The organism is Streptomyces sp. NPDC047002 (genome assembly GCF_040704505.1).
In the GTDB taxonomy this organism is placed as follows: domain Bacteria; phylum Actinomycetota; class Actinomycetes; order Streptomycetales; family Streptomycetaceae; genus Streptomyces.
Genome location: NZ_JBEYWC010000007.1, coordinates 1 through 56,483, shown reverse-complemented (window position 1 = coordinate 56,483; position 56,483 = coordinate 1). Strand labels below are relative to the sequence as shown.

Genomic DNA, 56,483 nt, shown 5'->3' with positions numbered 1-56,483 from the left:
GGGTCGAGCCAGCGGGTGGTGACGGCCTTCTCCCGGGTGAAGAAGTGGAACCCCTGGGTGCCGTACGCCTTGGTGTCGCCGAACGCGGACGCCTTCCAGCCGCCGAAGGAGTGGTAGGCGACCGGCACGGGGATGGGGACGTTGACGCCGACCATCCCGGCCTGCACCTCGCTCTGGAAGCGCCGGGCGGCCCCGCCGTCGTTGGTGAAGACCGCGGTGCCGTTGCCGAAGGCGCCCGAGTTGATCAGGGCGACGCCGTCCTCGTACGAGCCGACCCGCACGATCGAGAGCACCGGGCCGAAGATCTCCTCGGTGTAGACCTTCGAGGTGACCGGCACGCGGTCGATGAGCGTGGGGCCGAGCCAGAAGCCCTCGGGGGCGCCATCGGGCTCGACGCTCCTGCCGTCCACGACGACCGAGGCGCCGTCCCGCTGCGCGAGGTCGATGTACGAGGCGACCTTGTCGCGGTGCTCCCGCGTGACCAGCGGGCCCATGTCGCAGCCGCGCCTGCCGTCCCCGGTGCGCAGCTTCGCCATGCGCGCGGTGATCGCCTCGACGAGGGCGTCGGCGCCCGGCTCCACCGCGACCACCACGGACACCGCCATGCACCGCTCGCCCGCCGAGCCGAAGCCCGCGTTGACCGCGGCGTCCGCGACCAGGTCGAGGTCGGCGTCGGGGAGGACGAGCATGTGGTTCTTGGCGCCGCCGAGCGCCTGGACGCGCTTGCCCGCGCGGGCCGCGCGCTCGTAGAGGGAGGCGGCGATGGGGGTGGAGCCGACGAAGGAGACGGAGGCGACGCCCGGGTGTTCGAGCAGCGCGTCCACGGCCTCCTTGTCGCCCTGCACCACGTTGAACACGCCGTCGGGCAGGCCCGCCTCGGCGAGCAGGGTGGCGAGCCACAGCGCGGCCGACGGGTCTTTCTCGCTCGGCTTGAGCACGACGGTGTTCCCCGCGGCGAGCGCCACGGGGAAGAACCACATCGGCACCATGGCGGGGAAGTTGAAGGGGCTGACGATCGCGGTCACACCGAGCGGCTCGCGGAAGGAGTGCACGTCGACGCCGCTCGACACGTTGCGCGAGAACGCTCCCTTGAGTATCTCCGGGAAGCCGAGGGCGAATTCGAGCACCTCCTGGCCGCGGGAGATCTCGCCGAGCGCGTCGGAGAGCACCTTGCCGTGCTGGGCGGTGACGACCTCGGCCAGCTCGTCCTTGCGCGCGTTGAGCAGCTCGCGGAAGCGGAAGAGTATGGCCTGCCTGCGGGCCATCGACAGGGCGCTCCAGGCGGGGAAGGCGCGGGCCGCCGCCGCGACGGCGCGCTCCACGTCGCCGGCGCCCGCGAGCACGACCGAGGCGGTCCGCACCCCGAGCGCGGGGTCGTAGACGGGCCCGAGGCGGGAGCCCTCGGGGGCGGACGGCGAGCCGTCGATCCAGTGCGGGATGCGCGCGGGCGGCGCCGCTGCGGTGGCGGACTCGGACATGGCTGGCCTTTCGCTTGCGGGTCGGGGGGCGGGGTGGTGGCGGGGGCGCGGTCAGTCCATGACGACGACGGCGCGGCCGGTGATCTCGCCGCGGGCGAGCGCCCGGTACGCCTCGTCCGCCTCGTCAAGGCAGTAGCGGCGGGTCACGAGTCCTGCCGCGTCGAAGCCGCCGCGGGCCGCTGCCTCCACCACGGCGGGCAGGTCCTCGCGGGTCCGCGCGCCGAAGGAGCCCGTGACGGTGTAGCCGCGCCTGACCAGGGGCGTGATCTCGATCTCGGCCCTGGCGCTGCCCGCAGCGATGCCGATGGCGACCATCCGGCCGCCGTCGCCGAGGAGTTCGACCGCCTGGCTGAAGGTGCCGGGGTGGCCGAGCGCCTCGAAGGCGACGTCGACGCCGCCGCAGATCTCCCGGACCGCCGCACGGGCGTCGGTGGTGCGGGAGTTGACGGTGTGGGTGGCGCCCATCCGGCGGGCGGCGGCCAGCTTGTCGTCGGCGACGTCGACGGCGATCACCGGGTCGGCGCCCGCGGCCCTGGCCAGCTGCACCACCCCGGAGCCGACCCCGCCGACCGCGACCACCGCGACCGCGTCGCCCGGCGCGACCCGGCCTGCGCGGTGGACGGCGCCGTACGCGGTGAAGGCGGCGCAGCCGAGGATGGCCGCGGAGTCGGGGTCGAGGCCGGGGGCGAGCACGGTCAGGGCGGCCAGCGGCACGACCGCGTACTCGGCGAGCCCGCCCATGGAGTACATGGCGAGGAAGGAGCCGTCCGGCATCGAGAGCCTGCTCTCGCCGTCGTAGAGGGTGCCGTGCAGCCGGTTCTGGGCGAAGAAGTTCTCGCACAGGTCGTCGCGGCCCTTCGCGCAGGACGCGCAGGCGGTGCACGGCATGATGAACGCGCCCACGACCTCGTCGCCGACGCGCAGGCCGCCCGCCCCCTCGCCCCCGTCGCCGAGCGCCACGACGCTGCCGCTGATCTCGTGGCCGAGCACCGCGGGGCGCGGGAAGCCGACCTCGCCCTTGATGACGTGCAGGTCGGTGTGGCAGACGCCGCAGGAGCGCACCTTGACCAGGGCCTCCCCCGCGCGCGGCCGCGGCACCGGAATCCGCAGGATCTCCAGCTCCGGCGCGTCGGCCGCGAGGACGGCCGCCTTCATCTCGCTCGGCAGGGCAACAGCGGACACGGGTCCTCCACGGTGAGGGGGCGATCAGCGCCCAGCCTGCGCCCGGCGGGAGCGGGCGGACAAGTACTGATCGAGCACACCGGATCTGCGTTTTCGCACACACCTGCACACCGGGTCCCCCGCGGGCACGGCGGCGGGCCGGTCAGCCCAGGGGCAGCAGCTCGTCCCGGTGGCGCGCCACCCGGCGGTGCAGGGCGGCCCTGACGAGCCCGACGGCGTCGGGGGCCGGGCTGTCCCTGCGCAGGCTCAGCGAGTACGCGAGGACGAAGCGCACCTCGTCGGGCAGCACGCGCACCAGGTCGGGCTCCGGCTCGGCGAGGAAGGCGGGCAGCAGCCCCAGCCCCGCGCCCGCCCGGGTCGCGGCGAGCTGGGCCAGCACGCTGGTGCAGGCGAGGCCCACGCCCGTGCCCGCGAAGCTGCGGGCCAGGTCGAGCTCGGCGACGGCGAGGTGGGACTCGACGTAGAACACCAGGCGGTGGCGCGCGAGGTCGGCCGTGCCGGTGAGCGGGCCGTGCCCGCTCAGGTAGTCGCGGGTGGCGTAGAGGCCGAGCTCGTAGCGGGTGAGGAGCTCGGAGGCGAGCCAGCCCTGCCGGGGCTCGCCGATGCTGACCGACAGGTCGTAGCCGGCGGCGCGCGGGCTCAGCGGCCGCGTCGAGGTCACCAGCTCGACCGCGATGCCGGGGTGCTCGCGCACCACATCGGCGATCGCGGCGGCTGCCAGGGTCGAGCCGAAGCCGTCGGGGGCGGCGATGCGGACGGTGCCGCGCACAATCTCGCCGTCGCCGCGGATCGCGGCGCGCACGTCCTTGACGATGTCCTCGAGCCGCCGTGAGCGCTCCACGACGGCCCGGCCGACCTCGGTGAGGACCCAGCCGTCGTGGCCGTGCTCGATCAGTGTGACGCCGAGGCCCGACTCCAGCCTGCGCAGCCTGCGGCGCACGGTGGTGTGGTCGATCCCGACGACGGCGGCCGCCGCCACCAGCCTGCCGGTGCGGGCGAGGGCGAGGAGGAGGCGCAGGTCGTCGGTGGAGACGTCGTCGTGTGCGGTCACGTGACTCATTGTGCGAGGCGGCCGGCCCCGCGGCGCTCCCCGCGGTCCTGCCGGGCCCGTCAGACGATGGAGCCGGCGGACGCGTGCACGGTCTGGGCGGTGATCTGCCGGCTCTCCGGCAGGCAGAGGAACGCGATCACCTGCGCGATGTCGTCCGGCTGCGCGAACCGGTTGAACAGGTTGCCGGTGGCGCCCTGCGAGGCGCGCCGCGCGCGGTCCTCGTCGGAGTCCTGCGCCTCGCCGAAGATCGCGGTCGCCGTCACGCCCGGCGCGACGGCGTTGACGTTGACGCCGTGCGGCGCGAGCTCGCCCGCGAGGACGCGTGTCACCGACTCGACCGCCGCCTTGGAGCTGGCGTAGGCGACGGAGCGCGCGGTGGCGCGGTGCGCCGAGGCAGAGGAGACGTTGACGATGTTGCCGCCCCGGGCGCCGCCGCCGGTCATGTACGGGATCACCGCCTGCGACATGAAGACGACCGCCTTGAGGTTGACGGCCTGCACCAGGTCCCAGGCGTCCTCCGCGATGTCGGCGACGCTCGCCTCCGGACCCACGATGCCCGCGCAGTTGACCAGGATGTCGATGTGTCCGGTGCGGCGGCCGATCCGGTCGGCGCAGGCGCGGATCTCCGCGACGTCGCCGAGGTCGCAGTGCTCGGCGTCGCCGCCCTCCGCCGGGCCGAAGCTCTTGTCGACGGCGACGACGCGCGCGCCGAGCGCCCGCAGCACCTCCACCGTGCGCGCGCCGATCCCCGAGGCGCCGCCGGTGACGACGGCCGTCCTGCCCGCGAGTGCCTCCGGCTGCCCGATCACCGCTGCCCCGCCTTCCCGGCGCGGTGCGCCCGCGCCTGCCCCGGTGTGCCCGGTGCGTTCAGCGCGCCCGGTGTGCTCAGTGTGCTCGATGTGCTCGATGTGCTCAGTGTGCTCGATGTGCTCGGCATGGCTCTCCCTCTCCTCCGCTGCGCCGCGCGGACCCTGTACATCCGAGCACCGCAGATCTAATACTTGATTATTGATATCACCAGTTCTAGCGTGACGTGCACCACCGGACAGCAGGGCGAGCGTCCGACGGGCCGCACCCCGTGCGGCCGCCCCACCGCGGGCCCCCCAGAAGAGAGCGCCGGACTGCCGGTCGCAGTCGGCACCCTGTCAAGAGCCGACCGAACCCCTGAGGAACGGAACAGATGACACTCTCAGAATCACTGGACAACCAGGAGCTGACCCGGTTCAGGCGAAAGGTCACCGCCCTCTCGTCCGCCGGGATGTTCCTCGACGGGTTCGACCTCACCGTCATCGCCGTCGCGCTGCCGCTGCTGGAGAAGCAGTGGCACATCTCCGGCTGGGTCGTCGGGCTGACCAGCTCCTCCGCGCTGATCGGCATGTTCGTGGGCGCGGTCGTGCTCGGCCGCCTCACCGACAAGATCGGCCGGCGCAAGGTCTACGCGTTCGACCTCATCCTCTTCATCGTCTTCGCCGGTCTCGCCGCGCTCTCGCAGAACCCCGCGGAGCTGATCGCCTTCCGCTTCCTGCTGGGCATCGCCGTCGGCGCGGACTATCCCATCTCCACCTCGCTGACCAGCGAGTTCTCCGCGACCCACAGCCGCGGCCGGCACCTGGCCTACATGTCGTCCTTCTACAGCGCGGGCGCGATGGTGGCCTATCTGATGGGCATCGTCTTCGGCGGCCTCGGCGACAGCTCCTGGCGCTGGATGCTGCTGTTCGGCGCGCTGCTCGCGCTGATCGTCGCGCTGATGCGGCAGTCGGTGCCCGAGTCGCCGCGCTGGCTGACCTCCCAGGGCCGCACAGGCGAGGCGGCCGAGGTGCTCGGCGGCCTGGTCGGCAGCGCGCCGCGGATCGAGGCGGCCGACGAGGGCGGCGCGGATCCCTCGGCGGCCGGCGGCGCGAAGCCGTCGGCGCGGGCGAGCCTGCTGTCCCGGCAGTACCTGCGGGCCACCGTCTTCGTGTGCGCCTTCTTCTTCCTCTTCGACGTGGTCTTCTACGGCATCCAGCTCTACACGCCCACGGTGCTCTCCGGTATCACCGGCAGCTCGGACAAGCTCGCCTCGGTGGGCTCCGCGTGCGTCTCGGCCGTGGGCATGCTCGGCATCTTCGCCGGCTCCCTGCTGATCGACCGGTGGGGGCGGCGCCCGCTGGTGATCCTCGGGCTCGCCTGCCAGGCGGTGCTGCTGACGATCCTGGCGCTGGTCGCGAGCCCGCCGTTCGCCGTCGTGGTGCTGATCTTCGCCGCGGGCCTGTTCTCCGCGAACATCGGTCCGGGCGTGATGATCCTGCTCTACCCGGGCGAGCTGTTCCCGACGCCGCTGCGCGGCGCGGGCGTCGGGGTCTCGGTGGCGGCGGGGCGGATCGGCGCCGTGCTCGGCGTCCTGGTCTTCCCGCACATGATCGAGTCCCTGGGGCTCCAGCACTCGCTGTGGATGTTCGTCGCCGTCGGCGTGGCCGCCGTCGTCCTCTCCGTCTTCATGGCGCCCGAGACCAAGGGCAAGCTCCTTGAGGAGATCGCCGACGAGTACGCCCAGGAGGCCCCGGCGCCCGGCCGCGCCGCGGACCCGGCGCGGGCCGGGCGCGGGACGGCGGGTCCGTGAGGGCGCGCCCGGCCGCCCCGGCGGCCGGGCACCGCCCCCGACGGCTCCACGTACGCCAGGACCGGGAACGTCTAAGCTGTTCCACCACCGGCCCGCCGCGACGGCGGGCAGGCGGCCAGCAGAAGTCTCTCGCACCAGAAGGTGACCGGAAGCCCCCCATGACCGACGTCGACCCGAGCCGTACCCGGCGCAGGCGGCTCAGCCTCAAGCAGGAGGCGGCCAACTACATCCGCGACCTGATCTTCTCCGGGAAGGTGCGGGCCGGGGAGCGGCTCGACCAGGACGGCATCGCAGCGGCCCTCGAAGTGAGCAGGCTCCCGATCAGGGAGGCGCTGATCACCCTGGAGGCCGAGGGCATGGTGACCAACGTGGTGCGCAGGGGCGCCTTCGTCGCGGCCCTCGAACCCGAGGACATCCTCGACCACTTCAGGATGTACGGGCTGCTCTCGGGGATCGCGGCCGAGCGGGTGGCCGAGCAGCGGCCCGCCGAGGTGGTGGAGCGGCTGACCACGCTGATGCAGCAGATGCGGGCCAGCTCGGAGCCCGCGCAGCACGACGAGCTCAACTACGCGTTCCACAAGACGATCAACCGTGCGGGCGGCTCGCGCAGGCTCGTCTCCGTCCTGCGCATCCTGGCGAACAACATGCCGTCGAACTTCTTCGCGTCCAGCACGGAGTGGGAGTTCAGGGAGCAGACCTTCGCGGAGCACGAGCAGATCGTCACGCACATCCGCGAGGGCGAGGGCAGGGCCGCGGCAGAGGCGCTGGCCAAGCACTTCGTCCACACCGGCGAGCAGGCCGTACGGCACCTGGAGGCCGTCGGCTTCTGGGCGGGCACGGAGTAGACGGGGAGGCGGTTGAACACGGCCGTTTTTTACGCCTACACTAAATATCAAAGATACTTGATCTGAAATGAAGGGGACCATGACTGCTTCGGACCTCGCGGTGGGCGCGCACCTCAGCTCCCGCCCGCTGATGATGACCAGGGAGCGGATGCGCTGGTACTGCGACGCGCTGGAGACGGCCGCCTCGCAGAGCGGCGCGTTCATCGTCGCCGAGCCGACCATCCACACCGACGCCGAGTACGCCAGGGCGCAGGGGCTGCCCGGCATCATCGCGGACGGCATGCTGTCGACCAACTACCTCTCCAGCCTGCTCTACCGGCACTTCGGGGTGGCCTACCTGCGAGGCGGCGAGCTGGCGACGAAGTTCATCCGCCCCGTCTACGAGGACGACGTGCTCCAGGCCCACGCGGTCGTCACGGGCGTCGAGGAGGGCCGCCGCACCCTGGAGCTGTGGGTGGAGACGGAGTCGGGTCAGAAGGTCACCGTCGGCACCGCATCGGTGCCGGCGTCCCAGGAGGAGGTGCCCGCATGACGGTCGGACGCTATGTCAGCGACCTGGAGGTCGGTGACGAACTCAGGCCCGTCACCTATGTGATGACGCCGTTCGTCGTGCGCGAGTACTGCCACGGCGTGGGCGAGAGCGCCGAGGAGTTCCACCGCGCCCTGCCCGGCTTCGACGGGCAGCTGGTGCCTCCCCCGCTCGCGCACATCGACAAGATCAGGCTGATCAAGGAGAACTGCCCGGGCGGCCCCGGCCCCCACGCCCGTATCCACTACGAGTTCCGCACGAAGCAGCACAAGCTGACGCCGGTCGGCGCGAGCCTGACCTGCTCGGGCGTGGTGGCCAGGCGATACGAGAAGAAGGGCAGGGTCTACCTCGACATGGAGATCGAGGTGCGCGAGACGGAGACCGGCGACCTCGTCATCACCTACCAGGACACCGCGCTGCTCAACTACTCGCCCGGCAGCGAGCCGGTGCGGGCCGCGGACGGGCAGGCGCACGGCGCGGGCGGCGCGGCATGACCGGCCGGCTGCTCGAAGGCCTGCGCGTCGTCGACTTCACCCATATCTTCGCGGGCCCCCTCACCACGCAGACCCTCGGCGACATGGGCGCGGAGGTCATCAAGATCGAGCGCCCCGGCGGCGACGCGGCCCGGCGGTACGGGCAGGCCACCGACGAGGACGACATGGGCGGCGCCTTCCTCGCGCTGAACCGCAACAAGCGCAGCGTCGCCATCGACCTCTCCTCCGAGCGCGGCATCGAGGTCGTGCGGCGGCTGATCCTCTCCGCCGACGTCGTGGTGCAGAACTTCCGGCTCGGGCTGATGGAGCGCTGGGGCCTCGACTACGCGTCGCTCTCGCGCGAGAAGCCCTCGCTGATCTACTGCTCGATGAACGGCTTCGGCCACACCGGGCCGCTGGCGACCAAGGCGGCCAACGACCTGGTGGTCCAGGCGTACAGCGGGCTGATGAGCTTCACCGGCGAGCCGGGCGGCGACCCGGTGCGCTGCGGCACCGCCGTCGCCGACTTCTCCGCCGGGCTCTACGCGGCCATCGGCATCCTGGGCGCCGTCGCCCACCGCGAGCGCACCGGGCAGGGGCAGCACGTGCGCACCTCGATGCTGGAGAGCCAGGTCAGCATCATGAACTACTTCTTCGCCGACTACTGGCTGAAGGGGATCGTGCCGAAGCCGCTCGGCACCGCGAACCGGCTCGGCATCCCCAACCAGGCGTTCCGCACCAGCGACGGCTGGGTCGTCATCTCGACGGCCAACGAGTCGATGTGGCGCCGGTGCTGCGAGGGCCTCGGCAGGCCCGAGGTCGCCGACGACCCGCGCTTCGCCACCCTCGGCGACCGCTACCGCAACACCGAGGAGCTGGTGGCGACGTTCTCCGCCATCACGGCGGAGAAGACGACGGCCGAGTGTCTGGCAGGACTCGAAGCCAAGGGTGTGTCCTGCGCGGGGCTCAACACCCTCGACGAGGTCGCCGCCGACGAGCAGCTCGCCGAGCTCGGCGCCTTCCTCGACGTGCCGCGCGGCGACGGCGGGCGCGCCAGGGTGGTCGCCACCCCGCTGCACTACTCGGACACTCCGCTCGACGTGCGCAGGGGTGTGCCCGCGCTGGGCGAGCACACCCGCGAGGTCCTCGGCGAACTGGGCCTCACCGAGGAGGAGCTCACCGACCTCGGCACCGCGGGCGTGATCTGAGCGGTGGCACACGTACCGCCGCGGGGCGCAGCCGAGGACGTCAGAGAGCTGGCCCCCGGGCTGTGGCTGCTGCGCACCCCGCTGCCGGGGCACAGCACGGGCTCGCTCAACTCGTATCTGATCACCGACGGCGGCCGGGCCGCCGTCGTCGACACCCCGTGGGGCACGCCGGACGTCATCGGCGCGTTCGCCGACCGGATCGCCGCGACCGGCACCAGCCCGTCCGCCGTCGGCCACGTCCTCGTCACCCACCACCACGAGGACCACTCGGGCGCCGCCGGGTGGCTCCAGGAGCAGGGCGGGGGCGAGGTCGTGATGAGCGCGCGCGACCACGCGGTGCTGCGCCGCAGGACCGGGGCCGAGCAGGGCGGGTACGGCGCGGAGCTCGGCGACTGGCTGGACGCGGTGGGCGCCGACGCCGGCACCCGGGCGTACGCCTTCGACCAGCAGCGCGCCCTCGGCGCACGGCTGTACGCGCTGCCGCGGGTGCGGTGCGCGGGCGACGGCGACACCGTACGGGTCGGCGGCCGGCGCCTCGACGTGGTCGAGACGCCCGGCCACACCCCGGGCCACCTCTGCTTCGTGGAGCGGCGGCGCGGTCTGGTCTTCGCCGGGGACCACGTCTTTCGGCGGCGGCGCGGCAACGCCGTGGCGCGGCCGCCCTCCGTGCCGCGCCCCGTCGCCTCGTACTGGCGGAGCATGGCGAAGCTCCTGGCGACCGGCGCGGGCACGGTGCTGCCCGGCCACGGTGAGCCCTTCACGGATCTCGCCGCGCGCGCCGAGGAGCTCGCGGGCTTCCGGGACCGCAAGCGCGCCGAGGTGGTCTCCCTGGCCGCGGAGCCCACGACGGCGTGGGAGGTCGCGCGGCGGATGCGCAGGCGGCAGCGCTGGGAGGAACTGAACGGCAACGCGAGGCTGGCCGCCACGGGCGAGGCGCTCGCCTACCTGCTGGACGCCCGGGACGCCGGCCTGGTGACCGGCACGACAAGCACACCGCGGCTCTGGACGAGCACGCCGACGGCCGTCGGCCCGCGGGACGATCGAAAGGAACACCGGACGTGACCAGCATGTTCTTCGAGGATCTGGTCGAGGGCCAGACGTTCGTGAGCAAGGGCAGGACCGTGACGGAGTCCGACGTGGTCAACTTCGCCGGGCTGAGCGGGGACTTCAACCCGATCCACCTGGACCGCGAGGCGACCAAGGACGGCATGTTCGGCGAGCGCGTCGCGCACGGCGTCCTCGGGCTCTCGATGGCCACGGGGCTCCTCGACAGCCTCGGCCTCTTCAAGGAGTCGATGGGCGCGATGCTCGCCATCGAGGACTGGCGGTTCGCCGGGCCGATCCTCATCAACGACACGATCCACCTGGAACTCACCATCGAGTCCACCCGGCTGACGAGCAAGGGCACGTCGGGGGTCGTACGGCGGCGGCTGAAGCTGGTCAACCAGCACGGCGCCGTGGTGCAGGACGGCGTGATCACCGTGCTGATCCTGTGCCGCGAGCCGGCCTCCGCCGGTGCGCGTGAGGAGGCCGGCGATGCTGCTTGAGGGACGTACGGCGGTGATCACCGGCGCAGCCACCGGGATCGGCCGGGGCATCGCGGCGCGCTTCGGCCGCGAGGGCGCGCGGATCGTCGTCGCCGACATCGACGGCGCGGCGGCCGGGCGTGCCGCCGCCGAGCTCGCGGCCGAGGGCGTGCCCGCGGCGGGCGTGCGCTGCGACGTCACGGACGAGGCGTCGGTCACGGGCGCGGTGGACGCGGCCGTCTCGGCCTTCGGGGGCCTCGACGTGTACGTGAACAACGCGGGCTTCACCCGCGACGCGGTGATGCGGAAGATGAGCGTCGACGACTTCGTCTCGGTGCTGCACGTCCATGTGCTCGGCGCCTGGCTCGGCACCCGCGCGGCCTGCGCGGCGATGCGGGCGGCCGGCACGCGTGGCTCCGTCGTCAACATGTCGTCCATCTCGGGCAAGGTGGGCAACCCCGGCCAGACCAACTACAGCGCGGCGAAGGCCGGCGTCGTCGGCCTGACCAAGGCGGCGGCCAAGGAGGCCGCGCGCTACGGCGTCCGCGTCAACGCCGTGCAGCCGGGGCTCGTCGACACCGCGATGACCGCCGCGATGCCGCCCGAGGTGCTCGCCGAGCGGGTCAAGGACGTGCCGCTCGGCCGGATCGGCGAGATCGGGAACGTCGCGGACGCCGCGCTGTTCCTCGCCAGCGACCTCTCCTCGTACATCACGGGGACGGTCGTCGAGGTCACCGGCGGACGCCACATGTAGGAGGGGCACCCGCGGGCGCCCCTCCTCGCACAGCAGACCAAGGAGTCACGGATGACGTACCTCTACGCCGCGGACCGCACGCCGTTCGGCCGGTTCGGCGGCGGGCTCGCGGGCGTGCGCCCCGACGACCTGGCCGCACACGCGATCACGGCGGTGCTGGTCAAGGCGCCCCTGCTCGACCCCGCGCGCGTCGACGACGTGGTGTGGGGCAACGCCAACGGGGCCGGCGAGGAGAACCGCAACGTGGGGCGCATGGCGGCGCTGCTCGCCGGGCTGCCCGTCAGCGTCCCCGGCACGACGGTCAACCGGCTGTGCGGCTCAAGCCTCGACGCCGCGATGGCGGCGAGCCGGCAGATCGACACCGGCGACGCGGACATCGTGCTCGCGGGCGGTGTGGAGTCGATGACCCGCGCGCCGTGGGTGCTGCCCAAGCCCGAGCGGTCCTTCCCCGCGGGCGACGTGACGGCCGTCTCGACGACGCTCGGCTGGCGTCTGGTCAACCCGCGGATGCCCGCGGAGTGGACGGTCGCCCTCGGCGAGGCCAACGAGCAGCTCCAGGAGAGGTACGGGATCTCCCGCGCGCGGCAGGACGCCTTCGCCGCACGCTCCCACCTGCGCGCCCACGAAGCCTGGGAGTCGGGCTTCTACGACGACCTGGTCACCCCCGTGCCCGGTACGGACCTGACGCGCGACGAGAGCATCCGCCCGGCCTCCACGGCCGAGGTGCTCGCCGGGCTCAGGCCCGCGTTCCGGCAGGACGGCACCATCACGGCGGGCAACGCGAGCCCGCTCAACGACGGCGCGGCCGCGCTGCTGCTCGGCTCCGAGCGGGCCGCGGGCGCGATCGGCCTCGACCCGCTCGCCAGGATCGCGGGCCGCGGCACCTGCGCGCTGGAGCCCCAGCGGTTCGGGTACGCGCCGGTGGCGGCGGCGGAGCGCGCCCTCGCCCGCGCGGGTGTCGGCTGGAACCGGGTGGGCGCGGTCGAGCTCAACGAGGCGTTCGCTGTCCAGTCGCTCGCCTGCCTCGACGCGTGGCGGATCGACCCGGAGATCGTCAACGTCCACGGCGGCGCGATCGCTCTCGGCCACCCCCTCGGCGCTTCGGGCGCCCGGATCCTCGGCACCCTGGCGAAGGTGCTGCGCGAGCGCGGCGAGCGCTACGGCGTGGCCGCGATCTGCATCGGCGTGGGCCAGGGCCTCGCCGTCGTCCTGGAGAATCCGCACGCGGGGGCGTGAGCGCGGGACGTCACGGCGGGGGCCGCGCCGTCCTGTCCTCGCCGTCGGCCGCGGCCCTGTCCTCGCCGCCGGCCGCGGCCCTGTCCTCGCCCCGGGCCGCGGCCCGGGGCCCGCCGTGGCCGGCCTGGGCGGCGTCGCCCGTGGTCAGCTGCGGTGTGGGTTCGCCGGCCGCGAGGTGTTCGAGCAGCTCGGCGAGTTCCTGGCAGGCGCGCCGCACCGAGCGGCGGGTGGTGCGCTGCTCGGCGATGACGGAGGACAGCAGCAGGGCGGTGAGCGCCGCGGTGCCGTTGAACGCCTGGAGCTTGGTCATGATCTCGACGCCGGAGAGGTGGAGGAACGCACCGCGCCCGGCGTTCGCCTCGAAGGTGGTCAGCACGGAGGCGAACAGCGCGCACAGCACGCTCCCGGTGAGCTGGAAGCGCAGCGCGGCCCAGATCAGCAGCGGGAAGACCAGGAACAGCAGGCTCATCGGGCTGAGCACGGTCACCGGGATGACGACGCAGGCCGCGAGGGCGAATCCGACCGCCTCCTTCCACCGCCGCATCCTGAGCCTGCCGCGGGCCGCGACGAGCAGCAGCGGGGTGACGAGCAGGACGCCCATCGCGTCCCCGACCCACCAGGCGAGCCACACCGGCCAGAAGTTGCGGGCGGCGAGCTGTCCCGCCCACGCCTGGAGCCCGACCCCGGCCGTGGAGCTGATCAGCATGGCGCCGAGCCCGGCGAGGAAGACCAGCGCGAGCCCGTCGCGCAGCCGGGACATGTCGAGCCTGAAGCCCACCCTGCGCAGCAGCAGGAAGGCACAGAGCGGCGCGGCCGTGTTGCTGGCCACGGTGATCAGCGTGGACAACCGGGGGGTGGTGAGGGACGCGATGACGAGCAGCGACCCGAGCGCGATGCCGGGCCACACCCGCATCCCGTACAGCAGCAGCGCGGCGACGGCGACGCCGGTGGGCGGCCAGATGGGGGTGACGACCACGCCCTCGACGACGAGCCTGCCGAGCAGGCCGAGCCGGCCCGCCGCGCAGTAGCAGGCGGCCACGGCCAGCACTCTCAGGACCGCCTGCACGGAGGGCCGGAGCTGCCGAGTACGCCACACACCAGCCATCTGACACCGGCCGGGCGGCGCGGGCCAGGTGAGGGCCCCCTTCCGGGTGCCGCGCCGCCGGTCCCTGCGCGGGGCCCGGCCTCACTCCCCCGGCGGGCCGGGACGCGGGGTGCCGCCGTCGTGGCCGACGACGAGGACGGCGGCGTCGTCCTCGTGTCCCACGGTCCCGGCGAGCCGCATCACCGAGGCCACGAGGGCGTCGATGTCGCCGCCCTCGACCGCGGCGCGCGAGGCGAGCGCCATCACCTGGCGCAGGCCCTCTTCGAGGACGAGCGAGGGCCCCTCCACCACGCCGTCCGTGAGCAGGACGAAGACGCCGCCCGTGGCGATCCGGTGCCGGGTGACGGGGTACTCGGCGCCGCGCAGCACGCCGAGCGGGGGGCCGCCCTCCCCGTCGTCCACGCCGGCCGCGCCGTCCGCGGTCGCCCAGACATGCGGGATGTGGCCGGCCCTTGCGCAGTCGAGGGTGCCTTGTGCCGGGTCGAGGAGCAGGAAGGTGCAGGTGGCGAAGAGGTCGGCGTCGAGGGAGACCAGCAGGTCGTTGGTGCGGGCGAGCAGCTCGCCCGGGTCCCCTGTCACGGAGGCGAGGGCGCGCAGGCAGACCCGTACCTGGCCCATGAAGGCGGCGGCCTCGATGTTGTGCCCCTGCACGTCGCCGACGGACATGCCGACGCGGCCGTCCGGCAGGGCGAAGACGTCGTACCAGTCGCCGCCGACGTTGAGCCCGTGGTTGGCGGGCACGTACCCGACGGCGAGCCGGACGCCCGGCGGCTGCGGCAGCTCGTTGGGGAGCATGCCCCGCTGCAGCGCCACCGCGAGCTCGACGCGGGAGCGCTGCATCTCGGCGAGCTTCCGGGCCTGGGTGGTCAGCGACTGGAGCTCGGCGAGCAGCTCCTCGCCGTCGTCGGCCGTCCCACTGCGATACATCTATCACCTCATTTACTACTATATGCACCCTGCTCTGGGCCGAGCCGGAGCAGCACCTTGCTGCTGCCGGTGGAGCGGTCGGCCGCCACGGCGAGCGCCTCCGCCGCGTCGTCGAGGTCGAAGACGTGGGTGACGAGCGGCGACAGGTCGAGCCCGCCCTGCAAGGCGTCCAGCGCCTCGGTGATCTCCTCCACGAAGCGGTACGAGCCGATCCAGGTGATCTCGCGGCTGACCAGGTCCCCGAGGGCGGCGGGCGCGGCGGCGCCCGGCAGGTTGCCCACCTGGACGAGGGTGCCGCCGCGCGCCGTGGCGCGCAGGACGGGCCCGAGCGCCCCTGGCGCGCCGGACGCCTCGAAGACCACGTCGACGTCGTCGGGGAGCGCGTCGCCCGCCGCGGTGTTGCGCAGGTCGTCGGCGCCGAGGGCGCGGGCGACGGCGAGCGAGGAGTCGGCCAGGTCCGCCGCGGTGACCCCGGCGGCGCCCGCGAGCCGGGCCGCCGCGACGACGAGCGAGCCGATCGGGCCCGCGCCGTTGACGAGGACGCGGCGGCCGCGCAGGTCGCCCGCGCGCCGCACCGCGTGCAGGGCGACGGCGAGCGGTTCGGCGAGCGCGCCCTCGCGGGTGCCCACCCCCGCGGGCAGGGGCCGCAGCTGCCCCGCGGGCACGGCCCGCAGCTCGCTGAACCCGCCGTCCGTGTGCGGGTCGAAGGCGGCGGAGCCGAAGTACCTGACGTGCGGGTGGAGGTTGGTGCGGCCCGCGATCCGCTCGGGCAGCGCGGCGTCGCCGACGGTGCGGGCCGGGTGCACGGTGACCGGCAGGCCCGGCTCGTACCCCTCGGCGCCGGGTCCCGGCCGTACGACGCGGCCCGCGACCTCGTGCCCGAGGACCATGGGGTGGCTGAGGACGGCGGTGCCCGAGCGGCCGTGGCGCCAGTAGGCGAGGTCGGAGCCGCAGATCCCGCCCCACTCCATGGCGACGAGGACCTCGCCTTGGCCCGGCTCCGGGTCCGGCAGGTGGTCGATCCGCAGATCGCCCGCGCCGTGTACGACGACGGCCTTCATACCGCGTCCTCCCATCGGACGAGGTCGCGCCCGCGCGTCTCGGGCGAGAGCCAGGTGGCGGTGAACGTGATGAGCGAGTAGCCGACGAGCATCGCGGCGATCGGCCACCAGTGGTGGGTGGCGGCGGTCAGCGAGGCCGCGATGACGGGCCCCGCCGCGGTGGTCAGGATGCCGCCGAGCTCCTTGGCGAGGGCGAGTTGGGTGAACCGGGTGCGGGAGCCGAAGAGTTCGGCCATGGTGACGCTTTCGAGCGCGAACAGGCCGAGGACGCCGACATTGAGCCCCACGACCATCGCGAGGGTGAGCGCCACGGCGCCGCCGTGCACGACGGTGTACATCATCGGCACCGCGAGGAGCGCGGTGAGCGCGGTGACGACGAGGTAGACGGGCCTGCGGCCGAAGCGGTCGCCGAGCATGCCGACGAGGGGCACGGTGGCGAAGCCGGCCAGCGAGCCGTAGACGATGGCGGTGGTCGGCACGGAGTCCTTCACCGCCACGCTGGTGGCGATGTAGCCGACCAGGAAGGTCTGCACGAGCCCCGAGTTGCCCGCCTGGCCGAGGCGCAGGCCGAGCGCGAGGAAGAACGCCCTGCCCTTGCGCTGGCGCAGCCCCGCCTCGACGGCGCGGCGCGCCGCGCCGTCCGCGACGGCGCCCACGGCCCCCTCGCCCTCCAACTCCTTGCGGGAGAGCGCGACTCCGTCGACCACGTCGGGCCGCTCCTCGAAGACGGGGCTCTCCTTGAGCCGCGCGCGCAGCCACACCGCGAAGACCAGCAGCAGGAAGCTGGAGAGGAACGGCACGCGCCAGCCCCAGCTGAGCAGTTGGCCGTCGGAGAGCGTGCCGAGGAGCACGGCCCACAGCCCGGAGGCGGCGAGCGTGCCGGAGTTGGTGCCGAGCGAGACCAGCGAGGAGATCAGGCCGCGGCGGCGCACGGGGGCGTACTCGGTGAGCAGCGCGGTGGCGCCCGCGATCTCCGCGCCCGCGCCGAAGCCCTGGACGAGGCGGAGCGCGACGAGCAGGCAGGGCGCGGCGATGCCGATCGTGCCGTACGAGGGGAGGGCGCCGATGAGCGTGGTCGACGCACCCATCAGCACGATCGTGACGAGCAGGACCTTCCTGCGGCCGATCCGGTCGCCGAGGCGGCCGAAGTAGACGGCTCCCGCGAGCCGGGCCACATAGCCGACGCCGTAGGTCGCCATCGCGGCGATCAGGCCGATGGCGGGGCTGACGTCCGGGAAGAAGATCTTGTCGAAGACGACGGCCGCGGCGAGCGAGTACAGCTGGAAGTCCATGAACTCCAGGGCCGTGCCGAGCCATCCGGACACGGCGGCCCTGGCCAGGTCCCCGGTGGTCCTGGTGGCGGGCCCCGGCGGTGCCTGGGTGGTGTGCGTCATCGTGGGCGCCTCCTCGCGTCCGTGCCGTTCGCCCGGGCCGCCGTGCCGCGGCGGGGACGGCCACGGCAGGTACGGCGGCGCCATGGCGGTCCAGCTGGCATAGCAGTGCTGGTATACAAGCATCGGTCGATGAGTCGGTCAAGGTCGGCGGAGGGCCGGGCGCGGACCCGGCACGGGCCCGGGGACGGGCGGACCGGCACGTCGGAGCGGTCGACTAAGGTGAACGGCATGGCCGCATCCGACAGACGGCGCACCAACCGCCGGGTCGTCTACGAGACCCTCAGGCGCAGGGTGCTGACCCTGGAACTGCCGCCGGGCAGCGCCCTGTCGGAGAACGAGCTCGCCGCGTCGCTCGGGGTGAGCAGGACGCCGGTGCGCGAGAGCCTGATCCTGCTCGCCGAGGAGGGGCTCGTACAGGTCTTTCCGCAGGTCGGGTCGTTCGTCTCGCGCGTCGCGCCGGACCGGGTCGCCGACGCGCAGTTCCTGCGGGAGGCGGTGGAGCTCGCGGCGCTCGACGACCTCCCGGCCGAGCCCGACCCCGCGCTCGCCGCCGAGCTGCGCGACAACCTCGCGCAGCAGCAGCGGCACGGCGGCGACGTGGAGGAGTTCTTCGCGCTCGACGAGGAGTTCCACCGCGGGCTGCTGCGGCTGAGCGGCCACGGCGGGTCCTGGCCCGCCGTCGTGTCGGCCAAGGGCCACCTCGACCGCGCGCGCCGCCTCGGCCTGTACGAGGCCAGTTCGCCCGCCGTCTTCGCCGGGCAGCACGAGGAGATCCTCCGGGCGGTCCTCGACCACGACGTCGAGCGCGCCCGCGCCACCATGCGCCGGCACCTGCGGGCGGTCTTCGAGGACATCGAGCAGATCAGGACCCGTTCCCCCGAGCTGTTCGCCTCGGACGCCGGCACGGTCCCGGTCCGGCGGAACGTCGTCGTCTGGGAGTGAGCCGCCGCTCTCCCGCGCTCCCCCTCTCCTCGCCGATCGCGCGCACCACCCTTGACCCTCCTGTCCGACCGATGCTTGTATACCAGCGCTGGTACGCCAGGAGGACGCCTGGCGTGCACACCGCACACCGGCTCTCCCCGCCGCGGCTTCGCGCGGGCCGCCCCACCGGCGCGGAGCCGTGTCGACACATCCGTCAAGGCAAGGTGAGGGCCCATGAGCGCCGTACCGCCCACCGTGGGGACAGCAGAGCCGCGAGCGGGCACAGGCCGCCGCTGGGCGATCCGGGCCCACCCCGTCTCCTGGTGGACCCTGCTGATCACCTCGCTCGCGATCCTGATGACCTCGCTCGACGCGGCGATCCTGCCCTCGGTGCTGCCCCAGGTGAAGGCGTCCTACGGGCTGAGCGACACCGCGGCGGGCGCCGTCAACTCGGTGTTCTTCGTCAGCACGGTCGCGGGCGCCGTGCTGTTCGGCTGGCTCTCCGACGTGGTCGGCAACGGCTACCGGCGCAGCTGGGTGTGGGCCGCGGCGATGGCGCTCTCGGTGATCGGCGGCACCTTCACCTTCCTGCTGGCGTCGAGCTGGGTCGCCTTCCAGCTGATGCGGGTCGTGATGGGGGTCAGCCGCGGCGGCAGCGAACCCACCAACGTGGCGATCGTCGGCGAGTGGTGGCAGGTGGAGAACCGCGGCTTCGCGGTCGGCACCCACCATGTCGGCTTCCCGCTGGGGCAGTTCGCGGGCCCCGCGCTGGTGGCCGCGCTGATGAGCGTGATGAGCTGGCAGGCGACGTTCCTGGTGCTGCCGCTGATCGGCCTGCCCATCATGCTCGCCCAGGTGCGGGTGGGCACCCGGCGCAACCAGGAGAGGGTCTACGAGTGGATCAGGGCCAGGGGCCTGACCACGCCGCTGCCCTCGGTCGAGCGGGCGCCCGCCGCGGCGCGCAGCCCGTTCCGCCTGCTGCGGGACGTGCTCGCGGTCGCAGACGTGCGCCGCGCCATCATGGTCAACTTCGGCTTCCTCTGGTGCGAACTGGGGCTGATGACCTTCCTCGTGGTGTTCCTGCACGACCGCACCACCATGAGCACCGGGGCCGCCGTGCTCGCCTCTGGCGCCTCCGGCCTGACCGGCTGGGTGGGCCAGATCGCCTGGGGAACGCTCTCCGACCACATCGGCAGGCGCCCGGTCCTCGTGGTGTGCGTGGCGGGGTGGATCGCCACCACACTGCCCCTGCTGCTGGTGCACACCGCGTGGCAGGCGTGGCTGCTCCTGCTGCTGTGGGGGCTGTTCCGCAACGCGCCCTACCCGGTCATCTACTCCGTGGTCATCGACGCGGCGCCCGCGCAGGCCGGCTCCTCGATGGGCCTGATGATCGGCATCACGACAGGACTCGGCGGCGCGGTGGTCTCCACCGCGGCCGGCTGGCTGATCGACCACTGGGGCTGGGGCGCCACCTTCTGCGTCCTCGTCGCGGGACCGCTGCTCGCCCTGATACCACTGCTGCGGATCAAGGGCGCCTCATCGTGCCCCAACACACCGGAGGGCACCCCCGCATGACCGGCCACGAAGCCCGCCGCATGGCGGAACTCGCCGACTCCATCGACAGGTTGACGCCGGTCGACCTCAGCCATCCGCTCCAGGAGGGCATGCAGGTCTGGCCCGGCCATCCGCGCTTCGCGCACGAACTCGTCGAGTGCTACAGCCGTGGCGACCTCTCCAGGCACCACCGCATCGCGCTCGGCGAGCACACCGGCACCCACCTCGACGCGCCCGTGCACTTCGTGCCGGGCGGCGCCGGGATCGCGGACACACCGCCGGGGGCGTTCACCGGCCGCGCCGCGACCCTGCGCGCCCCGGCGGGCACGGCGGCGGTGGCGCCGGCGGCGCTCGCCGCGTTCGAGGCCGCGCACGGTCCCGTGCGCCCCGGCGACCGCGTCCTGGTCGACACCGGCTGGAGCGCGCGGTGGGACACCCCCGGCTATCTGGAGCCGTGGCCGTACGTCACGGCAGAGCTGGCCGCGGCGCTGCTCGACCGCGGGGTACGGCTGCTCGCCGTGGACACCCCCTCCCCCGACCCGTACGACTCAGGGACCTGCCCCGTGCACCGGCTCCTGCTCGGCGCGGGCGTCCTGATCGGCGAGAACTTCACCCGCCTCGGCGAGCTGCCCGCCTGGACCCTGCTCACCACGGCGCCCCTGCCCGTGCGGGACGGCTCGGGCTCCCCCGTACGCGCCGTCGCGTACCGCACCTGACGCACACGCCGTCGCGCGCCACCCTGAACACCGCGCCGAGCGGCCGCGTGGCCCCGGGCTGTCGCGGTTCGGTCGCGGTTCCGTACGCGTGTTCCTGCGGCCGCTTCACGCGGGTGCGGGACGGGCAGGAGCCTGGCACACACGACACGGACGCGGAGGGGGACGCAGATGCAGGAGCGCCATCGGGCCGAGGCGGAGCGGCTGTTGGTGCGGGCTGTCGAGGAGGAGGTGCGGCGCGCCGGCGGCGGGATCGACGGCGCCGCGCTGCTCGTGCGGGCCCGCGCACACTTCGAGGAACTGCTGGCGGCGGCCGCCGAGGAGTACGGGGCGTACGAGACGGCCCTGCGGGACCTGGAGGCGGGCAGGGGCCCGCTCGCCGGGCGGTTCGGCAAGGGGGCGGTGGCGACGCCGGTGCTGGTGACGGCGGTCACCGCGGTCGCGGCCGGCTGCGCGGACGCCGCGTTCGGCACGGGCGCGGGCACCGCGCTCGGCGCGTGCGCCGTCGCGGCCGTGGCCGGCGCGGCGACGACGGTCGTGCGGACGACCTCGGGGCAGCGGCCGGCGGGCGCCGCCGCACAGGACCCGGCGCGGGTCGAGCAGTTGAGGCTGGCCTGGCTCGGCGCGCTCGACGTGCGCGGCATCCGGCCGTTCCTCGACCGGCAGCGGGTCGCCAGGTCGGCGACGAGCCGCGAGACGCGCGGGCGCTCCGCGCAGGTGGGCTCGCTGCGCGGCCAGGACCGCAGCGCGGCGGCCAGGCGGCGCTCGCTGCTGGAACAGTCCTTCGGCCATCTCCCGGAGGCGGCGGGCCCGTTCGCGGGGCGGCGGCGCGAGGTGGCGCAGCTCGCGCAGTGGGTGCACGCGGCGCGCGCCGCCACCGAGACCCGGCCCACGGTGGTGGTGCTGCACGGCGAGCCGGGCTCCGGACGCACGACGCTCGCGGTGCGCGCCACCCACGAGCTGCGCGACGAGTTCAGGGGCGCGTGCGTGGTCGACATGCGCGGCGGCGGCACGGAGCACCCGGCCGCAGCGCCGCTCACCCCGCTGTCCACCCGGGACGCGCTGCTGCACCTGCTGAACCGGCTCGGCGCGCCCAAGGAGCAACTGCTGTTCCGCGACTCGTCGTCGCACGAGCAGCAGGTGCGGCGCCTCACCGAGCTGTACCACAGGCACCTCGCGCGGCTGCCCGTGGTGATCGTGCTCGACGACGCGTCCGACGCGGCGCAGGTGCTGCCGCTGGTGCCGGAACGCTCCGACAGCCTCATCCTGGTGACGTCGCGCCAGGACCTGGCGTTCCCCGACGACCTGGGCGCCTGGGTGCACCGGCTGCCGGTGGCGCAGCTGGACGCGGCGGGCGCCGAGGAGCTGCTGCGCGAGGCGGCCGCCGCTGCCGCCGCCGAGCAGGAGGCGGGGGCACCCGCGCCCGCAGGCGAGGTGTACGACGCGCCGTCGGTCGACCGGATCGCCGGGCTGTGCGGCGGGCTGCCGCTCGCCCTGCGTGTCGCGGGCTCCGCGCTCGGCGCGCGCTCCGCCGCCCGGCTCGCCGAGGACCTCGCCGCGTACGGCCCGGTGCCGCCGGTCGAGCGCGCGCTGTGGCTGCGCTACACGGACCAGGACGGCCCCGCCCGGCGCCTGCTGCGACGGCTCGCGCTCGCGGGCCGCGCGTCGCTCGGCGCCTCGGCGGCCGCCGCGCTGCTCGCGACGGGCGAGCAGGAGGCGCAGCGGCTGCTGAAGGCGCTGGCGGCCGCCGGGCTCATCGACCATGTGCGGGGCCGCCGTTACCGGCTGCACGACGTGGTGCGCGGCTTCGCGCTCGCCCGGCTGCTCGACGAGGAGGGCGCCGAGGACCGCACGGCCGCGCAGGAGCGGCTGATCAGGAACTACAGCGAGCTCGCCGACACCGTGATCCGGCTGGTCGACGGCAACATGTCGACGCGCGCCGACCTGTTCCGCACCACGGCGGACGCGCACGGCTTCGCCTCGCCCGACGCGGCGCTGCGCTGGCTCGACGAGGAGTCGAGCTTCATCACGGCGGCGCTGCGCCAGGCCGAGGGCGTCGACCAGCAGGCCGTGCTGGGGCTGCTCGGCGCGCTGTGCGACTACTGCCTGCTGCGCGGCGACCTCTACCGGCTCGGCGAGATCAACGAGTTGGCGCACGCCGTGGGCCAGGGCCTGCTGGTGCGCTCCGTGCAGTGGCGTACGGGCATCGCGGCGCGCCAGGTCGGCGACCTGGACACGGCACGCACGACGCTGACGTCCGTGGTGGAGCTCTACCGGGAGGCCGAGCAGGCCGCGGGCGAGGCGCTCGCGCTGTGCTCGCTCGGCATCACCCTGCACCACCAGGGCGATGTGGCGGGCGCCGCAGCGAAGCTGCGGGAGGCGCTCGCGCTCCAGGAGCCCGAGCCGCTCGCCGGCGACCGCGCGTGGACGCTGCACGCGCTGGCCGCGGTGGAACGCGACCGCGGCCGGGTGCGCGAGGCGCTGGAGATGCTGAAGGAGGCGCTCGAACTGCACGGCGCCAACGGCTCGGTGCACGGCGAGGCATGGGCCCACTTCCAGCTGGGGCAGGTGCTGCTGCGGCTCGACGAGCCCGCGGGCGCCGAGGAGTCGCTGCGGCTCGCGCTCGACCTGTACGGACGCACCGGGGATGCGCGCGGCGAGGCGTGGGCGCTGACGCAGCTGGCCCGTACGCGCCTGATGGCGGGCGAGCCCGCCGACGCGGCGGAGGACCTGCGCGGGGCGCTCGCCCGCCACCGGGACAACGAGGACGCACGCGGCGAGGCGTGGACGCTGTACTACCTCGGCCAGGCGCTCGAAGACGCGGGCGACCGCGACCAGGCGGTGCGCGAACTGGAGCGCGCCCGCACGATGTTCTCCCGCATGCGGGACGTGTACGGGCTCGGCTGCGCGCGCCACCACCTGGGCCGCGTCTCCCGCGACCAGCGCGCGGCGCGCACCGGCAACCTGCGCAACTCCGGCTTCGCGCGGCAGCTCCTCGCGGACGCGCGCGCCGACTTCCGCAGGGCCGGTGTCGCCTACGGCGAGGGGTGGGCGTGCGTGGAGCTGGCGATCGTGGACGCGGGCAACAACCGGGCGGCGCAGGCGCTCGCCCTGTGCGACGAGGCGACGGAGCTGTTCGGTGCGTACGGCGACCGGCGGGGCGCCGACTGGTCGCGCTTCCTGCGCTGCACGCTGCTGCCGTACGCGTCGCCCGGCGGCACGGAGGTCGGCACGGCGGTCGCCGAGCAGGAGCTGGCCGAACTGGCCGCCGAGCACCACGCGTTGCGCGACCAGAAGCTGGACGAGTGCGCCGAGGCGCTCGCCGTGATGCTGGCCAGGGGCACGGCTCTTGAGGACGGCTGGCGCGCCTGGTCACTGGGGCTCGTGCCGGGGCGGCACGCGCAGGAGGTGATGGGGGTGGAGACGGCGAGGGCCTTTCGTTTGGATTAGGCCGGATCAGGCAGCGGGGTCCGGTGCCTGGGGGTGCCCCCGGCCGGAGGCTGGGCGAGGCACCGGGGCACGCGAGCCCGGCATGATCCGAACGAGAGGCCCCGGGGACCGGGCCTGACCGCCCGGTCCCCGCGCCTCAGCCGCGCGCGAAGTCGAGCAGGTCGGCGTTGAATGCCTCGGCGAACCCCGGCACCATCGCGAGCCCGTGGGGTGCGCCCTGGTAGACCCGGTAGGTCGCTCCCCGCACCAGCTTCGACGACTTCTCGCCGGCCGCCACAATGGGCACGATCTGGTCGTCGTCGCCGTGGGCGATCAGCGTCGGCACGTCGAACGTCCGCAGGTCCTCGGTGAGGTCGGTCTCGGAGAACGCCTTCACGCAGTCGTAGGCGCCCTTGATCCCGACCGTCATGGACCACAGCCAGAACTGGTCCCTGATGCCCTGCGTCACGGCGGACCCGTCGCGGTTGGCGCCGTAGAAGGGCGCGCTCAGGTCCCGGTAGAACTGGGAGCGGTCCTTGAGGATCCCCTGGCGTATCTCGTCGAAGACCTCGATGGGCAGGCCCTCGGGGTTGGCCTCGGTCTTCAGCATGAGCGGCGGGATCGCGGCGAGCAGGACGGCCCCCGCGACCCGGCCCGTGCCGTGGCGGCCGATGTAGCGCGTGACCTCTCCGCCGCCGGTCGAGTGGCCGACGAGGACGGCGTCGCGCAGGTCGAGCGCCTCGATGACGGCGGACAGGTCGTCCGCGTACGTGTCGAGGTCGTTGCCCTCCCAGGTCTGGCCCGAGCGCCCGCCGCCGCGCCGGTCGTGGGCGACGGCGCGGAACCCGTTGTCGGCCACCGCCTTGAGCTGGGCGTCCCAGGCGTCGGCGGTGAGCGGCCAGCCGTGCGAGAAGACGACGGGCTGCCCCGACCCCCAGTCCTTGTAGAAGATCTGCGTACCGTCGGCAGCGGTGGCGAAGGGCATGGTCGTTCCTTTCGGTGCCGGGGACGGCTCCGCATGGGCGGAGCCCGGTGCCCGGGCGGAACGCGGTTCTCATGCCACGGGCCGGCGGCGGACGCACGGAAAGGCGAAGCGGAGTCGGTCGGCAGCGGGGCGTCCTGGATGCGCGCGAGCACCTCGTCCCACCGACAGTACCCGCCGGGGACATATCCGGCAGTTCGGGCGGCGCGCGGTCGCAGGCCGCGGCTCGCCGACGCCTCAACTCGCCTGACTCGGCGCCCGGTTGGCCTGCGGTCCGCCTCCTCACCACGCCCGCGCCACGGGCCACGCGGGACCGGTCACGGCCGGTCGGGGGCGCCTCACCGTGCGCGCCCGCGCACCGGGCCCGGACAGCACAGGACGGCGCCCCCGGGCGGGCGGGGGCGCCGGGAGCGCGGGCGGGGCGGGCCGCAGGAACACGGCGGACCGCCCCTCGCGCCTACTGGTCCGAGGGGGCCTTCCCCGCGCCCGTGCCCTGAGCCGTGCGCTGCGCGGGAGCCGTCCCGCGCGCGGGGGCGGCCGCCTTCCCGCCGGGGGCCTGCGCGGGCTCCTCGGTGAAGTCCACCCGGCCCATGTGCCGGTGCATCGACTTCATCAGCAGCCAGACACCGAGCGCCAGCACCGCGAAGACGACGAACCCCAGCAGGCCGGGGGTCACCTTGTTCTCGTTGACCTCGGCGAGCGTGACCATGTTCGTCACTGCGTGAGTCGCATCCATGTCATGCATTGTCGCGGATGCCCGCGAAGAGGTCGTCCTCGGGGATGGATGTGTCCACCAGCGACCGCGCGAGCTCGTACTCCTCGGTCGGCCAGACCTCCCGCTGGAGGTCGAGCGGGACGCGGAACCAGCCGCCGTCCGGGTCGATCTGCGTGGCGTGCGCGAGCAGCGCCTTGTCGCGGATCTCGAAGAAGTCGGCGCACGGCACGTGCGTGGTGAGCGTCCGCTCGGGGCGGTCGCTCTTGTCCCAGCGCTCCAGCCACTCCCCGTACGGCGACTCCAGGCCGCGCGCGAGCAGCGCCTCGTGCAGCGCGACCGTGCGGGCGCGGTTGAAGCCCTGGTTGTAGTAGAGCTTCTGCGGCTGGTACGCGGGGCCGAACTCGGCCTCGGGGTACTTCACGGTGTCCGCGGCGTGCTCGAAGGCGACCATCGAGATCGTGTGCGTCATGATGTGGTCGGGGTGCGGATAACCGCCGTTCTCGTCGTACGTGGTGACGACCTGCGGGCGGAAGGAGCGGATGAGCCGCACCAGCCGGCCCGCCGCCTCGTCCACGTCCGCGAGGCCGAAGCAGCCCTCGGGCAGCGGCGGCAGCGGATCGCCCTCGGGCAGCCCGGAGTCCACGTAGCCGAGCCACTCCTGCTTGATGCCGAGGATCTCCCGCGCCTCGTCCATCTCGCGCTTGCGCACCTCGTGGATGTGCTCCTCGATGTACGCGTCCCCCTGGAGCTTCGGGTTGAGGATGTCGCCGCGCTCGCCGCCCGTGCAGGTCACGACAACCACGTCCACCCCCTCGGAGACGTACTTGGCCATCGTGGCCGCGCCCTTGCTCGACTCGTCGTCGGGGTGGGCGTGAACGGCCATCAGTCGCAGCTGCTCAGTCAAGACTCGATCCTCAGTGATTCGTCGCAAAGGGCGGCTTCTATAGTGACGGATACCGGGGGGCGAAAATTCCGGCATCGGCGCCCGCCGCGAGAGGACGGACCATGGCCCAGGCAGGTACGCAGGCCCCCGCGGGCCGCTACGGCCGCTCGGCGGACGAGCGTGCGGACCGCAGGCTGAAGACCATCGGCGCGGTGCTCGGCGTCCTCGCGGTGCTGGGCATCGGCTACTACGGCTTCCACAGCCTCACCGACCGGAGCGTGTCGGGCCAGGTCATCTCGTACGAGGCGGTCGACGCGTCCGCGATGCGCATCCACCTGGAAGTGCGCAAGGGCGACACCACCACGGGCAGCTGCACGGTCCGCGCGCTCGACACCGACCACGACGAGGTCGGCCGCAAGACGGTCCGCTACGACCAGCACAGGACGCAGATCGACGAGGTCGTCACGCTCCGCACCACGGGCAGGGCGACCGCCGCAGAACTCGTGGGCTGCTCCGACAGCTAGGGCGTCCGCCGGGAGTGCGCCGGGCGCCCGCCTGCCGCGCCCGCCCGCGCAGCCCGCCGAAACACCGGCCCGACCTGCGGCGATGCCGGTCGGGCGGCTTTTGCGTTCCCGGTTCGGCCCGGAAATTGTTAGGCTCGTGGTTTCGCCCGACCGGGAAGGCCCCATCCTTACTGGTAGGGCGTTCATTTGTATTCCCAGTACCTACGAGGAGCACCTGTGACCCAGACCAGCGAGAACGTCACCTGGCTCACCCAGGAGGCGTACAACCAGCTCAAGGCAGAGCTGGAATACCTGTCTGGTCCCGCCCGCACCGAGATCGCCAAGAAGATCGAGGCTGCGCGCGAGGAGGGGGACCTGCGGGAGAACGGCGGGTACCACGCGGCCAAGGAGGAGCAGGGCAAGCAGGAGCTCCGCGTGCGCCAGCTGACCCAGCTCCTCGAGCACGCCAAGGTCGGTGAGGCGCCCGCCGACGACGGCGTCGTGGAGCCCGGCATGGTCGTGACGATCGCCTTCGACGGCGACGAGGACGACACGCTCACCTTCCTGATGGCGTCCCGCGAGTACGCGAGCGCCGACATCGAGACGTACTCGCCGCAGTCGCCGCTCGGCTCCGGTGTGAACGGCAAGAAGGTCGGCGAGGACGCGCAGTACGAGCTGCCGAACGGCAAGACGGCCACGGTGCGGATCCTCGCCGCGAAGCCGTACTCCGGCTGACGCCGCCTGCGCGACGCTCCACGCTCCACCGCCAAGGGCCGTACGGCACCGGTCGACCGGTGCCGTACGGCCCTTGGCGTGTACGGGGCGCGACCGGGAGGTCGCGGAGCGCTCGCACGGCCGTCCCGAAGCGGCTCACAGGTCCCAGTCGGAGCCGTAGCGCGCGGTCAGCTCGGCTATCTGCGGGGGCGCGAGGAGGCGCCGCCCACCCTCGGGCAGGAGCAGCAGTAGGGTGCAGACCTCTTCGAGCTCGATCGCCGCGTCGACCGCGGCCGCCAGGTCGCGGCCGGACGTGACCGGGCCGTGGTTGGCGAGCAGGACGGCGCGGAACGCCAGGGGCATCGCCTCGATGGCCGCGGCCTGGCCGGGGTCGCCCGGGGCCGCGTACGGGACGAGCGGCGTCTGGCCCACGCGCATCACGAAGTACGGCGTCAGCGGCGGCACGGCGCTCCGCTTCGACCAGGCGGGCCCGCAGCTGACGGCGGTCGCGCTGCGGGAGTGCAGGTGCACGACGGCCGCGGTGTCGGGGTGGCGCCGGTAGAAGGCCGTGTGCAGCGGGAACTCCTTCGACGGCCGCGGCCCCTCCAGGTGGCCGCCGTCGAGGTCGAGGACCGCGAGGGCGTCGGGGTCGAGAGCGCCGAGCTCGGCCCCTGTGGGGGTGATCAGCACCCGGTCGCCGGTGCGGACGCTGAGGTTGCCCGAGGCGCCGGGGCTCAGACCGAGCCGGGTCAGCCGGGCGCCTGCGGCGACGAGGTCCTGCCGCTGCGTGCTCATGAAAGCGCTCCCCACGCCGTGGTGAACAGGTCGGTGCCGCCGAAGTTCCCCGACTTCAGCGCCAGGTCGACCGGGTGCGGGGACCCGTCGGGAGCGGCCTCGGTATGGGCCCAGGCGACGCCGGGCGCGATCGGCGCGCCGATGCGCAGGGTGCGCGCGCCGAGCGCCGTGACGACGGCGCCCGAGGTCTCGCCCCCCGCCACCAGCAGGTGGCGGGCGCCCGCGGCGACCAGGGCCGCGGCGCAGCGCGCGAGGGCCGTCTCCACGCGCTGCGCGGCCCCGGGGTCCGCGGTGCCGGGCACCGCGGTCTCCTCGCCCGTGGCGTAGATCAGGGGCGGCCGTCCCGGGTCGTCGCGCCAGCAGCCGGTCGCGAACGCGACCAGCCCGGCCACCGCGCCTTCGAGGTCGGCGGCGAGCGCCTCGGGGTCGAGCGCGCGGGACGGCAGCGCCCGCCTGGCGTGCCCGACCTGCGCGCGGGTGGCGGCGGACGCGCTGCCCGACAGGATCGCCGCGGGGCCGCGGCCGCTCGCCCGGGCGCGGGCCGACTCCTGGTCGCCGCGCGGTCCCGTGAGGCCGAGCGCGAGCCCGGCGGCGCCGGTGACGAGCGGCAGGTGGGCGGTGGCCGCCGCGATGGTCCTCAGGTCGTCGTCGGTGGTGGCGTCGACGACGGTGAGGGCGGCGCGCGCCTGCGGGGCGTCGAGCGCCGCGCGCACGGCGCCCGACCCGGCGCGCACCGTCTCGTGCGGCACCCGGTGCACCGCTCGTACGGTCTGCGGCGCGAGCAGCCTGCCGAGGTGGGAGTCGCGCATCGGGGTCAGCGGGTGGTCGCGCATCGGGCTCTCGTCGAGCAGGTCGTCGTGGACGAAGAGGCGGGCCCGGTAGACGGTGCGGCCGGTCGCGGGGAAGGCGGGGACCACCACGGTGCCCGGCGCGCCGAGCTCGTCGAGCAGCGCGTCGGCGACGGGGCCGATGTTGCCCCGCGGGGTGGAGTCGAAGGTCGAGCAGTATTTGAAGTAGAAGCGCTCGCATCCGGCGGCGCGCAGCGCGCGCAGGGCGGCGACCGAGTCGGCCACGGCCTGCCCGGTGGGCGCGGTGCGTGACTTGAGCGCCACGACGACGGCGTCCGCCTCTGCGGGCACGGCCGCCGCCCGCGGCCCCTCGCCCGGGACGCCGACCGCGACGACGGTCCTGAAGCCGCGGGCGACGAGCATGGTGGCAAGGTCCGTCGCTCCCGTGAAGTCGTCCGCGATCGCCCCGAGGTGTGGCATCGGTCCTCCTGATCGGTCACCGGTGGGTGTCGTCCTCCTTGGGCGGAGCAGGGCCCCCACACCACCCGGATGTGAAACTATGTTAACACTGTTGACGCAAGCGTGAAGAAGTGTTTAGTTTGCGTTAATCGGCGGTCGCCGACGCGTCCCTCCCTCGCGTTCTTCGCCCCGCCGCCCGGAGAACCCGACGAGGAGAGTCCGCGATGAACGTGCGCGACCAGTCGCCAGCCGCCGGAGGACCGCCGGTCCGGTACGCGCTGACCGGGGCAGGAGGCGGCTTCGCCCGCACCCTGCTCGCCCAGAGCCGCCTGCTGCCCTGGCTGACCCCGGCCGTCCTGTGCGACCTCGACACCGACCGGGTCGTCGCCCTGTGCACCGCGCTCGGCCACCCGGCGGACTCCCTCGCGGTGTGCGAGGACGCCGCCGCCGTGGCACGGGCAGCGGCGGCCGGGCTGACCGCCGTCACGTCCGACGCGACCGCGCTGGGCGCCGCCGACTGGGACGTCCTCGTCGAGGCCACCGGCAGCCCCGCGCACGGCCTCGCGATGGCTGAGGAGGCGCTCGCGGCGGGACGGCACGTGGCCATGGTGAGCAAGGAGGTGGACTCCGTCGCCGGCCTCCACCTGGCCCGCACCGCGGCGGCCCGCGGCCTCGTCCACACGCCCGTCGAGGGCGACCAGCCCGCCAACCTCATCGGCCTCGTCTCCCGGGTGCGCGGCCTCGGACTCGACATCGTCGCCATCGGCAAGTCCAGCGAGTACGACCTGGTGCTCGACCCCGCGGCGGGCACCGTCACCCAGCTCGACACCACCGTCCGCGCGCCGGAGCTCACCGGCCTGCTCGACCTCGGCGACGACCCGCGCGCCACCCTCGCGGCCCGCGCACGCGCCGTCGGCGCGCTGCCCGTCGGCGCCACCGCCGACTACTGCGAGATGGCCGTCGTCGCCGACCACACCGGCTTCGGCCCCGACACCGAGCTGCTGCACTACCCGGTCGCACGCCCCGCCGAGCTCGCCGACGTGTACGCGCTGCGCGAGCACGGCGGCGTCCTGCGGCGGCCCGGCGCCGTCGACGTCTTCCGCGCGCTGCGGCTGCCGGGCGAGGCGTCCTTCGCCGGGGGCGTCTTCGCCGTCGTCCGCACGCACGACGCCGAGACCTGGCGGACGCTTGCGGACAAGGGCCACGTCCTGAGCAGGGACGGCCGCTACGCGGCGCTCTACCTGCCGTACCACCTGATGGGCGTCGAGGCCCCGGCGACGCTGCGGGCCGCCGTGGCGGGCCGCAGCAGGGGCGCGGCCCACCCGCGCCGCAGCGCGGTGCTCGCCGGGCGGGCCCGGCACGACCTGGCCGCGGGCCACAGCCTGGCGATGGGCGGCCACCACCACGACGTCGCCGGCGTGCAGGCCGTACTGCTGCGCGCCGACGAGGCGCCCGCGGGCGCCTCCCCGCTCTACCTGGCAGCGGGCGCCCGCCTCGCCCGGCCCGTCGCCGCAGGCGGGCTGATCGGCCTCGACGACCTGGCGGGGGCCGACCCCGCCCTGGCGCGCGCCTGGCTGGCCGGCGCCGACGAGGCCGCAGACGGCGCGGCGCGGGACACCGCGGGCGGGGAGGGCGGGCGCCGATGAGCACCGACATGGAACACGTGATCATGGCCGCGGTGGCCGTCGTCGTCCTGGTGCTGCTGATCACCAAGGTCAGGCTGCTGCCGTTCCTCGCGCTCTCGGTCGCGGCGCTCGGGCTGGGCCTCGCGGCCGGCCTCGGCCCCGGCGGGACGGTCGACGCCTTCGAGAAGGGCTTCGGCGACTCGCTCAGCGACACCGGTCCGATCATCGGCCTCGGCACCGTGCTCGGCGGCATCCTGCTGGGCTCGGGCGGCGCCGACCGGATCGCCACCTCCTTCATCGGGGCCCGCCCGATCAAGTGGGTGCCGACCGCGATCACCGCGGCGGCCCTGCTCATCGGCATGCCGCACATCTTCGACGTCAGCTTCATCATGCTGGTCCCGCTGGTCTACGCGACGGCGAGGCGCACGGGCACCCATCTGCTGTACGTGGGCCTGCCGATGGCCGCGGGCCTGTACATCTCGCACGGCCTGCTGCCCCCGCACCCCTCGCCGACCGCCGCGATCGGCACGTACCACGCCAACACGGGCCTGACCCTGCTGTACGGGCTGGCCATCGGCATCCCGATCGCCGCGCTCAACGGGCCGGTCCTGACCCGCGTGCTCAGCCGCTGGTTCGGCCCGGCGCCCGACCTCAGCACGGGCGGCCCGATGCCGGAGGAGCGGATCGAGCCCGACCGCCCCGGCCGACCGGTCTCGCTGGCCGCCGCGCTGGTCACCGTGGCGCTGCCCGCCGCCCTCATGCTCGTCGGCACCCTCGGCAAGGGGCAGGTCTCCGCGGACTCCTGGGCCCACCCCGTCTTCGAGTTCTGCGACAACCCGGTGCTCTCGCTGTCGATCGCGGTGGTCTTCGCGTTCTTCGCGCTCGGCGTGCGCTCCGGGTTCGGCCTCGGCCAGCTGCGGGCGATGACCGCCAAGGGCCTCGGGCCCGCGGGCACCATCATCCTCATCCTGGGCGCGGGCGGCGCGCTGAGCGCGATGCTCACCACGACCGGCGTCGGCAAGGTGATCTCCGACAACGCGTCCCACTGGTCCATATCCCCGCTGGTCCTCGCGTGGGGCGTCGCCGCGCTGCTGCGGATCTGCCTGGGCTCCGCGACCGTCGCCACCGTCACCGCGGCGGGCATCATGGCGCCGCTGACGGGCTCCTCCCCCGGGCTCTCGCCCGAACTGCTCGTGCTGGCCACGGCGTCGGGCGCGGTCATGCTCTCGCACGTCAACGACTCCGGCTTCTGGATGTTCAAGGAGTACTTCCAGCTGTCCGTGGCCCAGACGTTCCGCACCTGGACGCTCATGCTGTCGCTCCAGTCCCTGCTGAGCCTCGGCGGCGTCCTGCTGCTCGGCACGGTGGTGCACTGACGCCCGCCGGGAGCCCGCCGCCCCGTGCCGTACGGCGTCCCCGCGCGGGGCGCGCACCGGCACCGGGCGGCGGCACCAGCGCCCGCCGTCGGACAATGGACGGCAGCGCGGCCGCCGGCCGCCGTACACGAGACGGAGTACCCGCGTGACCTCCTCGCAGGACAGCTCGCAGGAAAGGCCGCCGCTCATCCCCGACCAGCGGCGCGAGGTACTGCTGAAGCACCTGCGGCGCGAGGGGGTGCTGAGCGTCCAGCAGATCACCCAGCTGTTCGGCGTCTCCCACATGACGGTCCGCAGGGACATCGCCGAGCTCGAACAGCAGGGCCTCGTCTACTCCGTGCCCGGCGGCGTACGGATCGCCAACGGGATGCGCTCGGAGCCGGGCTTCGCCGCCAAGTCCCTGGTGGAGCAGTCCGAGAAGCACGCCATGGCGCGGGAGGCTGCCACCCTGGTGCGCGAGGGCATGACCGTCTACCTCGACGCCGGCACGACGATGCTCGCCATGATCCCCGCGCTCACCGAGCACGCGGCGCTGACGGTGGTCACCAACGACTTCAACGCCGTCGAACAGCTCGGCAGGGCACGGCACATCGAGGTGGTGCACGTCGGCGGCCGGGTCGAGCCCGACAACCGATCGAGCGTCGGCCCGCTCGCCGCCGCCACCGTGCGCCAGCTCGCCTTCGACATCGCGTTCGTCAGCGCCAGCTCCTGGGACCTGCTGCGGGGGGTGACCACCCCCTCGCAGGACAAGGTCGAGGTGAAGCGCGCCGCGATGGCGTCCGCCGCGCAGTCGGTCCTGGTCGCCGGGGCGTCGAAGTACGGCACGTTCGGCCTGTACAAGGTCGCGCCGCTGAGCGCCTTCGACGTCCTCGTCACCGACGCGGGCCTGGCGGGCGCCGCCGCGGACGGCGTCCGCGCCGAGGTCCAGGACCTGCGCCTCGCGGCGCCGGTCAGGGACGCACGGCCCGGACGCCCCTGACCCCGGACGTCCCTCCCGGCACCCGCAGGGCGGGCCCACGTGACCGGCCGTCAGGAGGTGGCGGAGCGGTACTTGCGCACGGCCAGTGTGCGGAAGACCAGGATGATCAGCGCGGACCAGATCAGCGAGGCCCACACCGGGTGCTGCATCGGCCAGGCCGTCGACGTGGAGACGCCGGGGTTGCCGAACAGCTGCCTGCTCGCCTGGACGGTCGCGCTGAACGGGTTCCACTCGGCGACCGGCTGGAGCCACCCCGGCATCCGGCTGGAGTCCACGAAGGCGTTCGAGATGAACGTCACCGGGAACAGCCAGATCAGCCCGCCCGACGTGGCGGCCTCCGGGGTGCGCACGGACAGGCCGATCAGCGCGCCGATCCAGGAGAAGGCGTAGCCGAGCAGGAGCAGCAGCCCGAAGGCGCCGAACATCTTCCCCACGCCCTCGTGGATGCGCCACCCCACCAGCACGGCGACGACGGCGAGCACCACCACCGTCAGGGCGGTCTGCACGAGGTCGGCGAGGGTACGCCCGGTGAGGACGGCGCCGCGCGCCATGGGCAGCGACCTGAAGCGGTCGACCAGGCCCTTGTGCATGTCGTCGGCGATGCCGGCGCCCGCGCCCGCGGTGGCGAAGGTGACGGTCTGGGCGAAGATCCCCGCCATCAGGAAGTTGCGGTAGACGCTCGGGTCGGTGGTGCCGCCGACGGTGAGAGAGCCGCCGAACACGTAGCTGAACAGCACCACGAACATGATCGGCTGGAACAGCCCGAAGAGGACGACCTCGGGGATCCTGGTCATGCGGATCAGATTGCGCCGGGCGACGACGAGCGAGTCCCGCACGGAGCCCGCGATGCCGCCGCGCGCCGCCGGCGCCTGAGTCGTGATGGCGGTCATGACGCCGTCCCCTCCGCCCGGTCCCCCGGGCCGCTCGTGGTGTCGCGCTCCTGCTCGTCGGCCTCTTCGGCCGCGTGGCCCGTCAGGGAGAGGAACACGTCGTCCAGGGTCGGCCTGCGCAGGCCGATGTCGTCGATCTCGATGCCCCGCGCGTCCAGCTCCCTGATCGCCTCGGCGAGCAGCTTGGCGCCCCCGGTGACGGGGACGGTGAGCTTGCGGGTGTGCTCGGCGACGGTCACGGCCGCTTCGCCGGTGACCGCGCCCGCCGTGCCGAAGCCGCCGAGCACGGTGCGTGCGGTGGCGATGTCGTCCTGCCGGTGCACCACGACCTCGAAGCGCTCGCCGCCGGTGCGCGCCTTCAGCTCGTCGGCGGTGCCGCGCGCGATCACGCTGCCGCGGTCGACGACGGCGATGTCGTGGGCGAGGTGGTCGGCCTCCTCCAGGTACTGCGTGGTCAGCAGCAGCGTCGTGCCGCCGGCCACCAGCTCCTCGATGATCGACCACAGCTGCTGCCTGTTGCGCGGGTCGAGCCCGGTGGTGGGCTCGTCCATGAACATCACGGGCGGGGAGACGACGAGCGCGGCGGCGAGGTCGAGCCTGCGCCGCATGCCGCCCGAGTACGTCTTGGTGGTGCGGTCCGCGGCGTCGGCGAGGTGGAAGCGTTCGAGCAGCTCGTCGGCCCTGGCCTTCGCCCGCTTGGCGCTCATCTGGTAGAGCTGGCCGACCATCCGGAGGTTCTCCCGGCCGGTGAGGTACTCGTCGACCGCGGCGAACTGGCCGGACAGGCCGATGGAGCGGCGTACGTCGTTGGGCCGCCTGAGGACGTCGATCCCGGCGACGACGGCGCGGCCGCTGTCCGGCCGCAGCAGGGTCGTCAGGACGCGGACGGCCGTGGTCTTGCCGGCTCCGTTGGGCCCCAGCAGGCCGAGGACGGTGCCTTCCGGTACATCGAGGTCGACGCCGTCCAGAGCCCGTACGTCGCCGAAGGTCTTGACCAGACCCTCGGCATAGATGGCGCCTGGCATGAGGGTTCTCCTGACTGGTGGATCCTGACTGGGCGGGGTTCCTGTGTGGTGGGGCCCTGAGTGGTGGGGGCCTGGGTGGGTGGGGTCCTGGGCCGTCGGCGGCCCGGGACGTGTCGGGCCCCGGGCCGCCGGGGGGCCGAACAGTATCGCGATACATCGCGTTGCTTCAAGCAGGGCGCACGGCCCGCCGCCCGGCCGTTTCCGCGGGCCCTCCGCACGGGTGACTCCCCGGGCGGGCGCAACTCGTCGCCCGCGCCCCGGCTCCCGCCCGCGCCGGCCGGCTGCCGCGCGGCAGGGAGCGCCACGGGAAGGGCGTGTTCCGCGTACCCTTGACCACCATTAACCGACCACCGCACGAGAGAGCCCCGGCCATGCCCCCCATTCAGGACATGACTTCCGATGCGTCGGTCTCGCAGGACGCGACGGGCGCGCTGGACCGCCAGGATTCCAGGGACACCGCTTCGGCGGCATCCGAATTCCCGGACGGCGCCGGTCTCCTCGACGCCCTCCAGCACCAGGTCGCCATCTTCGCCCGGCGCGCCGAGCAGACCAGGCTCGGCGGCGTGGGGCAGGTACGCAACACGATGGACCGCGCCGCCTACCTGCTGCTCAACCGCCTCGACCTGGAGGGCCCCATGGGCGTCAAGGCGCTCGCCGCCGGCATGGGCATCGACTCCTCGACCGTGACCAGGCAGGTCGCGCCACTGGTCGACAGCGGCCTGGTCAAGCGCACGTCGCACCCCGACGACGGGCGTGCCGTCGTCCTCGAACTCTCCGAGCGCGGGCGCGCACGCCTCGACGAGGTGCGCCGCTCCCGCAGGCTGCTGATGCAGCGGGTCACCGAGGAGTGGACCGAGGACGAGCGGATCTCCTTCACCACCCTGCTCACCCGCTTCAACAGGAGCCTGCCGGCGGCCAAGCAGCCCAGGCCCGACCAGGACGAGGCGCCGCCGGCCTCTTGACCGCGGCCGCCCGCGGGGCTGCCATGAAGGCGTGCGGCAGCCGCGCGGGGCCCAGAGAGCAGAGCGCGGCCGCGCCCCCGAGTTCGAGTCGTTCGTCGCGGGCGCGGCCGGCCGGCTGCTGCACCTGGCCGCCCTGCTGACCGGCGAGCCGCCAGGGGCCGCGCCGCGCGCGCTGCGGCTGCTGACCGCGGCGCTCGCCGCCGCCTACGCCGACTGGCCACGGCTGCGCGGCGAAGATCCGTACGACAGCGCACGCAGGGAGCTCGTGGCGCGGTACGCGCGCTACGCCGCCTGGCGGGGCGTGCGCGGACGCGGCGGCGTACTCGGACCGCTCGGCAGGCGCGAGCGGCTCGTGCTGGTGCTGCGGCTGTACGAGGGCGCGGGCGAGGAGCAGACGGCGGCGCTGACCGGGCTGCCGCCCGAGCGGGTGCGCGTGCTGTGCGCGCGGGGCGTCGCCGTGCTGCGTGCCGAGGCGCGCGCCGCCCGGCAGCCGGGCCCGGCGCAGGCCGCCGCCGACGGGCGGGCCGCACGGTGACCCGCAAGGAGGACCAGGTGCGGCGGATGCTCGAAGGGCCGCACCCGCAGGTGCCTCCGGGGCTCGCGCCCGCGGCGGCCGCGCTGGGCGCGCGGATCGTCCGCCGCAGACGGGTGAGGCGGCTGGCCACCGTGTTGACGCTGGCCGCCGCGGTGGCGGCGCTCGCCGTGTGGCTCGCGCTCACCGGGCCGTGGGCGGCGCCGCCCGCGGTGGTCGCGCCGCCGCCCCGGCTGTTCTGACGGTTCGGGCCGCCCCCGCGCGGTGGCTCAGTCGCGCGCCAGCGCCTGCTTCAGGTCGTCGAGCAGGTCGTCGCCCGACTCGATGCCCACCGAGAGGCGCACCAGGTCGGAGGGGACTTCGAGCGGGGAGCCCGCGGCGGAGGCGTGGGTCATCCGGCCCGGGTGCTCGATCAGCGACTCGACGCCGCCGAGGGACTCGCCGAGGGTGAAGAGGCGGGCGCGGTCGCAGACCGCGACGGCCGCGGCCTCGCCGTCGGCGACGCGGAAGGACACCATGCCGCCGAACGCCTTCATCTGCTTGGCGGCGACCTCGTGGCCCGGGTGCCCCGGCAGGCCCGGGTAGAGGACCTGGGAGACGCGGGGGTGGTGCGCCAGCATGTCCGCGATCCGCTCGGCGTTCTCGCTGTGCCGGTCCATCCGCACGGCGAGCGTCTTGACGCCCCGCAGCACGAGCCACGCGTCGAAGGGGCCCGCGATGGCGCCCATCGCGTTCTGGTGGAAGGCGAGTTCCTCGCCGAGCGCCGGGTCGGAGACGACCAGCGCGCCGCCGACCACGTCGGAGTGGCCGCCCATGTACTTGGTGGTGGAGTGCACGACGACGTCGGCGCCGAGCGCGAGCGGCTGCTGGAGGTAGGGGCTCGCGAAGGTGTTGTCGACGACGAGCCTCACGCCCGCGGAGCGCGCGACGCCCGCGAGCGCCGCGATGTCGCTGATGCCGAGGAGCGGGTTGGAGGGCGTCTCGACCCAGACCGCCTTGGTCTGCGGCGTGAGGGCGGCCCGTACGGCCTCGGGGTCGGAGCTGTCGGCGACGGACCACTCCACGCCCCACCGGGAGGCGACCCGCGCGAACAGCCGGAAGGTGCCGCCGTAGGCGTCGTTCGGGATGACCACGTGGTCGCCGGGCGCGAGCAGCGTGCGCAGCAGGCAGTCCTCGGCGGCGAGGCCGGAGGCGAACGCCAGGGCCCGGCTGCCGCCTTCGAGCGCCGCGAGGTTCTCCTCAAGGGCGCTGCGGGTGGGGTTGGCGCTGCGGCTGTACTCGTAGCCGCCGCGCAGCCCGCCCACGCCGTCCTGCTTGTAGGTGGAGACCTGGTAGATCGGCGGGACGACGGCCCCGGTCGCGGGGTCCGCGGTGTTGCCCGCGTGGATGGCGCGGGTCTCGAAGTTCAGGGAATCGCCGGAGTGCTCGTGGTTCATGGGGCCGAGGGTAGCGGGCGTGCCGGTCGCTTCCCGGCCACCCGGACGGCGGCGGACTCGGTGACAATGGAGGCATGGAGATCCTCTGGTTCCTGTTCGCCCTCGGCCTGCTCGCGGCCGCGCTCGGCCCCGTCCTGCGGCGCAGGCGCGCCGCGCGACCGGCACGCCGCGCCCCGCGGGAGGCCGCCTGGCCGGCCGGCGGGCCGATCAGGCGGGTGCCCGCGGACGCGCCGGACGCCGCCGACCCGGAGGCGTACGGCTTCCTGCGCCAGGAGGAGCTCGACGTGCGGGTGCCTGGGCCCGACGAGGAGCTGCTGCATGTGCTCGACGTGGTGCAGGGCACCCAGCAGTGGGGCGCCGCCTCGCGGCTGCTCGCCGCGACGCCTGCGGACGGCGAGGCGCGCTGGCAGCGGGTGCAGGGGTTCGCGGGCGCGGCCGCGCTCGAACTCGCCGGGCGGCCCGGCGCGGGCGGCAGGTGGCTGCGGGAGTGGCGGGCGGCGGAGCGGAAGGACGCGGGCGGCGCCGCGGTGCAGGCGGAGTTCCTGGTCCAGCAGGCGTGGCGCACCTCGCGGCCCGGCGAGGACGAGTTCCGCATCCTGCTGGAGGAGGCGCGGACGGTGTGCGGCGAGGCGGCGCTGCTCGCGCCGGGCGACCCGGTGCCGTACATCGTGGAGCTGTCCGTCGCGCGCGGCCTCGGCTACCCGCCCGCCGAGTTCGACCGGCTGTGGGCGAAGGTGATGGACCGGGCGCCCGCGCACATGGGCGCGCACCTGGCGGCCCTGCGCTACTGGAGCGCAGCGTGGCACGGCTCGCGGGAGGACGCGGACCGCTTCGCGCGGACGGCGGCCGCCCGCGCGCCGCGGGGCTCGCTGCTCGCGGCGCTGCCGCTGTTCGCGCTGTACGAGCACCTGCCCGAGGTCAACCTGGTCCGGGGCTTCTACCGCAGCGAGGCCGTCACGAAGGCGGTCGCGGGGGCGCTGTACGCGGTGCACTCGGCGCGGCCCGACGACCCGGTGCTGCCGCACGTGCGGCACCTGCTGGTCCTCTTCCTCGTCAGGATGGACCGGTGGGGCGAGGCGATGGCCCAGCTGGTGGCGGTCGACGGGCAGGTGGGCGCCGTGCCGTGGACGCAGAGCGAGGACCCGGCCGCCGCGTACGCGCTCCACCGGGCCCTGGCCGTCGCCGGGTACGAGGCGAACGGCGGCAGCCCCGCCACGCTCCCCCGCTGAGACGCCGCATGGGCGGGCGCCGCGCGTGGTACGCGGGCCGAGGGCGCCCCGGCCGCCAGGGCGCACACTGAAGGGGCCGGACCACCCGCCGGCCGCGCACACCCGCCACCCGAGCACACCGCTCCCGGCCGACCGATTGGACCCCACGTGTCACGCGTCATCCTGGTAGTCCTCATAGGGATCTGCGTCTATTTCTGGTTCAGGTCCCGGCGCGGCGCCGACCGCATGCTCTCGTCGATGACCGGCGGGGGCCGGGCCGTGGCAGGCGACGCGTCGCAGGGCTCCGAGCGCTCCGCCGAGCTGGGCCTGCTGCCCGCCGAGAAGCAGGACACCCGGTACGCGGCGGCGCCGGACCCGGCGGACGAGGTGGCGCTCGCCGCGGTGCGCGCGGGCGACTGGGAGCCCGCCGCCGACCTGCTCGCGGCCCAGGCGGCCGCGAAGGACTGGGAGCGGCGCGCGCTCAGCGTGGAGCTGCTCGGCCGGGAGGCGGCGGCGGGGGCTGCGTGGCTCGACGCCTGGGAGGCGGCGCGGCCGGGCGACGGCGAGGCGGCGCTCGTGCGGGCCGCGGCGGCCGTTCCGGCGGAGCGTCCCGGCGAGGCCCAGGGGGCCCAGGGGCCGCAGGACGGGGCGGCGCGCCACGCGCGTGCGGCCGCGTTGGAGACGGCGAAGCGCGCCAACGCGCAGGACCCGGTGCCGTATGTGGTGGAACTCGCGGGCGCGGCCGCGGCCGACCTGGCGCACGCGGAGGTCAGCGCCCTGTTCAAGGAGGCGGTGGGGCGTGCGCCGTATCTGTACGCGGCGCACGAGGCGGCGCTGCGGTACTGGCTGCCCGGCGGCAAGGGATCGCCCGCGCTCGCCGAGGAGTTCGCCGCGGACGCGGCGGACGGCGCGCCGCTCGGCTCGCTGATGTCGGCGTTCCCGCTGACCGCCTGGTTCGAGGAGCACCTGGACAGCACCCGCGACCCGGAGGAGTACCGGACGGACGAGCTGGCGCGCCTTGTCGACCGGGCGCTGATGGACGCGGCGGCCGCGCCTGCCGCGCACCCGCGGCTGCCCGAACTGCGCCACCTGCTGGCGTACTTCCTCTACAAGCAGGACAGGTTCGACGCGGCCCTCGAACAGTTCAGGCAGGTCGACGGCTATGTGAACGCACTGCCGTGGCGGTACTACGCGCGGGAGGACCTCTATATGCGGGCCCGCGACACGACGGTGCGCAACGCGTCCTGAGGCGCGCGGAGTCCCCGGCGCGCCGGGGCCCGACACGTGGCAGGGGCCCCGTTCTCAGAGCTTCATGGCGAACAGCCCTGCGGGCCGCTCGCGGCGGTAGCCGAGCGAGGCGTTGACCGCGAGCATCGGGGCGTTGTCGTCGGCGACTGAGGTGGACAGCTCCCGCACGCCGGGGTGCTGCTCGTGCAGCACGTCGAGCAGGCGGCGCTTGACCGCGCGGGCGGCGCCCCGGCCCCGGTGGGCGGGGAGTACGGCCGTGTCGCCCTGGGCGGCGCGGGTGTCGCCCGGCGCGTGCAGGACGGCCTCGGTGTACGCGACGACCGCGTCGGAGCCGTCGAGCGCCGCGACCGTGATCAGCAGGCCGCCGCGGGCCTCCACGAGCCGCGCGGCCTCCCGCACCCGGGTCGCGTCCCAGTGCGGCTGCCGCCACGCGGGGTCGCCGCCCGGGGCGTCGACGAGGACGTTGTGCACCTCCGCGAGGGAGCCTGCGAGCGCCTCGGGCGCCGCGCCCGTCCAGTGGGCGAAGCGCAGCCCCTCGGGCAGCGGCAGCTGCGCCGTCGCGGCGAGCGCGGGCTCCACCCGCAGCACGTACCGGGTCAGCGGCAGCACCTTCACGAAGCCGAGGCTGTCCACGAACGCCTCGCCCGCGCCGCCGAGTTCGACCCGGGTGGAGACCGATGTGCGGCCCTCTTCCGCGAGCAGGCCGCGGATGGCCGTCCACAGCCTCGCGCCCACGCCGCCGCGTCTGACGCCCGGGTCGACCACCAGTTTGTGCAGATACGCGGTGTGCTGGTGGGGCGGCCCTGTCCACAGCAGGAGCGACGCCACCCCCTCGTAGGAGCCGTCGTCGGCGACGGCCGCGAGATGCACCTCGCGGCCGTCGAAGGGCTGGACGCCCAGCCTGCCCGCGGTCTCGGAACGGCTGGGCTCGGGCACTGCTGCCGGGACATCACGGATGTGCGCGGCGCTGACCACCGCGTGCCAAGCGTCTATCTCGGCGTCCGAGGGCGGGTTTCCCAGTGTGATCAGCATGTAGAGAACCTACGCGTACGAGGGTGGCGACGCCCCTGGCTTACGGGGTGTCCTGGCGGCAGCCCGGGGCCGGAGGGACCGCGGGCCCCTGCGGGGACGGACACGGCGGACGGCGGGAGCGTACGGACGGACAGTGGGCCGGGTGCTGGCGGACAAGGGGCCGTGCTGTGCGGATCGTGCCGTGCGGGTCAGGCTGCCGCGTTCGCGGTGACCGTGACCCGTCCCTTGCGGATCGTGGCCAGCCTCGGGGCGCGGCGGGCGATGGTGCTGTCGTGAGTGACCATGATGAAGGTCAGGCCGTGCTCTTTCCAGAGCCCCTCCAAGAGTTCCATGATCTCGTCGCGCATCGACTCGTCGAGGTTTCCCGTCGGTTCGTCGGCGAGCAGCACCCTGGGCCGCTTGACGAGGGCCCGCGCGATGGCCACGCGCTGCTGCTGCCCGCCGGAGAGTTCGCCCGGCAGGTGGCCGAGCCGCTCGCCGAGCCCCACCGACTCCAGTGCCTCCGCCGCCTGTTGTCGCCGGGCCGCGCCCTTCGTGCCGAGGGGTACGAGGGCGGTCTCGACGTTCTCCTGCGCGGTGAGCGTGGGGATCAGGTTGAAGCCCTGGAAGACGAAGCCGATGGTCTCGGCCCGCACCCTGGTCAGCCCGGCTTCGGAGAGCGCGCCGAGGTCGGTGCCGTCGAGTGCGACGGTGCCCTCGGTGGGGCGGTCGAGGCCGCCGAGCATCTGCAGCAGCGTGGACTTGCCGCCGCCCGTGGGGCCCTGGATGACGAGTCTGCCGCCGTCCGGGACGGTCAGGTCGACGCCGTCGAGCGCCTAGACGGTCTGCTTGCCGCGCCGGTAGCGCTTGGTGACTCCGGTGAGCTGGTACATCGATGTGGCTCCTGGTGACGGGAGAGGCGACGGAGGTGGAAGGGAGCGGAGAGGGCGGGGAGGCCCGCGGGGCGCCCGGGGCGGGTACGCCGGGCCGCGGCGGGGGGCCCGCGGCCCGGCGTACCGCCCGTACGGCCGACTCGGGCCGTGCGTCTACTCGATGCGGCGCAGCGCGTCCGCCGGGCGCAGCCGGGAGGCGCGCCAGCCGCCGAAGCCGCCGGCGACGAGGCCGCCTGCGACGGCGAGCGCGACGGCGACGGCGATCACGCCCAGCGAGACCGGCGCGGTGAGCGAGACGTGCACGGCCTCGGCCGCGAGCTGCCGCCCCGGGCCGCCCGCGCCGCCACCGCCACCGCCACCGCCGCCGAAGCGGCCCGCGAAGCCGCCGCCGACGGAGCCGCCGCCGGCGAGCTGCGCGGTCAGGCTCGGGCTGATCGCGGTCACCGCGTACGCCCCCGCCAGGCCGAGCGCGATGCCGAGCACACCGCCGATCAGGCCGTTGACCAGGGCCTCGCCCATGACCTGCCGGGTGACGCTGCCGCTCGTCCAGCCGAGCACCTTGAGGGTGCCGAACTCGCGCACGCGGCGGCTGACGGCCGAGGAGGTGAGCAGCCCCGCGACCAGGAAGGCGGCGACGAGCACCGCGACCGAAAGCCACCTGCCGACGTCGGACGCGAGGCCGGAAGCGGTGGACAGCGAGCCGGAGACGGTGGAGGCGAGGTCGGCCGAGGTGGTGACGGTGGTGCCGGGCACGTTCTTCTGCACGGCGGCCTTGACCGCGCCGATCTGCTGCGAGTCGGACGCCTTCACATAGACGGTGGTGACCTTCGCCTTGGCGTCCGCGAGTGCCTGCGCCTTCGCCAGCGGTATGTAGACGTTCGCCGCGGCGTCGCCGCTGTAGGCGGTGGCGAGGCCCACGATCGTGAAGGCGGTGCCGTGGACGGTGAGGCTCTTGCCCACGGCGAGCTTCTTCTGCTTGGCGTAGCCGCTGTCGACGACGGCCACGTCCGCGCCGGTCTCGGACGTCTTGAACGTCCGGCCCGAGGTGATCTTCGAGCTGGTGAGCGGGCCGAGCGCGGGGTCGGTGACGTCCGTGCCGAAGACGGTGCAGGAGTCGACGCTGAAGGAGGCGCCGCCGCCCTGCACCTGGCCCTGGGTGCCGCCGCCTGCTCCCCCGCCGCCGAAGCCGCCGCGGCCGCCACCCTCGCCCTGTGCGGCCTCGCCGCGCTTGAACTGGCCGTCGACCTTGAGGACGTTGAGGCTGAGCCCGCCGGCCGCGGCGGCGACCCCGTGCTGCTTGCCGACCTGGGTGACGGTGGTGTCGGCGAGCGTCTGGAAGCCCTGCACCGTGACGCGGTCGGTGCTCTGGCTGCTCTTGTCGTCGTCGGCCTGGCCGCGGAAGTCGAAGCGCGGGCGGCCGCCGCCGGTGCCCGCGCTGCTGCTCGGGGCGGGGGCCGCCTTGGTGACGGTCATGTCGGTGCCGAGACCGTAGAGGGACGTGAGGACCTTGTCCTGGGCCTTGTTCATGCCCGCGGTGACCGAACTGACCACGATCACCAGCGCGATGCCGAGAGCGAGTCCTGAGGCGACGACGAGGGCCGCTTTTCTGCGGCGTCGCAACTCGCGCCGGAGGTAGGTGACGAACATGGCGTGAAATTACGGGCGGGGCGTGACAGCTTGTTGAGGCTGTGATGAGAGCACCATGAGAAGCGGCGGGGCCCGGCGCTGTGCCCGTACCCACGGTGGGTACGGGCAGAGCGCCGGGCCCTCGGGCTCCGCCCCGCCGGCGCCGGCGCGCGGCCGGTCAGACGGCCGAGCCCGCCTGCCAGTCGGACCAGCTCATGTTCCAGCCGTTGAGGCCGTTGTCGGGCTGGACGGTCTTGTCGTGGGAGTTCTTCACGACGACCACGTCGCCGAGGAGCGAGTGGTCGAAGAACCAGTGCGCGGGCATGTTCGGGTCCTTGGCGCCCTTGACGTCCTGGAGTCCGACGCAGCCGTGGCTGGTGTTGGAGTTGCCGAACACCGAGGACGCGCCCCAGTAGTTGCCGTGCACGAAGGTGCCCGAGTTGGTCAGGCGCATCGCGTCGGGCACGTCCTTGATGTCGTACTCGCCCTTGCCGTCCGAGTCCGTGAAGCCGACCGTCGCGCCGTTCATGCGGGTCTTCTTGTACTTCTCGGAGATGACCATCTGGCCGTTGTACGTGGTGTGGTCGGGCGAGCCCGCGGAGATCGGGATCGTGCGCACGGTCCTGCCGTCCTGCGTGACCACCATGGTGTGGGCCTTGGCGTCGACCGTGCTGACCTGGTTGCGTCCGACGGTGAAGGACACCGTCTTCTGCTGGACGCCGTAGACGCCGTCCGCACCCTGCACGCCGTCGAGGTTGAGCTTGAGGGTGACCTTGCTGCCGGACTTCCAGTAGTCCTGCGGGCGGAAGTCGAGGCGCTGGGAGTTGAACCAGTGGCCGACGACCTGCTGGCCGCTGGTCGAGGAGACCTGGATGTGCGACTGCACGTCCTTCTTGTCGGTGATCGCCTTGTCGAAGTTGATCGACACGGGCATGCCGACGCCGACCGTGGAGCCGTCCTCGGGCGTGAAGTTCCCGATGAAGCTGTTGGCGGGCGAGACGGTGGTGAAGGTGGAGTTCTCGGTCGCGTCGCGGCCCTTGCCGTCCTCGGCGGTCGCCGCGATCTTGTACGTCGTGGAGCGGGAGAGCTGCCCGTCGGGGCTCCAGCTCTTGCCGTCGGCGGCGAGCGTGCCCTTGACCGCGGTGCCGTCGGCCGCGGTCAGGCTCACGTGCGTGAGGGTGCCGTCGGTGACGCTGACCTTGGCCGCGTTGTTGATGCTGGCGTTGTCGGCGCCGTTGCCCGGCGTGATGGATATCTTCGCGTCGGACGTGTCCTGAGCGGCTGCCTTGTCGACGGCCTCCGCCTGCGCGGACTGCTTCGGCGAGGACGAGGCGTCCCCGCCTCCGCTGCCGCCGCTGCACGCCGAGAGCACCAGGACTCCGCCCAGTACCGCGGACGCGGCCGCAATGCTGTTGCGCCGCTTCCTTTCCGTCATCACACGCATCTCCATCATCGCCGAATCCTCTGCCGGCGGCTTCTGCGTACTCCGCCGGTAGCTTCTAAGAACAGCCTTGGCCGGTCGTTCGGTTCCACACCGCGGCGCGATGTGTCCGAGGCCACTGGCGCCGTGGCGCCGCGGTGTGCCGTTCTCTCCTCCCGGCCCCTGCCGGGCCCGGCCGCGGCCGGGCCTGCGGGGCGCCGCAGGACGCGGCGTACCGGCGCTCGGAGCGGGGCCGGGTCTCCCAGGGTGACACGGTTTCCGCGCGACTCGTGACGCCTCGTCCGGATCGGGGAGCGTTCAGGACGTGGGTCCTGGACCGAGGTCCAGGACCCGGCGGTGGACGCGGTGTGTCCGGCCGTGCACGCGGCGTAGGAGAAGCGGAGCGCGACTTTCCCCGGCGGGGGCGGGTTCACTAGCATCGGCCCACCCCGCCAATTCGGCTTCGTCACAAGGGGATCGATCTCGTGCCCGTCGCCTCCCGCTCCGCCGCGTTCCGTCCGCTCGTCACCGCAGGTGCCGCCGGGGTGATGCTCTGCGGTCTCTTCTTCGTCCCCTCCGCGCACGGCGAGGGTCAGCGTGGTGAGACACCGCACAAGGACGGAAGGACCGCGGTCTCCACCGGCCTGGTCCACGGCGACCGGGACACCGCGGCCGCCGCGCAGGGCTCGGCGCCCGGCGGCGAAGGACCCGCGCCCGACGCCGGTGCGGGGGCGCCGGGCGCGCGGGCCTCGCGCCAGCTCGCGCTGGGCGAGGCGCCCGCGAGCGACGCGACGCCCTATGTGATCGGCGCCGCGGGCGTGCTGTGCGTGGGCGCCGGGTACGGCGCGCGCGTGGTGCGCCGCAGGAGCGGAGCGGCCTGAGACCCGCCGGGCGGCCGCCGGGGCCGACCGCTCAGGCCAGCGGGCCCGTGACCGGCTCGGCTGCGCCGACCAGCGCGCCCGAGCGTACGAACGCGTCGGCGGCCGCCAGGTCGGGCGCGAGGAACCGGTCGGGGCCCGCGCCCCGCACCCCTGCGGCGCGCAGCGCCTCGATGACGGCCGCGCTCGCCGGCGCGGCCGTCAGGCCGGAGCCCGGTCCCGTGCGCAGCTCGATCGCCCGCGTCGCCGCGTACAGCTCGACGGCGACGACCCGGGTCAGGTTGTCCACGGCGGTGCGCAGCTTGCGGGCCGCCGACCAGCCCATGGAGACGTGGTCCTCCTGCATCGCGGACGACGGGATGGAGTCGGCCGACGCCGGGTTGGCGAGCCGCTTCAACTCGCTGACCAGGGCGGCCTGCGTGTACTGAGCGATCATCAGGCCCGAGTCCACGCCCGGGTCGTCGGCGAGGAACGCCGGCAGGCCGTGCGAGCGGTTCTTGTCGAGCAGCCGGTCGGTGCGGCGCTCGGCGATGGAGGCGAGGTCGGCTGCGGCGATCGCGAGGAAGTCGAGCACGTACGCGACGGGCGCGCCGTGGAAGTTGCCGTTCGACTCGACCCGGCCGTCCGCGAGGACCACGGGGTTGTCGACGGCGGCGGCGAGCTCGCGCTCCGCGACGGTGGCGGCGTGGCCGAGGGTGTCCCGGCCCGCGCCCGCCACCTGCGGCGCGCAGCGCACCGAGTACGCGTCCTGGACGCGCGGCGCCTCGTCCTCCTGGAAGTGCCCGGTGAGGCCGGAACCTGCCAGTATGCGCAGCATGTTGGCGGCGCTCGCGGCCTGGCCCGGGTGCGGGCGCACGGCGTGCAGCTCGGGCGCGAGCACGCCCTGCGAGCCGAGCAGCGCCTCCAGGCTGAGGGCGGCGGTGATGTCGGCCGAGGTGTAGAGGCGGCCGAGGTCGGCGAGGGCGAGCACCAGCATGCCGAGCATGCCGTCGGTGCCGTTGAGGAGGGCGAGCCCCTCCTTCTCGCGCAGCTCGACGGGGGCGATGCCGTGCTCGGCGAGCAGCTCGCCCGCGGGCCGCACGACCCCGTCGGGGCCCTCGGCCTCGCCCTCGCCCATCAGGGCGAGCGCGCAGTGGGAGAGCGGCGCGAGGTCGCCCGAGCAGCCGAGGGAGCCGTACTCGTGGACGACGGGCGTGATGCCCGCGTTCAGCACGTCGGCCATGGTCTGCGCGACCTCGGGCCGTACGCCGGTGTGCCCGGAGGCGAGCGTCTTCAGCCGCAGGAACATCAGCGCGCGCACCACCTCGCGCTCCACGCGCGGGCCCATGCCGGCCGCGTGGCTGCGCACGATGTTGCGCTGGAGCTGCGCGCGGAGGTCCTGCCCGATGTGGCGGGTGGCGAGCGCGCCGAAGCCGGTCGAGACGCCGTAGACGGGGTCGGGCTTGGCCGCGAGTGCGTCCACCACGGCACGGGCGGCGGCGAGCGCTTCCAGCGCCCCGGTGCCGAGCTCCACACGGGCGCCCTCGCGGGCGACGGCGACGACGTCCTGCGCGGTGACGCCCGACGTCCCCACCACAACGGTATGCATATCCATATTCAGCAGCGTACGGACTGAATCAGCCCCTGTCACCGTCCGGTCCAGGACCGGGGCCGGAGCGCGGCCCAGGACCGGAGCCGGGGCCCGGGTCCGGGTCCGGCGGCGGGAGGGGTGGGCGGGTGTCGCGGAAGTGGCGGCGTGCGCCCTCCGCGGGAGGCGGCGTGTCCGGGGCCGCGTCGGCCAGCCGGATCGCCACGCCGTCGCGGCCGGCGACGACCGGCACGGCCGCGTGCTCGGCCTTCGCCCGGTACTGCGCGGCGTCCGCGAGCCGGAACAGCCGCCGCGCCGAGCCCACCTGCCCGATCGGGTCGGCCGTGGAGGCGACCCCGCAGGCCACGCCGTCGCCCAGGTCGAGCGCGCCCGCGCGCAGGCACAGCTCGTCCGCGACGACGATCACCTCGTCCGCGCCCGGCCCCACCGTCAGCAGGCAGAACTCGTCGCCGCCGAGGCGGGCGGCGAGCGCGCCGGGCAGCTTCGCCGCGCAGACGGAGAGCACCGAGGCGAATCGTTCCAGCAGCTGGTCGCCCACCGCGTGGCCGTAGGTGTCGTTGACGGTCTTGAGGCCGTTCACGTCGCACACGACGAGGCTGACCACACTGCCCTCCGCGCGGTGCCGCGCGATCGCCTCGTCGAGCCCCGCGTCGACCGCGCGGCGGTTGGCGAGCCCGGTCAGCGCGTCGGTGAAGGCGAGCCGCCTGACCTCTTCGAGCCGCTCGGTCTGCGCGATGCCCGCGGCGACGACCGACGCGATCACCGTGGCGAAGTCGGCGTCGTCGGGGCCGTAGACGGGCGCGCCGACCGGCCGCGCCACGTACAGCTCGCCCCAGGCCGTGCCGTGCAGGAGGATCGGCGCGACCACGCAGCAGCCGCGGCCCCTGCGGCGCAGCGCGGCCACCCGCTGGTGGCAGTAGCCGGGGTCGCCGCCCGCCGGCCCCGCCGCGGTCTCCACCCAGGCGTGGGGCCCGCCGCCGCCCGCCCACTTCTCGTGCAGGAACTCCGCGATCTCCGGGAACTGATGCACCGGGTACGCCTCGTCCTCGGGGAACTCCTCCTCGCCCGCCGCCCGCTCCCCCGCGTTCACCAGGACCCTGAGCCTGCCGAGGTCGCGCTCCCACACCGAGAGCGCCGCGAAGCTGCCGCCCAGGGCGGCGCGCCCGCCCTGGGCCGCGGCCCGCCAGGACTGGTGCGGCGACTGCGCGGCGGCCATGCCCTGGGCGAGCGCCACCATGGCGCGCATGCGTACATCTACTCCCATAACCCCACCTTAGGGTGGTTCGGGAGATTTCGATCACTTGGAGCGAGGGGCGACTACGCAGGGTGCACGCCGCAGGTCCCGCGCGTGCTCACTCACCCGGCCAGCGGGGCGCGCGCTTCTCGTTGAACGCGGCCACGCCCTCCGCCCGGTCGCCGGAGAACGCGACGGAGCGCCACGCCGCGTCCTCCACTTCGAGGCCCGTGCGCAGGTCGAGCCCGTGCCCGAGCCGCAGGGCGCGCTTGGCCGCGCGCAGCCCGACCGGGGAGTTGGCGGCGATACGCGCGGCCAGCGCGAGCGCCTCGCCCCGGTCCTGCCCCTCGGCGGCGAGGATGTCGACGAGCCCCAGCTCGCGCGCCTCGGCCGCGGCCACCTTGCGCGCGGTGAAGACAAGTTCGGCGGCGCGTGCCGCGCCGACGCGGCGGGGCAGCAACTGCGTGCCGCCGCCGCCGGGGATCACGCCGACCGACACCTCGGGCATGCCGACGACCGTCGTCGGGTCGGCGACGATCACGTCGCAGGAGAGCGCGAGCTCGAAGCCGCCGCCCAGCGCGAAGCCGTGCACGGCGGCGACGGTCGGCATCGGCAGTTCGAGCACCCCGGTGTACGCGGCGCGCCCCACGGGCCGCTGCCGCATCAGGTCGGCGTCGCTGAAGCGCGCCCGCTCCTTGAGGTCGGCCCCGACGCAGAACGCGCGCGGGTGGCTCGACGCCACCACCACGACCCGCGCCGACCGGTCGGCGGCGAGCGCCCCGCAGGCTTCGGCGACGGCGCCCGCCATCGCGGTGGACACCGCGTTCATCGCCTCGGGCCGGTCGAGCAGCAGCTCGGCCACGTGCCCCCCGTCCCCGTGCCGCCGCACCTCGACGAACCCCCCGAACCGCCCCTCGACCCCGCCGCTGTCACCCATGCACCCTCCCGCACTCGCCGCCGGAGCCCCGATGTTAACGACGGTTCACCCCCTTGCCCAGCACGCCCGGAGCAACGCGGCGAGCGCGGCAGCCCCTATGAACGGGACCGATAACGTGAAGACACGAATGCGGGAAGTGGAGTCAGAGATCGCCGTAGTCCAGAAGCCCGTTCTCCAGGACATGGCGACGGAAACCACCTGGACCGAAGGGCAGGAAGTACTCACCCTGCAAGAGGTGGTCGGCCAGCTCCTCGACCATCGCGATCGTGAGCTTTTTCGCGCGAACAGCTTCGCACAACACCGGGACAGTCGCCGTGACTTTTAATCCGCTCTCCTCCGCGATCCGGCGCGGCGTCGCATCGTCCACGACGATTTCACAGCCATAGACTTCACCCATGGCAAGAACCCCGCATTCACCGACGTTCTTGCCACCCGCAACCAACCGGTCGCGATATCGAGAAAAAGCCTCCACATATTCGAAGGAGGTCGATCGGTGGACATGGATCCAATCGGCGTCGAGGGTCTGACGTACAGCAGATAACCGATCGGCGGCATCGTTGAGCTCGCGTTCGACGCTGTCGGGAATATATACGGGGCGGCCCCCCGCGAGAAATCGCAGGACCCCCAACCACCCCTGTGCCGCAAAATGGCGCAATGGTCCGGTATCGAAAACCCAGGCACTATCGGGCACTGTCACGATACGTACTTCCAGATTTCGTCCGGCCTGCGCGCCCGAATGCCCGGCAGGTCCCCCTCGTCGAACGTACCTTGCAGTAGTTCGAGGGCCCGATCACGACTGATTCGCTCACCCCGCACGAGCTGCAACACCGCGAGCGCGAAATTTCGAGGAACCTCGGTCCCCTCCAATTCCTCCAGAGGGACGTTCAGATTCATCTCGACAATATCGGTCTGGGTCGTGCGGAACCCGCGTACCGCCTCAGTTGTCTCGGCGTCAGCCAGCCCCAGTTCCTTGAGCCGGGTCGCCAGCGTCGCCATGTCCACCCGGAATCGACTGGCCAGCAGGATCGCCGCACCGCGCTCGTCACGCAGAGCCACCTCCTCCTGCCATTTCCGGCCGACCTCAGCCGCAGGGAGCAGGAGGGCACGCGCGAAACGATCGAGGCGCGACTCCACCGGAACGTCACGATCGGGATGCGCCGCCACTCGCCAGTCAACGGTGTAGTCGTCGGCGATCAGGTAGTGGCCGAGTTCATGCGCAAGCGCGAGCCGCCTGCGGCCGACCTTCATGTGACTGTTGACAAGGCTGACGCCTCCGCGGCGCAACAAGACCGTCCCGGCGTCGGCGGTGTCCTTTCCGATGTCGCGGGAGAATGCCAGGAGCCCGATGCCGGCAACCCGGTCGGACAGCCGATAGATCGGGTCGCCTTCCGGAACCTTCATCAACGCCCGCGCTCCCGCCGCGAGTTTCTCTGCCTCGGACCCAGTCACGGGTGGCACGATGCCGACTTGGGCGACGACGTCAGCAGCATCGAGTCCCAGTTCGCCGACCCCCAGCCCATCGATGAACTCGACCTCACCCGCCAGCTTCGCGAGCAGGGTGTCGATCTGCGAGTCGACCGTGTCCAGGCCTTGACTGGACCTGTGCGAGACAAGTGCCGGGGTGGGCTCCTCGAAGAACGCGGACATGCGGACATCGAGTACGGCGGCAATGTCGGACAACTCCAGGGCCGTAACCTTGCGGAAACCCCCTTCGATCTTGTTCACCACCGTGCGCTCCAGGCCCACCGCCCGCCCGAGATCCTCTTGGCTCATGTCAACACGCTTGCGGGCATCCCTGATGCGCTCACCAAGCATGCGTGCGTCGACGTCTGCCATGTGTGCGATTCTCGCACGTTACTCACCCGGGTGTCGCCCCACGCCAGGCAGACGGGAAGCCCGCCCCCGGAGCCACGCGTTCCGATACGCCCCCGCGGCCCCCTGTCGACCCCCTCTGAACGGTTGGGCTGACCATATGCACTATGCCCGTCTTCGTCACTGTGGATCACATCACGTTTACTGTGCGCACTCGCATTCTCGATCGCAAATAAGTACGCTGAGGCAACCAACTCTGAGAACAACGGTGTTTCTCGGCACACGGCACCGCAACGAGACAAGCTGGTGAAGCAGTGAGCACGGAGTCGAAGGTCAGCGATGACCAGGGGGAACAGTCGGCCGCCGCGGGCGGGGACGAGGCGTGGCGCAGTGAGGGGCTGCCCTCGGAGGCGGTCTCCGAGGCCGCGCGGGCGCCCGGCCTCTCGCTCGGTCAGACCCTTGAGCGCGTCATGCGGGGCTACGCGGACCGGCCCGCGCTCGGCCGCCGCGCCACGGAGGTCGTGAGAGACCCCGCGTCGGGCCGGAACACGCTTCGGCTGCTGCCGAGGTTCGAGACCGTCTCCTACGGCGAGCTCTGGTCGCGCGCCGCGGCGCTCGCCACCGCGTGGGCCACCCCGTCCGACGGCGCCGCCGACAGCATCCCCGCCCTGCGCCCCGGCGACTTCGTGGCCACCATCGGCTTCACGAGCGACGCGTACCTGACCGTGGACCTCGCCGCCGTGTACCTGGGCGCGCCCCAGGTGCCCCTCCAGCCCACCGCGCCGGTGTCGCAGCTGCTGCCGATTTTGGAGGAGACCGGGCCACGGCTCCTCGCCACCAGCACCACCTGCCTGGAGAAGGCCGTGGAGCTGGCCCTCACCGCCGCGTCGGCGCCGCGGATCGTGGTCTTCGACCACCACCCGGAGGACGACGGCGAGCGCGCGGTGTACGAGGCCGCGGCGCGCCGCCTCGGCGAGGCCGGGCGCGGCCTGGTCACGCTGGAGGAGCTGATCGCGCGCGGCCGGTCCCTGCCCGCCGTGCCGCTGCACGTGCCCGAGCCGGGCGACGACCCGCTGAGCCTGCTCATCTACACCTCGGGCAGCACCGGTGCCCCCAAGGGCGCGATCTACCGCGAGAGCATCCTGCGGGGCTACTGGACCGGCGCCTTCCCCGGCATCGAGGGCGTCCCCGCGGTGACCGTCAGCTACATGCCGATGAGCCACATGTTCGGCCGCGTCACGATCCTGGCCACGCTCGGCATGGGCGGCCTCAACCACTTCACGGCGCGCAGCGACCTGTCGACCCTGTTCGAGGACATCGCGCTGGCCCGGCCGACCGACCTGCTCGCGGTGCCGCGCATCTTCGACATGCTGTTCCAGGAGTACCAGGGCGAACGGGACAGGCGCGAGGGCGAGTTCGCCGACGAGGAGCAGCTCGAAGCGGCCCTGCTCGCGGACCTGCGCGAGCGGTTCCTCGGCGGCCGGGTGCACCGGGCCGTCGTCGGCAGCGCGCCGATCTCCCGGGAGATGAAGGCGTTCGCCGAGTCCTGCCTCGGCCTGCCGCTGCACGACGGCTACGGGTCGACCGAGGCCGGCATGGTGATCATGGACGGCAGGGTGCAGCGGCCGCCCGTGCTGGAGTACAAGCTCGTCGACGTGCCGGAACTCGGCTACTTCCACACGGATCTGCCCCACCCGCGCGGCGAACTCCTCCTGCGGACGCGGAGCATCTTCCCCGGCTACTACAAGCGGCCCGACACCACCGCCTCGGTCTTCGACGCCGAGGGCTTCTACAAGACCGGCGACATCATGGCCGAGACCGCCCCCGACCAGCTCGTCTACCTGGACCGGCGCAACAACGTCCAGAAGCTGTCCCAGGGCGAGTTCGTCGCGGTCTCCAAGGTCGAGTCGGTGTTCACCGCGAACCCGCTGATCCGCCAGATCTACGTGTACGGCAGCAGCGAGCAGCCGTACCTCCTCGCCGTCGTCGTGCCCTCCCCGTCGGCGCTGCGCGCCGCCGGGGGCGCGGACGACCTCAAGCGCCTGCTCGCCGACGCGCTGCAGCGCACCGCGCAGGACGCCGGCCTCGAGTCGTACGAGACCCCGCGCGACTTCCTGGTCGAGACCGAGCCGTTCACCACGGCTAACGGCATGCTCTCCGACCTCAGGAAGCTGCTGCGGCCCCGGCTGCGGGAGCGCTACGGCGAGCGCCTCGAAGCGCTCTACGCCGAACTCGCCCGCAGCCAGAGCGAGCAGCTGCGCGCGCTGCGCCAGGGCGGCGCCGGCCGGCCGGTGTACGAGACGGTGGCGCGCGCGGCGCAGGCGCTCCTCGGCTGCCCCGGCACCGACGTCCACCCCGGTGTCCGCTTCACCGACCTGGGCGGCGACTCGCTGTCCGCGCTGTCGTTCTCGAACCTGCTCAAGGAGACCTTCGGCGTCGAGGTCCCGGTGGGCCTGGTCATCGGTCCCGCGGCCACCCTGCGCTCGCTCACCGACCACGTGGAGGCCCAGCTCGCCACCGGCGCCGACCGCCCCACGTTCACCTCGGTGCACGGCGCCGACGCCGTCGAGATCCACGCGGGCGACCTGAGCCTGGAGAAGTTCATCGACCCCGCGGTCCTCCAGGCGGCGGCCGCGCTGCCGCGGCCGGGCGGCGAGCCGCCGCGCACGGTGCTGCTGACCGGCGCGACGGGCTACCTCGGCCGGTTCATGTGCGTCGACTGGCTCGAACGCCTCGCCGAGCGCGGCGGGAAGCTGGTGTGCGTGGTGCGCGGCGCCGACGACGCGGCGGCCCGCAAGCGGCTCGACGACACCTTCGACACCGGCGACCCCGAACTCCTGCGCCACTACCGCGAGCTGGCCGCCGGCCACCTGGAGGTCGTCGCGGGCGACCTGGGCGAGGCGCGCCTCGGGCTCGACCTGGCGACCTGGGACCGGCTCGCGGGCGAGGTCGACGCGGTCATGCACCCGGGCGCCCTCGTCAACCACGTCCTGCCGTACGAGCAGCTGTTCGGCCCGAACGTGGTGGGCACCGCCGAGCTGATCAGGTTCGCCGTGACCGGCCGGATCAAGCCGTTCACCAACGTCTCGACCATCGCCGTGGGCGACCAGGCCGACCAGGACGCCTTCGACGAGGTCTCCGACATCCGCGTGCTCAGCCCGGTGCGCAAGTGCGACGACTCGTACGCCAACGGCTACGCGATGAGCAAGTGGGCGGGCGAGGTGCTGCTGCGCGAGGCGCACGACGCGTGCGGGCTGCCGGTCTCGGTGTTCCGCTCGGACATGATCCTCACGCACAGCCGCTACACGGGGCAGCTCAACCTGCCCGACATGTTCACCCGGCTCATCCTGAGCCTGGTGGCCACGGGCGTCGCACCTGCGTCCTTCTACCGGCTCGACCGGGACGGCAACCGGCAGCGCGCCCACTACGACGGGCTGCCCGCCGACTTCAGCGCGCGGGCCGTCGACGTCATCGGCGCGGCCAACACCGCGGGGTACCGCACGTACCACGTCCTCAACCCGCACCAGGACGGGCTCTCCCTCGACACGTACGTCGACTGGCTCGCGGCCGACGGCCACGCCATGACCCGCATCGACGACTACGACGAGTGGCTCGGCCGGTTCTCCACCGCGCTGCGCGCCCTGCCCGAGGCGCAGCGCAGGCAGTCCCTGCTGCCGCTGCTGCACTCGTACGAGACGCCCGGCGTCCCGCTCGACCAGGGGGCGGCGCCCGCCGACGAGTTCCGGCGCGCGGTGCGCGCGGCGGGCATCGAGGGGTACGACGACATCCCGCACGTCACCCCCGAGCTGATCACCAAGTACGTCAGCGACCTGCGGCAGCTCGGGCTGCTCTGACCGCTCGGGCCTGGGCCGGCGCGGCGCGGCGGGGCGGGGCGGGGCGTACCGCGGCGGGGTCGGGCGTGCCCCCGCTCTCGACGGCGCGGACCGCCGCGAGCAGGTCGGCGGCCCGGCCGCTGAGC

General features: G+C 73.7%; 50 protein-coding genes and 1 pseudogene (1 of these 51 running past the window's edge). 25 read left to right on the top strand and 26 right to left on the bottom strand.

The annotated features are described in order from the left end of the window. The 5 genes from AB0910_RS09400 to AB0910_RS09380 all read right to left on the bottom strand — a co-directional run. On the bottom strand, positions 1-1,478 hold the 5' portion of the coding sequence (locus AB0910_RS09400; RefSeq protein WP_366743941.1) for a CoA-acylating methylmalonate-semialdehyde dehydrogenase. The gene continues 43 nt to the left of window position 1, outside the view; only the first 1,478 of its 1,521 coding nucleotides appear in the window; it begins with the start codon at positions 1,476-1,478; its stop codon lies beyond the left edge, outside the window. A 51-nt stretch (positions 1,479-1,529) separates the two neighbouring features. Next, on the bottom strand, positions 1,530-2,660 hold the full coding sequence (locus AB0910_RS09395; RefSeq protein ID WP_366743940.1) for a zinc-binding dehydrogenase: 1,131 nt from the start codon (positions 2,658-2,660) through the stop codon (positions 1,530-1,532). Positions 2,661-2,802: 142 nt separating this feature from the next. Next, positions 2,803-3,711, bottom strand: coding sequence for a LysR substrate-binding domain-containing protein (locus AB0910_RS09390; protein ID WP_366743939.1), 909 nt, complete (start codon positions 3,709-3,711; stop codon positions 2,803-2,805). A 59-nt stretch (positions 3,712-3,770) separates the two neighbouring features. Then, positions 3,771-4,520: an SDR family oxidoreductase gene (locus AB0910_RS09385; RefSeq protein WP_366743938.1), complete on the bottom strand. Its 750-nt coding sequence runs from the start codon at positions 4,518-4,520 to the stop codon at positions 3,771-3,773. After that, complete coding sequence (locus tag AB0910_RS09380; protein ID WP_366743937.1) at positions 4,517-4,648, bottom strand: hypothetical protein; 132 nt, start codon at positions 4,646-4,648, stop codon at positions 4,517-4,519. Before AB0910_RS09380 ends, AB0910_RS09385 begins: the two co-directional genes overlap by 4 nt. A 243-nt stretch (positions 4,649-4,891) precedes the next feature. On the opposite strand from AB0910_RS09380, the gene AB0910_RS09375 reads away from it, so the two are divergent. The 9 genes from AB0910_RS09375 (at position 4,892) to AB0910_RS09335 (ending at position 12,881) form a co-directional block, all read left to right on the top strand. Further along, positions 4,892-6,310 carry an MFS transporter gene (locus AB0910_RS09375; protein ID WP_366743936.1) on the top strand — a complete coding sequence of 473 codons (1,419 nt, stop codon included), beginning with the start codon at positions 4,892-4,894 and terminating at the stop codon, positions 6,308-6,310. Positions 6,311-6,468: 158 nt separating this feature from the next. Next, positions 6,469-7,155, top strand: a complete 687-nt coding sequence (locus tag AB0910_RS09370; protein WP_366743935.1) for a GntR family transcriptional regulator — start codon at positions 6,469-6,471, stop codon at positions 7,153-7,155. A 79-nt stretch (positions 7,156-7,234) separates the two neighbouring features. Then, the gene (locus tag AB0910_RS09365) at positions 7,235-7,687 is read left to right on the top strand and encodes a MaoC family dehydratase (protein ID WP_366743934.1); all 453 of its coding nucleotides are present in this window, start codon (positions 7,235-7,237) and stop codon (positions 7,685-7,687) included. Continuing rightward, on the top strand, positions 7,684-8,178 hold the full coding sequence (locus tag AB0910_RS09360; RefSeq protein ID WP_366743933.1) for a hypothetical protein: 495 nt from the start codon (positions 7,684-7,686) through the stop codon (positions 8,176-8,178). Before AB0910_RS09365 ends, AB0910_RS09360 begins: the two co-directional genes overlap by 4 nt. Continuing rightward, positions 8,175-9,365 carry a CoA transferase gene (locus AB0910_RS09355; protein WP_366743932.1) on the top strand — a complete coding sequence of 397 codons (1,191 nt, stop codon included), beginning with the start codon at positions 8,175-8,177 and terminating at the stop codon, positions 9,363-9,365. Before AB0910_RS09360 ends, AB0910_RS09355 begins: the two co-directional genes overlap by 4 nt. Positions 9,366-9,368: 3 nt before the next feature. After that, entirely contained in the window at positions 9,369-10,427 is a 1,059-nt protein-coding gene (locus tag AB0910_RS09350) for an MBL fold metallo-hydrolase (RefSeq protein WP_366743931.1), read from the top strand. A 5-nt stretch (positions 10,428-10,432) separates the two neighbouring features. Further along, a complete protein-coding gene (locus AB0910_RS09345) occupies positions 10,433-10,912 on the top strand; it encodes a MaoC/PaaZ C-terminal domain-containing protein (RefSeq protein ID WP_366744104.1) in 480 nt (159 codons plus the stop codon). Continuing rightward, positions 10,902-11,645 carry a 3-oxoacyl-ACP reductase FabG gene (gene fabG / locus AB0910_RS09340; RefSeq protein ID WP_366743930.1) on the top strand — a complete coding sequence of 248 codons (744 nt, stop codon included), beginning with the start codon at positions 10,902-10,904 and terminating at the stop codon, positions 11,643-11,645. Before AB0910_RS09345 ends, fabG begins: the two co-directional genes overlap by 11 nt. Before the next feature lie 51 nt (positions 11,646-11,696). Next, positions 11,697-12,881 (top strand): thiolase family protein, encoded by a 1,185-nt coding sequence (locus AB0910_RS09335; RefSeq protein WP_366743929.1) that lies wholly within the window; start codon positions 11,697-11,699, stop codon positions 12,879-12,881. Positions 12,882-12,891: 10 nt separating this feature from the next. Here AB0910_RS09335 and AB0910_RS09330 read toward each other — a convergent pair whose 3' ends face one another. From AB0910_RS09330 to AB0910_RS09315, 4 genes are all read right to left on the bottom strand, one after another. After that, complete coding sequence (locus AB0910_RS09330; RefSeq protein WP_366743928.1) at positions 12,892-13,986, bottom strand: MASE1 domain-containing protein; 1,095 nt, start codon at positions 13,984-13,986, stop codon at positions 12,892-12,894. Between the two features lie 81 nt (positions 13,987-14,067). Next, the gene (locus AB0910_RS09325) at positions 14,068-14,913 is read right to left on the bottom strand and encodes a PP2C family protein-serine/threonine phosphatase (protein ID WP_366743927.1); all 846 of its coding nucleotides are present in this window, start codon (positions 14,911-14,913) and stop codon (positions 14,068-14,070) included. Between the two features lie 8 nt (positions 14,914-14,921). Further along, positions 14,922-15,974: an L-idonate 5-dehydrogenase gene (locus AB0910_RS09320; RefSeq protein ID WP_366743926.1), complete on the bottom strand. Its 1,053-nt coding sequence runs from the start codon at positions 15,972-15,974 to the stop codon at positions 14,922-14,924. Continuing rightward, entirely contained in the window at positions 15,971-17,368 is a 1,398-nt protein-coding gene (locus tag AB0910_RS09315; protein WP_366743925.1) for an MFS transporter, read from the bottom strand. Before AB0910_RS09315 ends, AB0910_RS09320 begins: the two co-directional genes overlap by 4 nt. 228 nt (positions 17,369-17,596) lie before the next feature. On the opposite strand from AB0910_RS09315, the gene AB0910_RS09310 reads away from it, so the two are divergent. The 4 genes from AB0910_RS09310 (at position 17,597) to AB0910_RS09295 (ending at position 24,006) form a co-directional block, all read left to right on the top strand. Beyond that, positions 17,597-18,310: a GntR family transcriptional regulator gene (locus AB0910_RS09310; protein WP_366743924.1), complete on the top strand. Its 714-nt coding sequence runs from the start codon at positions 17,597-17,599 to the stop codon at positions 18,308-18,310. A 213-nt stretch (positions 18,311-18,523) separates the two neighbouring features. Beyond that, positions 18,524-19,864 carry an MFS transporter gene (locus tag AB0910_RS09305; protein ID WP_366743923.1) on the top strand — a complete coding sequence of 447 codons (1,341 nt, stop codon included), beginning with the start codon at positions 18,524-18,526 and terminating at the stop codon, positions 19,862-19,864. After that, positions 19,861-20,559, top strand: coding sequence for a cyclase family protein (locus tag AB0910_RS09300; protein WP_366743922.1), 699 nt, complete (start codon positions 19,861-19,863; stop codon positions 20,557-20,559). The genes AB0910_RS09305 and AB0910_RS09300 overlap by 4 nt, the downstream gene beginning before the upstream one ends. Positions 20,560-20,727: 168 nt before the next feature. After that, positions 20,728-24,006, top strand: coding sequence for a tetratricopeptide repeat protein (locus tag AB0910_RS09295; RefSeq protein ID WP_366743921.1), 3,279 nt, complete (start codon positions 20,728-20,730; stop codon positions 24,004-24,006). 136 nt (positions 24,007-24,142) lie between these two features. Here the strand turns inward: AB0910_RS09295 and AB0910_RS09290 are convergent, their stop codons facing one another. The 3 genes from AB0910_RS09290 to mca form a co-directional block, all read right to left on the bottom strand. Beyond that, positions 24,143-24,970 (bottom strand): alpha/beta hydrolase, encoded by an 828-nt coding sequence (locus tag AB0910_RS09290; RefSeq protein WP_366743920.1) that lies wholly within the window; start codon positions 24,968-24,970, stop codon positions 24,143-24,145. A gap of 454 nt (positions 24,971-25,424) precedes the next feature. Beyond that, a complete protein-coding gene (locus tag AB0910_RS09285) occupies positions 25,425-25,712 on the bottom strand; it encodes a hypothetical protein (protein WP_366743919.1) in 288 nt (95 codons plus the stop codon). Further along, the gene (gene mca, locus AB0910_RS09280) at positions 25,705-26,586 is read right to left on the bottom strand and encodes a mycothiol conjugate amidase Mca (protein ID WP_366743918.1); all 882 of its coding nucleotides are present in this window, start codon (positions 26,584-26,586) and stop codon (positions 25,705-25,707) included. The genes AB0910_RS09285 and mca overlap by 8 nt, the downstream gene beginning before the upstream one ends. Before the next feature lie 101 nt (positions 26,587-26,687). On the opposite strand from mca, the gene AB0910_RS09275 reads away from it, so the two are divergent. Next, positions 26,688-27,089 carry a DUF4307 domain-containing protein gene (locus tag AB0910_RS09275; RefSeq protein ID WP_366743917.1) on the top strand — a complete coding sequence of 134 codons (402 nt, stop codon included), beginning with the start codon at positions 26,688-26,690 and terminating at the stop codon, positions 27,087-27,089. A gap of 216 nt (positions 27,090-27,305) precedes the next feature. Next, positions 27,306-27,803, top strand: coding sequence for a transcription elongation factor GreA (gene greA, locus AB0910_RS09270; RefSeq protein ID WP_345646899.1), 498 nt, complete (start codon positions 27,306-27,308; stop codon positions 27,801-27,803). A gap of 135 nt (positions 27,804-27,938) precedes the next feature. On the opposite strand, the gene AB0910_RS09265 is transcribed toward greA, so the two are convergent. Next, positions 27,939-28,577, bottom strand: coding sequence for a class II aldolase/adducin family protein (locus tag AB0910_RS09265; RefSeq protein ID WP_366743916.1), 639 nt, complete (start codon positions 28,575-28,577; stop codon positions 27,939-27,941). Next, the gene (gene otnK, locus AB0910_RS09260; protein WP_366743915.1) at positions 28,574-29,845 is read right to left on the bottom strand and encodes a 3-oxo-tetronate kinase; all 1,272 of its coding nucleotides are present in this window, start codon (positions 29,843-29,845) and stop codon (positions 28,574-28,576) included. Before otnK ends, AB0910_RS09265 begins: the two co-directional genes overlap by 4 nt. A 203-nt stretch (positions 29,846-30,048) precedes the next feature. Here otnK and AB0910_RS09255 point away from each other — a divergent pair, with 203 nt between their 5' ends. The 3 genes from AB0910_RS09255 to AB0910_RS09245 all read left to right on the top strand — a co-directional run bounded on the left by AB0910_RS09255 (position 30,049) and on the right by AB0910_RS09245 (position 33,804). Continuing rightward, on the top strand, positions 30,049-31,470 hold the full coding sequence (locus tag AB0910_RS09255) for a homoserine dehydrogenase (protein ID WP_366743914.1): 1,422 nt from the start codon (positions 30,049-30,051) through the stop codon (positions 31,468-31,470). Then, complete coding sequence (locus AB0910_RS09250; protein WP_366743913.1) at positions 31,467-32,825, top strand: gluconate:H+ symporter; 1,359 nt, start codon at positions 31,467-31,469, stop codon at positions 32,823-32,825. Before AB0910_RS09255 ends, AB0910_RS09250 begins: the two co-directional genes overlap by 4 nt. 145 nt (positions 32,826-32,970) lie before the next feature. Continuing rightward, positions 32,971-33,804 carry a DeoR/GlpR family DNA-binding transcription regulator gene (locus AB0910_RS09245; protein WP_366743912.1) on the top strand — a complete coding sequence of 278 codons (834 nt, stop codon included), beginning with the start codon at positions 32,971-32,973 and terminating at the stop codon, positions 33,802-33,804. Between the two features lie 50 nt (positions 33,805-33,854). Here the strand turns inward: AB0910_RS09245 and AB0910_RS09240 are convergent, their stop codons facing one another. Both AB0910_RS09240 and AB0910_RS09235 read right to left on the bottom strand, forming a co-directional pair. Beyond that, the gene (locus AB0910_RS09240) at positions 33,855-34,694 is read right to left on the bottom strand and encodes an ABC transporter permease (protein WP_366743911.1); all 840 of its coding nucleotides are present in this window, start codon (positions 34,692-34,694) and stop codon (positions 33,855-33,857) included. Further along, positions 34,691-35,719: an ATP-binding cassette domain-containing protein gene (locus tag AB0910_RS09235; RefSeq protein WP_366743910.1), complete on the bottom strand. Its 1,029-nt coding sequence runs from the start codon at positions 35,717-35,719 to the stop codon at positions 34,691-34,693. The genes AB0910_RS09240 and AB0910_RS09235 overlap by 4 nt, the downstream gene beginning before the upstream one ends. 371 nt (positions 35,720-36,090) lie before the next feature. Here AB0910_RS09235 and AB0910_RS09230 point away from each other — a divergent pair, with 371 nt between their 5' ends. From AB0910_RS09230 to AB0910_RS09220, 3 genes are read left to right on the top strand one after another with little or no spacing between them, the layout of a single operon-like run. Continuing rightward, on the top strand, positions 36,091-36,681 hold the full coding sequence (locus tag AB0910_RS09230) for a MarR family transcriptional regulator (RefSeq protein WP_366743909.1): 591 nt from the start codon (positions 36,091-36,093) through the stop codon (positions 36,679-36,681). Between the two features lie 31 nt (positions 36,682-36,712). Continuing rightward, positions 36,713-37,216 carry a sigma factor-like helix-turn-helix DNA-binding protein gene (locus AB0910_RS09225; protein WP_366743908.1) on the top strand — a complete coding sequence of 168 codons (504 nt, stop codon included), beginning with the start codon at positions 36,713-36,715 and terminating at the stop codon, positions 37,214-37,216. Continuing rightward, on the top strand, positions 37,213-37,455 hold the full coding sequence (locus AB0910_RS09220) for a hypothetical protein (RefSeq protein ID WP_366743907.1): 243 nt from the start codon (positions 37,213-37,215) through the stop codon (positions 37,453-37,455). Before AB0910_RS09225 ends, AB0910_RS09220 begins: the two co-directional genes overlap by 4 nt. 27 nt (positions 37,456-37,482) lie before the next feature. Here the strand turns inward: AB0910_RS09220 and AB0910_RS09215 are convergent, their stop codons facing one another. Further along, positions 37,483-38,649 (bottom strand): cystathionine gamma-synthase, encoded by a 1,167-nt coding sequence (locus AB0910_RS09215; protein WP_366743906.1) that lies wholly within the window; start codon positions 38,647-38,649, stop codon positions 37,483-37,485. A gap of 74 nt (positions 38,650-38,723) precedes the next feature. Between AB0910_RS09215 and AB0910_RS09210 the strand changes: the two genes are divergently transcribed. After that, positions 38,724-39,878 carry a hypothetical protein gene (locus tag AB0910_RS09210; RefSeq protein ID WP_366743905.1) on the top strand — a complete coding sequence of 385 codons (1,155 nt, stop codon included), beginning with the start codon at positions 38,724-38,726 and terminating at the stop codon, positions 39,876-39,878. Between the two features lie 147 nt (positions 39,879-40,025). Further along, complete coding sequence (locus AB0910_RS09205; RefSeq protein WP_366743904.1) at positions 40,026-41,105, top strand: hypothetical protein; 1,080 nt, start codon at positions 40,026-40,028, stop codon at positions 41,103-41,105. Positions 41,106-41,159: 54 nt separating this feature from the next. Here AB0910_RS09205 and AB0910_RS09200 read toward each other — a convergent pair whose 3' ends face one another. The 4 genes and pseudogenes from AB0910_RS09200 to AB0910_RS09185 form a co-directional block, all read right to left on the bottom strand. Further along, positions 41,160-42,137: a GNAT family N-acetyltransferase gene (locus AB0910_RS09200; protein WP_366743903.1), complete on the bottom strand. Its 978-nt coding sequence runs from the start codon at positions 42,135-42,137 to the stop codon at positions 41,160-41,162. Between the two features lie 188 nt (positions 42,138-42,325). Next, positions 42,326-43,009: pseudogene (locus AB0910_RS09195) on the bottom strand (ABC transporter ATP-binding protein). Between the two features lie 153 nt (positions 43,010-43,162). Beyond that, the gene (locus tag AB0910_RS09190; RefSeq protein ID WP_366743902.1) at positions 43,163-44,656 is read right to left on the bottom strand and encodes an ABC transporter permease; all 1,494 of its coding nucleotides are present in this window, start codon (positions 44,654-44,656) and stop codon (positions 43,163-43,165) included. A 157-nt stretch (positions 44,657-44,813) separates the two neighbouring features. Further along, the gene (locus AB0910_RS09185) at positions 44,814-46,085 is read right to left on the bottom strand and encodes an Ig-like domain-containing protein (RefSeq protein ID WP_366744103.1); all 1,272 of its coding nucleotides are present in this window, start codon (positions 46,083-46,085) and stop codon (positions 44,814-44,816) included. Between the two features lie 455 nt (positions 46,086-46,540). Between AB0910_RS09185 and AB0910_RS09180 the strand changes: the two genes are divergently transcribed. Beyond that, on the top strand, positions 46,541-46,936 hold the full coding sequence (locus AB0910_RS09180; RefSeq protein ID WP_366743901.1) for a hypothetical protein: 396 nt from the start codon (positions 46,541-46,543) through the stop codon (positions 46,934-46,936). A 31-nt stretch (positions 46,937-46,967) separates the two neighbouring features. Here AB0910_RS09180 and hutH read toward each other — a convergent pair whose 3' ends face one another. From hutH to AB0910_RS09155, 5 genes are all read right to left on the bottom strand, one after another. Further along, positions 46,968-48,527, bottom strand: coding sequence for a histidine ammonia-lyase (hutH, locus tag AB0910_RS09175; protein ID WP_366743900.1), 1,560 nt, complete (start codon positions 48,525-48,527; stop codon positions 46,968-46,970). A 22-nt stretch (positions 48,528-48,549) separates the two neighbouring features. Further along, the gene (locus AB0910_RS09170; protein WP_366743899.1) at positions 48,550-49,785 is read right to left on the bottom strand and encodes a sensor domain-containing diguanylate cyclase; all 1,236 of its coding nucleotides are present in this window, start codon (positions 49,783-49,785) and stop codon (positions 48,550-48,552) included. An 88-nt stretch (positions 49,786-49,873) separates the two neighbouring features. Then, positions 49,874-50,692, bottom strand: a complete 819-nt coding sequence (locus tag AB0910_RS09165) for an enoyl-CoA hydratase-related protein (protein WP_366743898.1) — start codon at positions 50,690-50,692, stop codon at positions 49,874-49,876. A 142-nt stretch (positions 50,693-50,834) separates the two neighbouring features. Beyond that, positions 50,835-51,389, bottom strand: coding sequence for a hypothetical protein (locus AB0910_RS09160; protein WP_366743897.1), 555 nt, complete (start codon positions 51,387-51,389; stop codon positions 50,835-50,837). After that, complete coding sequence (locus AB0910_RS09155; RefSeq protein ID WP_366743896.1) at positions 51,386-52,528, bottom strand: XRE family transcriptional regulator; 1,143 nt, start codon at positions 52,526-52,528, stop codon at positions 51,386-51,388. The genes AB0910_RS09160 and AB0910_RS09155 overlap by 4 nt, the downstream gene beginning before the upstream one ends. Positions 52,529-52,818: 290 nt before the next feature. Here AB0910_RS09155 and car point away from each other — a divergent pair, with 290 nt between their 5' ends. Next, complete coding sequence (car, locus tag AB0910_RS09150; RefSeq protein ID WP_366743895.1) at positions 52,819-56,358, top strand: carboxylic acid reductase; 3,540 nt, start codon at positions 52,819-52,821, stop codon at positions 56,356-56,358. Positions 56,359-56,483: the final 125 nt, after the last annotated feature.

Bases quoted from the DNA above. Each gene is read 5' to 3' on its own strand.
- AB0910_RS09380 (WP_366743937.1), bottom strand. From the start codon at position 4,648: ATGCCGAGCACATCGAGCACACTGAGCACATCGAGCACATCGAGCACA.
- AB0910_RS09375 (WP_366743936.1), top strand. From the start codon at position 4,892: ATGACACTCTCAGAATCACTGGACAACCAGGAGCTGACCCGGTTCAGG.
- AB0910_RS09370 (WP_366743935.1), top strand. From the start codon at position 6,469: ATGACCGACGTCGACCCGAGCCGTACCCGGCGCAGGCGGCTCAGCCTC.
- AB0910_RS09365 (WP_366743934.1), top strand. From the start codon at position 7,235: ATGACTGCTTCGGACCTCGCGGTGGGCGCGCACCTCAGCTCCCGCCCG.
- AB0910_RS09360 (WP_366743933.1), top strand. From the start codon at position 7,684: ATGACGGTCGGACGCTATGTCAGCGACCTGGAGGTCGGTGACGAACTC.
- AB0910_RS09355 (WP_366743932.1), top strand. From the start codon at position 8,175: ATGACCGGCCGGCTGCTCGAAGGCCTGCGCGTCGTCGACTTCACCCAT.
- AB0910_RS09345 (WP_366744104.1), top strand. From the start codon at position 10,433: ATGTTCTTCGAGGATCTGGTCGAGGGCCAGACGTTCGTGAGCAAGGGC.
- fabG (WP_366743930.1), top strand. From the start codon at position 10,902: ATGCTGCTTGAGGGACGTACGGCGGTGATCACCGGCGCAGCCACCGGG.
- AB0910_RS09335 (WP_366743929.1), top strand. From the start codon at position 11,697: ATGACGTACCTCTACGCCGCGGACCGCACGCCGTTCGGCCGGTTCGGC.
- AB0910_RS09330 (WP_366743928.1), bottom strand. From the start codon at position 13,986: ATGGCTGGTGTGTGGCGTACTCGGCAGCTCCGGCCCTCCGTGCAGGCG.
- AB0910_RS09325 (WP_366743927.1), bottom strand. From the start codon at position 14,913: ATGTATCGCAGTGGGACGGCCGACGACGGCGAGGAGCTGCTCGCCGAG.
- AB0910_RS09320 (WP_366743926.1), bottom strand. From the start codon at position 15,974: ATGAAGGCCGTCGTCGTACACGGCGCGGGCGATCTGCGGATCGACCAC.
- AB0910_RS09315 (WP_366743925.1), bottom strand. From the start codon at position 17,368: ATGACGCACACCACCCAGGCACCGCCGGGGCCCGCCACCAGGACCACC.
- AB0910_RS09310 (WP_366743924.1), top strand. From the start codon at position 17,597: ATGGCCGCATCCGACAGACGGCGCACCAACCGCCGGGTCGTCTACGAG.
- AB0910_RS09305 (WP_366743923.1), top strand. From the start codon at position 18,524: ATGAGCGCCGTACCGCCCACCGTGGGGACAGCAGAGCCGCGAGCGGGC.
- AB0910_RS09300 (WP_366743922.1), top strand. From the start codon at position 19,861: ATGACCGGCCACGAAGCCCGCCGCATGGCGGAACTCGCCGACTCCATC.
- AB0910_RS09295 (WP_366743921.1), top strand. From the start codon at position 20,728: ATGCAGGAGCGCCATCGGGCCGAGGCGGAGCGGCTGTTGGTGCGGGCT.
- AB0910_RS09290 (WP_366743920.1), bottom strand. From the start codon at position 24,970: ATGCCCTTCGCCACCGCTGCCGACGGTACGCAGATCTTCTACAAGGAC.
- AB0910_RS09285 (WP_366743919.1), bottom strand. From the start codon at position 25,712: ATGCATGACATGGATGCGACTCACGCAGTGACGAACATGGTCACGCTC.
- AB0910_RS09275 (WP_366743917.1), top strand. From the start codon at position 26,688: ATGGCCCAGGCAGGTACGCAGGCCCCCGCGGGCCGCTACGGCCGCTCG.
- AB0910_RS09265 (WP_366743916.1), bottom strand. From the start codon at position 28,577: ATGAGCACGCAGCGGCAGGACCTCGTCGCCGCAGGCGCCCGGCTGACC.
- otnK (WP_366743915.1), bottom strand. From the start codon at position 29,845: ATGCCACACCTCGGGGCGATCGCGGACGACTTCACGGGAGCGACGGAC.
- AB0910_RS09255 (WP_366743914.1), top strand. From the start codon at position 30,049: ATGAACGTGCGCGACCAGTCGCCAGCCGCCGGAGGACCGCCGGTCCGG.
- AB0910_RS09250 (WP_366743913.1), top strand. From the start codon at position 31,467: ATGAGCACCGACATGGAACACGTGATCATGGCCGCGGTGGCCGTCGTC.
- AB0910_RS09240 (WP_366743911.1), bottom strand. From the start codon at position 34,694: ATGACCGCCATCACGACTCAGGCGCCGGCGGCGCGCGGCGGCATCGCG.
- AB0910_RS09235 (WP_366743910.1), bottom strand. From the start codon at position 35,719: ATGCCAGGCGCCATCTATGCCGAGGGTCTGGTCAAGACCTTCGGCGAC.
- AB0910_RS09230 (WP_366743909.1), top strand. From the start codon at position 36,091: ATGCCCCCCATTCAGGACATGACTTCCGATGCGTCGGTCTCGCAGGAC.
- AB0910_RS09215 (WP_366743906.1), bottom strand. From the start codon at position 38,649: ATGAACCACGAGCACTCCGGCGATTCCCTGAACTTCGAGACCCGCGCC.
- AB0910_RS09210 (WP_366743905.1), top strand. From the start codon at position 38,724: ATGGAGATCCTCTGGTTCCTGTTCGCCCTCGGCCTGCTCGCGGCCGCG.
- AB0910_RS09200 (WP_366743903.1), bottom strand. From the start codon at position 42,137: ATGCTGATCACACTGGGAAACCCGCCCTCGGACGCCGAGATAGACGCT.
- AB0910_RS09190 (WP_366743902.1), bottom strand. From the start codon at position 44,656: ATGTTCGTCACCTACCTCCGGCGCGAGTTGCGACGCCGCAGAAAAGCG.
- AB0910_RS09185 (WP_366744103.1), bottom strand. From the start codon at position 46,085: ATGGAGATGCGTGTGATGACGGAAAGGAAGCGGCGCAACAGCATTGCG.
- hutH (WP_366743900.1), bottom strand. From the start codon at position 48,527: ATGGATATGCATACCGTTGTGGTGGGGACGTCGGGCGTCACCGCGCAG.
- AB0910_RS09170 (WP_366743899.1), bottom strand. From the start codon at position 49,785: ATGGGAGTAGATGTACGCATGCGCGCCATGGTGGCGCTCGCCCAGGGC.
- AB0910_RS09165 (WP_366743898.1), bottom strand. From the start codon at position 50,692: ATGGGTGACAGCGGCGGGGTCGAGGGGCGGTTCGGGGGGTTCGTCGAG.
- AB0910_RS09155 (WP_366743896.1), bottom strand. From the start codon at position 52,528: ATGGCAGACGTCGACGCACGCATGCTTGGTGAGCGCATCAGGGATGCC.